This is a genomic window from Pseudomonas sp. 1912-s (genome assembly GCF_029269205.1).
In the GTDB taxonomy this organism is placed as follows: Bacteria; Pseudomonadota; Gammaproteobacteria; order Pseudomonadales; family Pseudomonadaceae; genus Aquipseudomonas.
On sequence record NZ_JARIXR010000018.1, the window covers coordinates 1 to 57671 of the forward strand.

Genomic DNA, 57671 nt, shown 5'->3' on the forward strand with positions numbered 1-57671 from the left:
GCTGGCTCGGTAAGTTTTGGGCTAGTGGCTGGCCTGCGGGATTTCTCCAGCAGACCTTGCTGGCCTTGTTCTTCGTAGCGCTCGAGCCACTTGTATGCGGTTTGGGGGCTGATACCGAACCGTCGACACAGTTCTCGTTTATTGCTGCCGGGCTGCCGGGCAAAGGCAACGAACTCTTTTTTCAGGCTCATGGCGTCTCTCGTATTCCAGGGCATGATGGTTTTCCGGCGAAGTTAGCTCGCCGAAAAGTGTCCACCATGTCCCCGCACACCCGTCAACCATGTGTCCGGTCCGTACACGCTTTTGCAAAGTGACCCGCTGTAAGAGCGGAACCCTAAGTAGCCGTTACCGCAGCAACGGATATGTACACCATCAATCCCCCCTCTCCCCCAACTCCTCAATCATAATCTCCCGCATCCGAAACTTCTGAATCTTCCCCGTCACCGTCATCGGAAACTCATCCACAAATTTGAAATGCTTCGGCATCTTGAAGTGCGCAATCCGCCCCTTGCACCATGTCTGCAGCTCAAGCTCGTTGGCGACATGCCCGGGGTGGAACTTGATCCACGCGACGATCGCCTCGCCGTAGCGCTCATCGGGAATGCCGATCACCTGCACATCCGCCACCGCCGGGTGGGTAAAGAAAAACTCCTCCAGCTCCCGCGGGTACACATTCTCGCCGCCGCGAATGATCATGTCCTTGTTGCGCCCGGCGATGCACACGTAACCGTGCTCATCCATGGTGGCCAGGTCGCCGGTGTGCATCCAGCCCGCCTCATCAATGGCCCCGCGGGTGGCCTCAGGATTGTTCCAGTAACCAAGCATCACGCTGTAGCCCCGGGTGCACAGCTCGCCTATCCGGCCCCGGGCCACAGTGTTGCCTGCCTCATCGATAATCTTGCTTTCCAGTTGCGGCTGGGTACGCCCAACGGTGGTCACGCGCCGCTCCAGGTCGTCATCCGGCCCGGTCTGCAATGACACCGGGCTGGTTTCGGTCATGCCGTAGGCAATCTGTACCTCGCTCATGTGCATCTCGCTGATGACCCGGCGCATCACCTCGATCGGGCAGGTGGCGCCCGCCATGATCCCGGTGCGCAGGCGCGACAGGTCGAATTCGCCGCGGCGCGGGTGATCGAGCATGGCAATAAACATGGTGGGCACGCCGTAGAGTCCGGTGGCCTGTTCTTCGGCGACGGCGGTCAGGGTCAGCAGCGGGTCGAAGCCGTCATTCGGGTAGATCATGGTCGTGCCGTGGGTGATGCAGCCCAGGTTGCCCATCACCATGCCGAAGCAGTGATACAGCGGCACCGGAATCACCAGGCGGTCTTGCGCCGTCAGGCCCAGGCTTTCGCCGACCATATAGCCGTTATTGAGGATGTTGTGGTGACTGAGGGTGGCCCCTTTGGGGAAGCCGGTGGTGCCGGAGGTGTACTGGATGTTGACGGGTTGATCGAAGTGCAGGCTGGCCTGGCGGGTGTGCAGTTGCTCGGGCGGGACGCCTGCGCCGAGGGCCGCCAATTGTGACCAGGGCGTGAACCCCGGGGGCGGGTTGGCGTCGAGGCTGATGATGCCGCGCAGGTCGGGTTTCAGTTCCTGCAACATGCCGTGGTAATCGGAGGTCTTGAACGACCCGGCGCACACCAGCCACTGGCAACCGGATTGCTTGAGGACGTACTCCAGCTCACTGCTGCGATACGCCGGGTTGATATTGACCAGAATCACGCCGAGCTTGGCGCTGGCAATTTGGCTGATGCACCACTCCGCGCAGTTGGGAGCCCAGATGCCCAGGCGGTCGCCGGTTTGCATGCCCATGGCCAGGAACGCACGCGCATGCAAATCAACCGTCTCGGCCAGTTGCCGCCAGGTGTAGCGACGCGGTTGATGGCGTACCACCAGCGCTTCGCCGTCAGGGTACTGCGCAACCGTGTTATCGAAGGCTTGGCCAATAGTCATGGCCAGCAAGGTCTTGTCCTGCCTGCCACGGCTGTAACTCTGATTCGTCTGATCCATAACGACCCCTGTTGTCTTTTTTGTAGGTTGACGTAAACGTAAACTACGATTGACAGTCCTGCAACGCAAGCTTACGTTAACGTAAAGGTGATCGCCCTCCCCGGCGCATCAACCACACAAAAACAACGCTAAAAGGTGCCCGTCCATGAGTTACCCCTCCCTGAACTTCGCCCTCGGTGAAACCATCGACATGCTGCGTGACCAGGTGCAGTCCTTCGTGGCCAAGGAACTGGCGCCGCGCGCTGCGCAGATCGACATCGACAACCTGTTCCCCGCCGACATGTGGCGCAAGTTCGGCGACATGGGCCTGCTGGGCATCACCGTGCCGGAAGAATACGGCGGCGCCGGCCTGGGCTACCTGGCCCACGTGGTGGCCATGGAAGAGATCAGCCGGGGTTCGGCGTCGGTGGCGTTGTCCTACGGCGCGCACTCCAACCTCTGCGTCAACCAGATCAACCGCAACGGCACCCACGAACAAAAACTCAAGTACCTGCCCAAGCTGATCAGCGGCGAACACATCGGCGCCCTGGCCATGAGCGAGCCGAATGCCGGCTCAGACGTAGTCTCGATGAAGCTGCGCGCCGATAAACGCGGCAGTGTGTACGTGCTCAACGGCAGCAAGACCTGGATCACCAACGGCCCCGACGCCAACACCTACGTGATCTACGCCAAGACCGACCTGGAAAAGGGAGCCCACGGCATCACCGCGTTTATCGTCGAGCGCGATTCGAAGGGCTTCAGCCGCAGCAACAAGTTCGACAAACTCGGCATGCGCGGCTCCAACACCTGCGAGCTGTTCTTCGATGATGTCGAAGTGCCGGAAGAAAATATCCTCGGCGTGCTGAATGGCGGCGTGAAGGTGCTGATGAGCGGCCTCGATTACGAACGCGTGGTGCTGTCCGGCGGCCCCACCGGGATCATGCAGGCCTGCATGGACCTGATCGTGCCCTACATCCACGACCGCAAACAGTTTGGCCAGAGCATCGGCGAGTTCCAGTTGATCCAGGGCAAGGTCGCCGACATGTACACCCAACTCAACGCCAGCCGTGCCTATCTGTATGCGGTGGCCCAGGCCTGCGAGCGCGGCGAAACCACGCGCAAGGACGCCGCCGGGGTGATCCTCTACAGCGCCGAACGCGCCACCCAGATGGCCCTCGACGCGATCCAGATTCTCGGCGGCAATGGCTACATCAATGAATTCCCGGCGGGTCGTCTGCTGCGTGACGCCAAGCTGTATGAAATTGGTGCGGGTACCAGTGAGATCCGGCGCATGTTGATCGGTCGCGAACTGTTTAACGAAACCCGCTGAACGGAGCGCGCCCCATGGCAACCCTGCACACCCAGCTCAACCCGCGCTCGACGGAATTCGCCGCCAACAGTGCGGCGATGCTCCAACAGGTCGACGCCCTGCACAGCCTGCTCGCCCAGGTGCAGCAAGGCGGCGGCGCCAAGGCCCAGGAACGCCACACGTCCCGTGGCAAACTGTTGCCGCGCGAACGGATCAATCGCTTGCTCGACCCGGGCTCGCCGTTTCTGGAGCTCAGCCAACTGGCGGCGTATCAGGTGTATGGCGAAGACGTGCCCGCGGCCGGCGTGATTGCCGGGATCGGCCGTGTGGAGGGCGTCGAATGCATGATCGTCGCCAACGACGCCACGGTAAAAGGCGGCTCGTACTACCCGCTGACCGTCAAGAAACACCTGCGCGCCCAGACCATCGCCGAGCAGAACCGCCTGCCGTGCATCTACCTGGTGGACTCCGGCGGCGCCAACCTGCCGCGCCAGGATGAAGTGTTCCCGGACCGCGAGCACTTCGGGCGGATCTTCTTCAACCAGGCCAACATGAGTGCCCAGGGCATTCCGCAAATCGCGGTGGTGATGGGTTCCTGCACCGCCGGTGGCGCCTACGTGCCGGCGATGGCGGACGAAGCGATCATGGTCCGCCAGCAAGCCACCATCTTCCTCGCCGGCCCGCCGCTGGTGAAGGCGGCGACCGGCGAAGTGGTGAGTGCCGAAGACCTGGGCGGTGCCGATGTGCACTGCAAGATCTCCGGGGTGGCCGACCACTACGCCGACAGCGATGAGCACGCCCTGGCCCTGGCCCGGCGCAGTGTGGCCAACCTCAATTGGCGCAAACTGGGCCAACTTCAACAGCGCACGCCGGTGGCGCCGTTATACGGCAGTGAAGAGCTGTACGGCGTGATCCCGGCCGACGCCAAGCAACCGTTCGATGTGCGCGAAGTCATTGCGCGGCTGGTGGACGGTTCGGTGTTCGATGAGTTCAAGGCGCTGTTCGGCACTACGCTGGTGTGCGGCTTTGCGCACCTGCACGGCTACCCGATTGCGATCCTGGCCAACAACGGCATCCTCTTCGCCGAAGCCGCGCAGAAAGGCGCGCACTTTATCGAGCTGGCCTGCCAGCGCGGGATTCCGCTGCTGTTCCTGCAAAACATCACCGGTTTCATGGTCGGCCAGAAATACGAGGCCGGCGGTATCGCCAAGCACGGCGCCAAGCTGGTGACGGCCGTGGCCTGTGCCAAGGTGCCGAAATTCACCGTGATCATCGGTGGCAGCTTCGGCGCCGGTAACTACGGCATGTGCGGCCGCGCCTACGACCCGCGCTTCTTGTGGATGTGGCCCAACGCACGCATCGGCGTGATGGGTGCCGAACAGGCGGCCGGCGTGCTGGTGCAGGTCAAGCGCGAACAGGCCGAGCGCGCAGGCCAGGGTTTCAGCAGCGAAGAGGAAGCCGCGATCAAGCAGCCGATCCTCGACCAGTACGAAACCCAGGGCCACCCCTACTACTCCAGCGCACGGTTGTGGGACGACGGCGTCATCGACCCGTTGCAGACCCGCGACGTGCTGGCCCTGGCCTTGTCCGCCGCACTGAACGCCCCCATCGAGCCGAGCCGCTTCGGCGTGTTCCGCATGTAAATGGAGCTGCACCCCATGAGCGATTTCAACACCCTCGAACTGGTCACCGATCCGCGTGGCTTTGCCACCCTGTGGCTCAGTCGTGAAGCCAAGAACAACGCGTTCAACGCCGAAATGATCCGCGAACTGATCATCGCCCTCGACCAGGTCCAGGGCGATCCGGCCCTGCGTTTTTTGGTACTGCGCGGGCGCGGCAAGCACTTCAGCGCCGGCGCCGACCTGGCCTGGATGCAGCAGTCGGCCGAGCTGGATTACCACACCAACCTGGACGACGCCCGGGAACTGGCGGAGTTGATGTACAACCTGGCCAAGCTGAAGATCCCGACGCTGGCCGTGGTTCAGGGCGCGGCCTATGGCGGTGCCCTGGGATTGATCAGTTGCTGCGACATGGCCATCGGCACTGATGAGGCGCAGTTCTGCCTGTCGGAAGTGCGTATTGGCCTGGCGCCTGCAGTGATCAGCCCGTTCGTGGTGCAGGCGATCGGCGAGCGCGCAGCCCGTCGATATGCCCTCACGGCTGATCGCTTTGGGGGCCAGCGCGCACGGGAAATCGGGCTGCTGGCGGAGAGTTATCCGACGGCCGATCTGGATGTGCAGGTTGAACGGTGGGTCACCAATCTGCTGCTCAACAGCCCGGCGGCCATGCGCGCCAGCAAGGATTTGCTGCGTGAGGTCGGCCATGGGGCGCTCACCCCGGCACTGCGTCGCTACTGCGAAAACTCCATCGCGCGGATCCGCGTCAGCGCCGAAGGCCAGGAAGGCTTGCGCGCCTTTTTGCAAAAACGTGCGCCCAACTGGCAGTCCCAGGAGCCACGGTCATGAAGCCCCTTACCACCGTTTTGGTGGCCAACCGTGGCGAAATCGCCTGCCGGGTGATGCGCACTGCCAAGGCCATGGGCCTGACCACCGTGGCCGTGCACAGCGCCACGGACCGTGACGCACGGCATGCCCGCGAGGCGGATATCCGTGTGGACCTGGGCGGCAGCAAGGCCGCCGACAGTTACCTGCAAATCGACAAGCTGATCGCCGCGGCCCAGGCCAGCGGCGCCCAGGCCATTCACCCGGGTTACGGGTTTCTGTCAGAGAACGCCGGGTTCGCCCGCGCCATTGAAGCCGCCGGCTTGATCTTCCTCGGCCCGCCCGCCTCGGCCATTGATGCCATGGGCAGCAAGTCGGCGGCCAAGGCATTGATGGAAACCGCCGGCGTGCCGCTGGTGCCGGGTTACCACGGCGACGCCCAGGACCTGGAGACCTTTCGCCAGGCGGCCGAGCGCATCGGTTACCCGGTGCTGCTCAAGGCCACGGCGGGCGGTGGCGGCAAGGGCATGAAAGTGGTCGAGGACGTCAGCCAACTGGCCGAAGCCCTGGCCTCGGCCCAGCGTGAAGCGCTGTCCTCGTTTGGCAATGCGCAGATGCTGGTGGAGAAGTATTTGCTCAAGCCGCGTCACGTGGAAATCCAGGTGTTCGCCGACCAGCATGGGCATTGCCTGTACCTCAACGAGCGCGATTGCTCGATCCAGCGGCGCCACCAGAAAGTCGTCGAGGAAGCACCGGCGCCGGGCCTGAGTGCCGAGCAACGCAAGGCCATGGGCGAGGCGGCAGTTCGTGCGGCCCAGGCCATCGGTTATGTGGGTGCGGGCACGGTGGAGTTTCTGCTGGACGCACGGGGCGAGTTTTTCTTCATGGAGATGAACACCCGGTTGCAGGTGGAACACCCGGTGACCGAAGCCATCACCGGCCTGGACCTGGTGGCCTGGCAGATTCGTGTGGCCCAGGGCGAGCCACTGCCGATGACTCAGGAGCAGGTGCCACTGCGGGGGCATGCGATTGAAGTGCGGCTGTACGCCGAGGACCCGGCCAATGATTTCCTGCCGGCCACCGGGCATCTGGCGTTGTACCGCGAATCCACGCCGGGGCCGGGGCGCCGGGTGGACAGTGGCGTCGAACAAGGCGACAACGTGTCACCGTTCTACGACCCGATGCTGGGCAAGCTGATTGCCTGGGGCGAAGACCGCGAGCAGGCGCGTCTGCGGCTGCTGGGTATGCTGGATGAATTTGCCGTGGGTGGCTTGAAGACCAACCTGGGCTTTTTGCGGCGCATCATCGGCCATCCGGCGTTTGCGGCTGCCGAGCTGGATACCGGGTTTATCCCGCGTTATCAGGATGAGCTGCTACCGGCCCCCGGCGAGTTGAGTGATGAGTTCTGGCAGGCCGCGGGCCAGGCGTTCATGCAAACCCGGCCGAGCGCTGATTCCAGTTCACCCTGGGCCGACACCCGTGGCTTTCGCGCCGGGTTGCCCGCCGAGGTTTCCCTGCATTTGAGCTGCAACGGCCAGGATCGCCTGGTCACCCTGCAAGCCGGCGTCAACCCGCCCCGGTTGCACGGCGAGCAGTTGCTGATCGACCGGCAAGGTGTGCGCCGCTCTCATCTGGCGGTGCGCGAGGGCGGCAGCCTGTTTCTGCGTTGGGACGGCGAAGTGCACAGCGTCAGCCTGTTCGACCCGATCGCCGCCGTCGACGCCAGCCAGTCCCATCAGGGCGGCCTGACCGCACCGATGAACGGCAGCATCGTGCGGGTGTTGGTGGACGTCGGCCAAACGGTGGAAGCCGGTACGCAACTGGTGGTGCTGGAAGCCATGAAGATGGAACACAGCATTCGCGCGCCCCATGCCGGGGTGGTCAAGGCGCTGTATTGCCAGGAAGGTGAAATGGTCAGTGAAGGCAGCGCACTGGTGGAACTGGAAGCCGCGAGCTAAAATCTTGTGACCGCCTGCACCACCACACCGATGATGCGGCATTCCTCGCTGAACAGCATTTTCGGGTAAGTCGGGTTGAGCGGTACCAGGTAAAGCTGATCGCTGTCCTTCACCAGTTTGCGCAAGGTGGCCTGGGGATTAAATGCCCATTGGGCCACCACCAGTTTGCCCGGCTCGGGCTGGATGGCTGGGTCCACCAGCACCATCATGCCCTCGGTGATACTCAAGCCGGCGGGGGCGGTCATGGCATCGCCGATCACCCGCAGCCAGAACGCCTTGCCACGGGCCTGATAGTCGCTCATCCGGAAACGTGCAGCACCGTAGGGCCGGGGTTCTTCCTGCAATGGGTACCCTCCTTTCCCTTCGCTCACCGGGTAACGGTAATGGGGGTTGTAGTGCGGCGTTGGCTCCAACTCTTCTTCCACCGGTGCGACCGCTTTTTCGCGAACCACCAGCGCGACCTCAAGGTCGCCAAGGCCCAGTTCGTCCATCACCCGGTTCATGTCGGCAAGGCTCGGCACCCGGCGCTTGTTCAGCCAATGGCCGACTCCGCCCTGGGACATGCCCAGGCGTGAGGCCAACTGATCCTGCGTGACCTTGCGGTCTTTCATGCTGGCCTTGACCAGCGCTATCCATTTATCCATGGGGCCTGACAATACGTTGTGTACTCGCAGCGACAATAAACAGTTTGTAGTAATCAATAAAACGCCATAAATACGATTAGTACTAATATCGGTTGCAGGCTTTCGACATCCACCCAGAGCACCGACTTCATGACGACAACCCCCTATCCCCTGCCCGAAACCTGCGACGAAGACGAGCTGCTGTTCATGCGCAGCAGCGGCGCTGCCCAACGCGCGCTGGACTATTACTTGAAAGAGGATCTCGCCACGCCGTCCGTTGACGACACCTTGTTTGCAGTCAAACCGGGCATCAGTGATGAGGAAGCGCTGGTGCACGCCTCCGACCTGCTGCGCAGTGCCGCAGCCACTGCCTACGAATCGGCAAACAGCAGCCACGGCAACAGCCGGGACCTGGCGTTTTCAGTGGTCTATTTGATTGATATGGCGAAGGTGATGGTGGAGCGGTCGCTACGGCTTTCGACCCGGGAGGCCGAACACTCGGCGAGGATGTAACAGACGCGAAGGAAAAATATTTCTATCTGGCGGATAAAAACATTTGACTTGCAAATGATAATGATTATTATTGGACCTAGCTGATCGCGAGATCAGTCGATAGACCAAGAGACCTTAGGTCGGACTCTTGGAATATCTCCTCATCAGGCTAATCACGGTTTTTGACCCGGCTCTTTGGCCGGGTCTTTTTTTTGCCAGTTTTTCCTGGCGTGGCTTCAGGCTAATGAAGACTGTGTGTTGCTTGATGGCGCGCATGGTAGCAAAAGACTATCGCCAAAAGAAAGTCGATCCGGCGCTCTGGCCCGGTTCTTTCAAAAATAGCACTTGAGAATCAATCTCATAGATTCTAAGCTGCTGCGGCGTCATGGACGACGCCCCCTCTTCCCCCGCAAAAAATTGCATCCAGGCTTTACCCCGCTCCGGTGTAAAATGCCCGCCACAACACTCATATTCAGGCAACCAGACTATGACCGTGGCCTTGACCTCCATCAAGATCAGCACCGACTTCGACAGTGGCAATATCCAGGTGCTCGACGCCAGTGATGCCCACCAGTTGCTGCTGGCCATCAAGCCCGATACACGCAGCCAACACTTCCAGTGGTTCCACTTCAAGGCCGAAGGCATGCACGTGGGCCACAGCCACACCTTTCGCCTGAGCAACGCCGGCCATTCTTCCTACAAGCACGCCTGGAGTGGTTATAACGCCGTGGCGTCCTACGACCATATCAACTGGTTTCGGGTGCCCACCCGCTTTGATGGCGAGACGCTGCACATCACCCTCGAAACCCGGGAAAAACAGGCCTGGTTCGCCTACTTCGAACCCTACAGCCGCGAACGCCATGACTGGCTGATCGACCAGGCGCTGAACCGCGCCGGCACGCAATTGCTGGCCACCGGCAAGAGTGTCGAAGGGCGTGATATCCCGCTGCTGCGCCGGGGCAAAGGCGAGGCCAACAAGCGCAAGGTCTGGATCATCGCCCAGCAGCATCCCGGCGAGCACATGGCCGAATGGTTTATGGAAGGCATCATCGAACGCCTGCAACAGGACGGTGACGCCGAGCTGAAAAAACTGCTGGCCGCCGCCGACCTGTACCTGGTGCCCAACATGAACCCCGATGGCGCGTTCCATGGCCATTTGCGCACCAACGCCATGGGCCAGGACCTTAACCGGGCCTGGCAAAGCGCGAGCCAGGAGATCAGCCCGGAAGTGCTGTTCGTCCAGCAGCAAATGGAAAAGTACGGCGTTGACCTGTTCCTGGATATCCACGGCGACGAAGAAATCCCCTACGTGTTCACCGCCGGCTGCGAAGGCAACCCCGGCTACACGCCCCGCATCGAGCAGTTGGAGAAACACTTCCGCAGCCACCTGAGCGGCCTCACCCGCGACTTCCAGACCGTGCACGGCTACACCCGCGACCTGCCGGGGGAAGCCAACATGACGCTGGCGTGCAACAGCGTCGGCGAGAAGTTCGACTGCCTGTCCCTGACCCTGGAAATGCCCTTCAAGGACAACGACGACGCGCCCAACCCGCACACCGGCTGGTCGGGCAAACGCTCGATGCAGTTGGGCAAGGATGTGCTGAGCACTGTGGCGGACATCGTCGGCGTACTGCGCTGATCCCTGCACCCGGCGACCGCTGCGCAATCGCAGCGGTCGCCGGGCAAGGTGTCAGTCCTTGGTTCCAGTCATGCTTTGCAGCACGCCGTCACGCCGGATCAAACCGTGGAACAGCGCCGCCGCCAGGTGCAACAGCACCGTCAGAAACAGCAAATACGCCAGATACCCGTGAGCCTTGCGCAACACCGCAAACAACGGCGCATTCGCGCCGACCAGCGCCGGCAGTTGCACCGAACTGCTGAGCATCACCGGATCGCCGGCCGCCGAAATCATCGCCCAACCCAGCAGCGGCAACACCAGCATCAGGGCATACAGCACCACATGGGACGCCTTGGCCGCCAGCGCTTGCCACAGCGGCAGGTCCGCGGGAAGCGGCGGCTGACGCGTGGAAAAACGCACGACCAAGCGCACGATCACCAGCGCCAGGATCGCAATGCCCAACGGTTTGTGCAGATGGATCAGCCACTCATGGCGCTCCGACACCGACGCCACCATGCCCGCGCCAATAAACAGCATGGCGATGATCATCAACGCCATCAGCCAATGCAGCAGCCGCGCCAGCGGGGCGAAAAACCGGGGTTGAGCATTCATGGCTTCGACTCCTGTGGGGCGCTGTGCAACTGGCTGACTTCGCTGGTGCGACGCAGGTAAGAACTGGCGTACGCCGCCGAACGGGCGGCCAGCAGTGGGTCATTCGAGGCTTCGATACCGCTCGGCAGAATCAGTGGATCAAAGTTGATGTCGCGGCAGTCGCCGTCCATTTGCGGCTGGCTGCTTTCCAGCACCAGGGTGCCCGCGTTCAGCACTTTGTGCTCGCCGGTCCAGGTCTTGCTGGCGTCGTCCACCGGGTCGCCCGGGTTGGCCAGGGTGACGTTCAACTGCCAGCGCAAAGGGCCGGCTCCCAGGCGCTGCGCCAGGTCTTTTTCAAGGAAATCGCTGCCGGCTGGCGCCGTGGCACCCGGTGCATCCTGGCTTTGTGGCACGACGCCCCAACGCACGGCCTGGCGCTGGCCACTGGCGTTCACCAGGTAAAACGCGTTGATACCGTTATAGGTTTCGGTGGCATAGCTGGCGGACGGCTTGGCGGTCTTGACCCAGGCCAGGAACGGCGAGGTCTCGGGATGCGCCGCGAAAAACGCTGGCATGGCAGTCGGGTTCGGCTTGCCGGTGGCCGGGTCTGGTGCACCGGCCTTGAGCATCGCAAAGAACGCCTCGGGCGTGCCCACCGGGAACACCGGCATGCTGTTCATCCCGGTGCGCCATTGCTGGCCGTTAGCCAAGCTGAACTGCAGGGCGAAACTGCGGATCGGTACGCTGCTGTCCGGCGCATAAGGGTTGCCGCTGGGCAGCGCAAACCGCCCGATAACCGGCGTGCGTGCTTCACTGAAGACCTGGGCACTGGAGTACTGCCGCGCCTCGGGGCTGCTCTCGAAATAACCGGCCACGCACACGCCCTTGGCATGGTTGCGACGGTAACCAGGGTGCAAACCGTTGTTGGTTTCCAGGGCATTGACCAGGGTTTTGGGACGCAACCGTTGTGGGTCGAGGCTGCCATTGACGTAGGCGAACGCCCCGGCCACGACGGCAACCACCACGCCGATGCTGGCCAACCGAATTATCAGGCTTGCGGTGCTCAGCGGCGGACGGGGCGGTGATGAGTGATCTACCATGAAATAACTCCAGGGCCCAAGGCCTTGAGTGGGTGAAACATAAGGTCGGAACACTTGGGACGTACGCCAGCGCACTCTATTCCCTGGCCGGCTGTTTATTTTTATTGGCCTGGAATAACCTTCAACGCCGGACGTCTTCCTAGTCCCAGCGTAGTGACTAGCCAGAATCCCATGCACGAACTCGACGAACAGTTACGTGAACTCATCCCCAGGTTGCGGCGTTTTGCCGTGTCCCTGACGCGTAACAGCAGCAGTGCCGACGACCTGGTACAGGCCAGCCTTGAACGCGCGATCATCAGTTGGGCCGACAAGCGCCTCGAAGGCGACTTGCGCGCCTGGCTGTTCTCGATCCTGTACCGGCAGTTTCTCGACGCCCACCGGCGTTCCCGGCGGTACACGCGCATGTTGGAGTTTTTCACCGGCCGCGATGATTCGCAGCCGTCGGTCGAGCGTACGGTCATCGCGCAATCGACCCTGCAAGCCTTCGATAAATTGAACACCGAACAACGTGCCCTGCTGCTGTGGGTGTCGGTGGAAGGCTTGAGCTACAAAGAAGTCGCCGACATCCTCGAGGTGCCTGTGGGCACCGTGATGTCGCGCCTGTCCCGTGCGCGCCAGGCCCTGCGCCAGCTCAGCGACGGCGAAATCACCAGCCCTGCCCTGCGGATACTCAAATGATCAGCCTGCCTCCCAGCGAACGCGATTWGCATGCCTACGTCGATCACCAGCTCCTGGACGCCGACCGCCGCCAGCTCGAAACCTGGCTGGCGGCCCACCCGGAGGTCGCCGCCCAGGTGCATGCCTGGCAGCAGGATGCACAGCACCTGCGGGCGTCCCTGAGCGGCGCACTGCAACAGCCGGCCAACCCCGAGCTGGACCCGGCCCTGATTCGCCAGCGGGTCAAACGCCAGTCACGCCGTCACCTCGCGACCGCTGCGGTGCTGTTGATCGCCGTGGGCGTGGGCGGCCTCGGCGGCTGGCAGGCCCGCCAGGCAACCCTGGCCGACAACATTTTGCCCATGACCGACGCGATGCAGGCCTACCGCCTGTTCGCCCAGGACGGCATCCTGCCCGCCGACTACCACGTGCAAAGCGATGGCGACATGCAAGGCTGGCTCGACCGTTACTTCAACCAGGCCTACCGCCTGCCAGACCTGAGCCAGGCCGGGTTCAAGGCGGTCAGCGGGCGCCTGCTCAGCACCGAACAAGGCGCGGCGGCCATGGTGCTGTATGAAGACCCGCAAGGGCGGCGCATCAGTTTCTACATTCGCCCGCCGGGCCCGGAAAACAAATTCCTGCCCCGGGGCAGCCGCAGTGCCGACGGGCTGCAGGCCGAGTACTGGTCGGGCGCGGGCTACAACTATGCGATGGTCAGCCCGCAAGACGCTTCAACCACGCAGATGCTCAAGCAGACGATGCGCTTCTAGAAGCCCACATCCAGCACCACGTTGTCGGTGTAGGTGCCGGCCGGTGGTGTGGCCTGGTTGGGATAGATCGCCGCGTTGTAGTTGAACACCTGGCTGCCGGTGCCCAGGCCGTTCCCGGGATTCACCTCCGCCGTGGAGCTGGCGCGCCGGGCGGTGGTCACGCTGCCCCAGCGGGTGGTGGTGGCGCTTTTGAAGATGTCGTAATTCAGGAAGTTGCTCCCCGAGACCATCCGCCGTTGCCCACCCACACTCACCGGGTTCAGGCCGTCGCTGATACCCACGGTGTACGCGCTGCCCTTGGTGCAGGTAATAGTGGCCTGCCCGTTCACGCTGGAAAAACCACTGATCACTGGCGCGCTGCCAAAACTGATATTGGGCGCGGTGATCTGGCAGTCGTTGCTCACCGTCATGCTGACCGTCAGATTAGCCGTACCCGTGCCTGAATCCCGGAAGACACACAGCGTCCCAACCCCCAGGACCGAGCAATAGTTCCAGACCCAGGCGATGCTGAGTGTCTCGGTGTAGAGCCCGGCAGCCACATTGCTTCCCGTGATCGAGCTCAGGTAAAGCGGCAAGGTTTTGGTGCCCGGCCCGGAAACCAGGCCAACGCTTTGAGCAATGCCGGTAGCACCGAAATCGAATTGGACGCCACGGGCAATCGGGTAACTGGTGCTGTTATTGCCGTAAATCGTATAACCGATGACATCCCCGGTAGGCCCCACCATGCCGCTGGTCGCCGAGGTGATGGTTGCATAGAAGTGATCACTGGCCGCCAGCAGCGAGATCAGCGTGGCCCCGCAGTTCAAGCCGGCATTAGTGGTAGAACTGGTCTGGGCGGCGGTGCGTACCGTCATCGAACTGATCGAGCCAAAGCTGGCCGGCGAGGTGGTTCCCGGCACCGTACACGCGGCCATGGCCGGGGTCGAAACCCCCAGGCCCACCAGCACCAGCCATCCAACTATCCATTCCTTGCCCCGCACACTCACACTCCTTATGTCATTGGCAAACCAGCGGCCCGATCAGCGGCACCTGCTCCTCGTTGATATCCAGGTCGAACGTCGCCTGGCAGGTACGCCCCTCCCCCACAGTGACCTGCAAGGTGTTGTGGGCCGCCAGGTTCTCCAGGTACACCAGGCCATCCCAACCCACCACCGCCCGCGCCCCGGTTTGTTCATGGCGCACCTGACTGCCCAGCGGCAGGTCCTGATGCTGGGCATCCACCAGGGTGATACTGGCCGCGACCACCCGACGCAGCGGGAACTCCAACAAGTAGCCACTGCCGCGCCGCACCGCCACGCGCTGCTCGACGTTGGGGGTCTGCACGTTGACCGGCAGGTTCAGCGGGTCGATTTCATATTTGCCGCGGTAGTAAGCGCTGCTCCACGGCACCAGCAGATGCCCGTTGCGATCGGTTTCACCCACCAACTGGTTTTCGTACAGCACCGGCACCCCGGCATAACCGTCGGTGCTCACCACCACAAACGCGTCATTGACCCGGTTGGCCGTGAACACTTGCTTGTCCATCCACACCAGCGAGCCGCTGGCGTCCGCCCAACGAGTCTCGGCGTCGCTGCTGCCGTACACGCCCGCCTGCAATTGCACCGACTGCATGCGCCAGGTCAGGTCGGCCTGGCGATACGCCGGCCCGTCGCCGCTGGCGTAACCCAGGTTGTAGCCCACACCACCCTCGGAGGGCACCGCACGGCTGTAGTTGACGCGCTGGCGACTCTCGCCGGCCTGGCTGCGCTCGTTGCTCAGGGCCAGGCTGCCGTAGATGTCGAACGGGATCACCAACTGCGCCTGCATGGCCCAGTTGCTGTCGCCCACCTCGCGGTTGGCCGACAGATAGAAACTGGTGTTGCGCCACAGCTGCTTGCTCCAGGTCAGGTTCAACAACCGGGTGCGTGAGTCATCGGCGGCCTGCACATCGAAATAGCCGGCGCCGATGCTGCCGTAATCGTTGAGGTTCAGGCTCAGGGTCACCTGTTCGCTGCGCTTGCTGAGGCTGGCGTAAGGGGTGTCGACCAGGGTCAGGTCGGCATACTGGTCGCGGCGCTCCACCCGCTGGTACGACAGGCTGTAGCGCTGGTTGCTGTATTGATAACCGAAGCTCAATTGTTGGCCGGTCTCGCCGTCAAACTGGCTTTGGCTGAGGGCCGTGTTGAGTACGCCGAAGTTGCCCAGCCGGACGTTGCCGCCCAGCCCGCCCAGGGTCAGGTCGCCCGAGGCTTCGGCATGGCTTTCCAGGGTGACGTAGTTCGAGACCCCGTAACGGAACGTGCCGCTGGCCACGCCGGGCCCGTAGCCAAAATCCCGAAGGGTGTAGTCCCGACGTAAATTACCGGCCGCCACCGAAAAATCCGACAAGCCTTTTTGCAGCAGGGTGCTGGTGACGTAGAACGGCACCGTGGTCGACACTTGCCGGCCCAGGGCATCGGTGGTGACCACCACGGCTTCCCCCGCACCGTTGATAAACGGAACGTTGGTCAGGGTGTAAGGGCCCGGCTGCAAGTCGGCGCTGCTGGATTTGTAGCCGTTGATAAACAGGTCCACCGACGACGGCACCGCCGCCTCCCCGGCAAACTGTGGCAAGGGATAGGTCACCAGGTCGGGGCGTACGCCGAAGTCCCGCGACACTTGCACCCCGCCCAGGCGCACCGAACTGCTCCACGGCAATGCACCGCTGATCACGTCGCCCGCCTCGTAGGTCAGCAGGCGCTCATCGTCGGAAAAGCGCCAGGTGGTGTCATAGCGCCGATAGCCATTGTTCAGGGCGCTGCCACTCGTCTGGCCGCCAAACGTGGTGCGGTATTGGCCGGTATTGGAGAGGGTGCCCCACGTATCGAACAGCCGCAGTTCGTTGAAGACGCCCAGGTAAGTGCCGGCATCATCGGTGTCATTGAGGTAGGCATCGTAGTTGAGCAACGCACCAAAACTGGTGAGCGCCTCGCTGCGCGGATAGTTATTGCGGTGGCCGATAAACTGCTCCGGCAGCCACGCCGGAGGCACCGTTAGCATCAGGCGCTGGCCCTGGCTGTCATAGTCAGTGTGCAGGCCGGGCACGTGGTCCAGCGCGACCTCGCTGGTGATCTCAGCCGGCAGTTTCATGCCGACGTCCCGCAACGTCGCCGCCGGCAGAAACAACCCGCCGGCACGCTGATCCACAGCGACCACCCGGCCGGTGTCCATCTGGTTGACCACCAGTTCGAGGAACAACTGTGCATCGGCAACAGCCTCCATACTGCTGGGGGGCGGTGGCAACGGAGCGGCCACGCCAAGCGGCGCAAGCGCCAGGCCAGACAGGCCTCCCACCACCCACACCGATCGCCATAGACTGCGAGCCCGATCATGGCTCACCAAGGCTTTGTGTCCATCAATGGACATCTCCATCCGTTAAGACCAAGGGCCGCTCCATGCCCTATTCCATTGCGTTACCGTCCCGGTGCAAGGCTCTCCAGTTGCGTTGCGCCATTGACCCGCACCTGCAACGGCTGATCGCCAGCGACCCCTTCCGGCACCGGCCAGCGCATGGTCGCCCCCGGCAGCACATAGCCCAGCAGGCCGTCCACCAGCGGCCGGGTTTGCCCGCCCTGCTTGAACGCCACATCGGTCAGTCGCGCGTGCACCGCGCCCTGGTTGCGCATCTCCACGTAATTGCGCCCGCCGACGCTGACTTTTTTCCAGCTCAGGTCAGGTTTGCCCGCGCCCTTGGGGTCGCGTTGGCGGGTGGCGTCTTCCTTGCTCCACAGGCCTGCGCCGTAGGCGAACAAGGGCACCGAATAGCGCATCTGAAAGCGGATCGCGGCGGCTGTCTTGCCGTCAGCGGCGGGCGTTTCAGGGGCGGCCGCGGGAATTTCGTCGATGATGATCCGATACGCCAGCTCCTGGCCCGGCGGCACTTCCCGGGTCCGGGTCAGGCGCACCAGTTGTTTTTGCCCCGGCTCGATCTTCGCCACCGGCGGGCTGCCGATCACGTCGCGCTGGTTCTGGTACTGCTCGTCAAACCCGCCCTGGCTCCAGGCAAACACTCGAATCTGCAGGTTGGCGGTCTCTGTACCGCGGTTCTCCAACCACAAGGCGCTGGCCTGTTGATCGGCCTCCAGCACCGGGTCGATGGGCCAGATCAGCACTGAGCTGGCGGCCTGGGCCTGCCCCGCACCCAACGCCACCAAACCGATAAAACCCGCAACCCAATACCGCCGGGAAGCTGCAAACATAGATTTCACTCCTTATGCCAATCGCCTTACCAGGACAGCTGCACCTGCAGCACGTCGCTGTACGTCCCCCCAGGCTGATTACCCGGTAACACCACCCGGCCGTAAATCGGCAGGGTTATAGCGTTTGCGTTGCTGTAGCTCACGCTGACGCTTTGGCTGATCCCCAGGCTTTGGCTAAATGCCGCGTCCCGAAACAGCTGATACGCCACTTGGGCACTGCCGCTATTGAGCTGCATGCGCCGGCCACCGACGTTGTGCAAACCGCCATCCACGGTCATGTTCAAGGTGACGCCCGGCGTGCATTGCAGCGTTACCCCGCCGCTCAGCGCCACCGAGACCGTACTGGTCGACAACGACGAATAGCTGCCGAACGCCAGGCTGCCGTAATTCGTGCCGCCGCCCACCACCAGGCAGCCCGCGGCAATCGTCGCGCTGACCTGGATCGTCTGGCTGGTCACCGCCAGCAACGACAACGGCATCCCCCAACCCGTGATGACCGCCAGCGTCGCCCAGCAGGCCCGTTTCATGGCACTAGAACGTCAGTTGCACGGACACCGTGTCGGTGTAGGTACCGGCCGGCAGCCCCGTCTTGCCCACGGCCTGGCCGTAGATATTCACGGTTTGCGCAACGCCGGTGCTCGGGGCCAGGTTGATGGTGCCGTTGATCGCCAGGATCGATGAATGCCCGGTGTCGGTGTAGAAGTCGTACGGCACGTAATTGGCGACGCCGTCGTACAGCGCCCGGGTGCCGCCGGTGGATTGGCCGTCATGGGACCCGGCCCCCACAGTGATCACCGGCGAGGTGCCCGATGAACACTGAATCGACAAGGCTCCCCCGCCGCCGCCCAGCACCTGGCCGGACTGCGTGGTGAACTGGCTGTTGGTGGTACCGAAATTGATCGTACCGAAGTTCAACCCGGTGGTGCCGCCGACGCCGTTGACCAGGCAACTGTTGGTCAGGATCAGGGTCGAGCTGATCTGCCCGGTGACCGTAGTGGCCGCCTGGGCACTCGACACCCAGACCAGTGCCATCAGTGGAAAAACTGCTTTCGAGACAAGTGCATGCATGATGTCCATCCTCAAGGTTTACCAATCCAGAGTCACCGTCAGGGTGTCTGTGTAGATGCCGGCCGGTAGGGCCCTGGTATTCGCCACCACCGAGCCGAATACCGGGATCGGTACTTGTGCGCCCTTGGTCACGACGAAATTGCGTTGCTGGCCGATGCTGTAGGTGTTCCGGCCTGCGGGGTCGGCCGACAGCCGATACGGTATGGTTTGCCGGCCATTGCTCAGGCGCCGGGTGGTGCCGTCGCCATGAGCGCCGCCGTCGATGGTCACGGTGAAGCTGCTCACCACCGACGGGTTGCAGGAGACCGCCAGCGCCGCCTTGTGGCCGTCACTGACACTGGCACCCAGGCGGTTGTCCCAGGTGGGCCCGTGGCTGCCAAAGTCCAGCAAGGCCGAGCCTCCGTCGGGGCTGACCGGCGCGCTGTCGGTGCCTTTGCTCACCTGGCAACTGGCAGTAATCACCAGCCGCGCGTGAATCTGCCCGGTGACCGCAGCCGCCTGGGCGTCCTCCGCCAGGAGCAGCAGGCCGCCCAGCGCGATACAGGCAAAGGCCCGGCTTACCATGTCACCGTCACTTTGAGCAGGTCGGAATAACGCCCCACCGCCGGCACTTCCTTGAGCGGCTCAATGCGCCCATAGAGCGGCAGGTCCACCGTGCCGGAATCAGGCACGCGGCCACTCACCGGTACGTCCACGGCCAAGGGGATGCGACGCGCCGCGTCGGCATAAATGCGGTAAGGAATGGGTTTGATCGAAGGAGTAGCGGCGCCCAGGTAACGCACCTCACCCACGCCGCCATGCAGGCCGCCGTCGACACGCATCTGATACGGCGTATCCGGGTTGCACTCCAGGCGTGGCTGGCGCTGGCTGATCAAGGCAGCACTCAACGGGCCCGCCGGGTCATCCAGACGGGAACTGCTGCCAAAATCCAGCACGCCGAGCTGCTCGATGCCGGCCTCGCGGGCGGTGCCCACCAGTTGGCAACCGCGCTGCACGTCGATGCGCACTTCAACCTGGAGCTGAGCGCCATAAACCGTGTTGCAGAGCATCGCGCTCATGATTGCCAAGACTGCGTGTCCCTTCACTGCCCCAAATCCTTATACAGGGGTGACTGCTTTGTATGAGGGTAGTCACTCAAGGGGATTCCGCCAGTCAGGTCACTGGTTTGGATCCCATTGAGCCATGCCTTTTCCAGATAGCTCGTGCCGCGCTTCCCTATTGGTCAAACCGCAACCGGCGCTCTAAAGTGGGCGACCACCGAAACACAGAGTGACTGACATTGGCTGCGTTACCGCCCCTGCTCAAACGGTTGCTGGGTAAACCTGCGGCGCCTGATTCCGCCCCCGGCATTACGACATTTTTCCAGGACAAGGCCCGGCAACAGGGCTACACCCTCAGCGCCAGCCAGCTGCAGGTCATCGCGTGCATGGCCCGGCAAACCGCCCACCTGCTGGCCCGGCGTCCAACCCGCAGCCTGTACCTGCACGGTGCCGTGGGCCGGGGCAAAAGCTGGTTGCTGGACGGTTTTTTCCAGGCGCTGCCGATTGCTGAGAAGCAGCGCGTGCACTTTCACGATTTTTTCGCCCGCCTGCACCGCGGCATGTTTACCCATCGCCAGCAGCGCGACGCCCTGGCCGTGACCCTGGACGAACTGCTCGAAGGCTGCCGCGTGTTGTGCTTCGACGAGTTTCACGTGCATGACATCGGCGACGCGATGCTGATCAGCCGTCTGTTCAAGGCCCTGTTCCGGCGCGGGGTGTGGGTGCTGGTAACCTCCAATTACCCGCCCGCCGGGTTGTTGCCGAACCCGCTGTACCACCAGCGCTTCAAGCCGGTGATCGAGCTGATCAGTGCGCGCATGGACGTGATGGAAGTCAGCGCGCCCCAGGATTATCGCGGCCTGGCCCAGGCCCATGGCGAGCAGCGTTTCACCACCGGTCAGTTCGTCTGGCCGGGTACACCTGCGCAACGCGAGGCCCTGGGGCTGCCGTCAGCGGATCACGCCCCGATCAGCCTGGCTGTCGGTGCCCGGCAACTGATTGCCCGCAGGCACCAGGGCCGCAGCATCGCCTTCACCTTCAGCGACCTGTGCGAGCAACCGACCGCCGTCATGGACTATCTGCAACTGTGCCGCGACTACGACCGCTGGATCATCGATGGCCTGCCACACCTGGCGGATTGCCCGATTGCCGCCCAGCAACGCTTTATCAACCTGGTGGACGTGCTTTACGACCAGGACAAGCAACTGACGCTGATCGGCGAGCAGCCGCTGGAGCAATCCCTGAGCGGCCAGGCCATCGACCTGGCGCGCACCGCCAGCCGCCTGGGGCAGTTGCAGAAGATCGGGCCACAACCCGCTATCATGAGCGCCATTCACGCCCCTATTGCCGAGTGACACGCTGTTCATGGATACCCTTGCCCAACTCAAGGCCGGCCAATTGGCCGGTATCAAACGCCTGGACCTGCGCTGCGGGCTGACCGAGTTCCCCCGGGAAATCTTCGACCTGGCCGACTCCCTGGAAATCCTCAACCTCACCGGCAACGCCCTCAGCAGCCTGCCGGATGACCTGCACCGCCTGCCCCATTTACGCGTGCTGTTCTGTTCGGAAAACGCCTTTACCGAGCTGCCGGAATGCCTGGGCCAATGCGCACAGCTGAGCATGATCGGCTTCAAGTCGAACCAGATCAGCAGCGTCCCGGCGGCCGCCTTGCCACCCTTGCTGCGCTGGCTGATCCTCACCGACAACCGCATCAGCCAGTTGCCAAGCGAACTGGGTGAACGGCCATTGCTGCAAAAACTGATGCTGGCCGGCAACCATTTGGAGCATCTGCCGCCAAGCCTGGCCCAGTGCAAAAACCTCGAACTGATCCGCATCGCCTCCAACCGCCTGACCCGCCTGCCGGACTGGTTGCTGACCCTGCCGAGCCTGACCTGGCTGGCCTACGCCGGCAACCCGGTGGAAATGGCCGTGGAAGTGGCTCGCGATGACGCCACGCCGAACATTCCCTGGTCAGAGTTGGCGCTGGGCGAGGTGCTCGGCGAAGGCGCTTCGGGGATCATCCGCAAGGCGTCCTGGACCCCGCCCACCGGGCCGGCCAAGGCGGTCGCGGTCAAACTGTATAAAGGCAGCATCACCAGCGACGGCTCGCCGTTACACGAAATGCACGCCTGCATCGCCGCCGGGTTGCATGCCAATTTGATCAAGGTAGAAGGCCGGGTCGTCGGCCATCCCGAAGGCCAGGCAGCGCTGGTGATGCAACTGATCGACCCGAGCTACCGCAACCTCGCGGCCCTGCCGAGCCTGGCGTCGTGCACCCGTGACATCTACGAACCCACCACCCGCTTCAGCGCGGACGTGGCGTTGCGCATGGCGCGAGGCATCGCGTCAGTGGCGGCGCACCTGCACGAGCAAGGCATCACCCACGGCGATCTGTACGGCCATAACATTCTGTGGAATGAAGCCGGTGAGTGCCTGCTTGGGGACTTTGGTGCCGCGTCGTTTCACGCCACGGTCGACAGCCTGGAAACCCGGGCGTTGCAGCGTATCGAAGTGCGGGCGTTCGGGGTGTTGCTGGGGGAGTTGCTGGAACGGATTGATGCGGGGTTGAGCGAGGAGAAACGCGTGGCACTGGAAAGCTTGCGGGATAACTGCTGCCAGCCGGATGTGCTTGCCCGGCCTGGGTTCGAGGAAATCACAACTCTGTTGCGGTCTTCCTAACTCCGCTAAACCAAATGTGGGAGCGGGCTTGCTCGCTCCCACATTTAGATGGGGTTCTCACATCAAATGAGCGTTAACCCGCCAACCCGACAAACATATCCTGCACATCGTCATGGTTGTCCAAACCTTCCAGGAAGGCTTCGACTTCGGCCATCTGCTCATCGCTCAAACCGCTCACCGGGTTTTTCGAGATGTAGCCCAGCTTGGCCGACAACACGGTGAAGCCCTGCTCCGGCAACGCTTTCTGTACGGCGTCCAGGTCGGTGGTTTCGGTGATGAACAGGGTGGTGCCTTCTTCCTCGCCTTCCTCGAAATCCTGCGCACCGGCTTCAATCGCGGCCATTTCCGGATCGGCGTCCGGGCTGTCCGGCGAGGCTTCGATCAGGCCCACATGGTTGAAGTCCCAGGCCACGGAGCCGGAAGCGCCGAGCTGGCCCTTGCGGAATGCCACGCGGATTTCCGCCACGGTGCGGTTGATGTTGTCGGTCACGCATTCAACGATCAACGGCACCTGGTGCGGGGCAAACCCTTCGTAGGTCACGCGGTGGTATTGCACGGTCTCACCGAGCAGACCGGCGCCTTTCTTGATCGCGCGTTCCAGGGTTTCCTTGGGCATCGAGGCCTTTTTGGCCTGCTCCACCACCAGGCGCAAATGTGCGTTGGTGGCGGTGTCGGCACCGTTGCGGGCGGCAATGGTGATCTCTTTCACCAGCTTGCCGAAGATCTTGCCCTTGGCATTGGATGCCGCTTCTTTATGTTTGACTTTCCACTGTGCGCCCATGACTCACTCTCTTGATGTCCATCGCGCCGAGACGTCTACTGGCCGGCGCTTTGGGGGCAGAGTTTATAGCGCTGAAACACTCTAATCCACCAAAAAACCGGCCATGTCCCTCAGGTGCGCAAGGGATTGATTGCGCGCTCACGGTCCGGCACAAAGTCGCCCACCTGCGCCAGCACTGCGGGCCTGGCATTCCAGTAGGGCATCAACACCAGCGAGGAAAACAGCGCAGCGCCGGCAAACACGATAAACACCGTGACCGTGTCAAAGTAGCCCGGCAGCAAGCCGCCGAGGATCGCCCCCACCGAACCGCAACCGTTGACGAACCCCGCCGCCGTCGCGCCGGCCTTGGCGGTGCCGAAGTCAATGGCGGCGGTGCTGCTGATCATCGAGTCCGGCCCGTACAGGGTCAGGCCCATCACAAACAGCAGCGCCATCACCAGCGCCACGCTGCCAGTGTGCAAGGCGCCCATGAACAGTGCCAGGGCCACGGTCAGCGCCAGCAGGCTGAGGACACAGGCCGGCATGCGCCGCGCACCGAACAACTTGTCGGAAGCCATGCCGATCATGATCGGCCCCAGCAATCCCGCCAGCTCGAACGCCGTCGGCACAATCGCCGCGCCGACCTTGCCCACCGACGGCATCTGCTCATACACAATCACCGGCCCCCACAGCAGGATGGCGTAACGCGCCGGTTTCAACAGAAAGTACGCCAGCCCCAGGGTCAACACGGTGCGGTTGCGCAAGATGGCCCGCAGCGGTTCCAGCACGCTGGCGTTCTTCTCGGCGGCCGTCTGTTCCGGCTCGGGCTCCACTGCCGGCAACCCCACATCCTGTGGCGTGTTGCGCTGGAAGATGAAGAACAGCACCGCCACCACGAAGACCACCGCGGCACTGGAGATAAACGCCGCATGCCAGGTGCCGATCAGCGTATAGGCCCACCACCCGGCAAACGGCGACGCCACCAGGCCACCAAAGGCATAGCAAGAACTCCAAAGGCCCAGCACCMGCMCCCGCTGCTGCGCCGGGAAGAAGCTGCCAAGGTTCTTGCACAGCCCCGACCAGCCGGTGGACTGCGCCAGGCCCTGAATCAGCATGCAACTGATAAAGATCGGCAACGTGGCGAACGTGCCCATCACCAAGGCGGCAGCGGCGGAAATCAGCAACCCGCCGAGCACCACCACACGCGGCCCGAAACGGTCGGCGAGCATGCCCCAGGTGAACTGGCCAACGGCATAGGCCGCGAGGTAGATGCCATCCAGGTTGGCCATCATCATCTTGTCCAGCGGGAAACTCGGGTCGTCGACGATCCCCAGTTTGGCCACCGAAAAGGCTTTGCGGGTGAAATAGAAGGCCGCGTACGCCAGCCAGGTGATAGCGAAAATCTGCACGCGCCAACGCTTGATGTTACTCAAGGGAGTATTCATGGTGGTTCTGACCTCGGGTGTGAGTGTGCCGGCAGAATGAAAAGCAAACGCCTGTATTTTTATTGTTGAGCACTGCAATACCGACGCCTCGGAGGTCGCGGTACTGGTCAGATGAGCCCTGCTGGTAAGCACGCAAAGACCCATGGCCGCCTTAGGTGCAGGACTCGACCCGCGGCGACTGAGGGCTATCAAAGCAATGGCTGACTAATAGGTAAAATCGATTTATCGTATTTCAAATATAAGCTGAGCTTGTAAGAGGATTCGCGATGTCGGTGTCCCACGCCCAACTCAAAGCCTTCCATGCGGTGGCCGTGCACGGCAGTTTTACCCTGGCCGCCGAGCGCTTGTTCCTCAGCCAGCCGGCCATTTCCGACCAGGTGCGCAAGCTCGAAGAACGCTTCGGCGTACTGCTGTTTCATCGCAACAAACGTTCAGTGCGGTTGACCGACCTGGGGGAGCGGCTGTTAAGCGTCACCCAGCGCCTGTTTGCGGTCGCCGCCGAAGCCGAAGAGCTGCTGCAGGATTCCCGCGCCTTGCAAACCGGCACCCTGACCCTGGCGGTGGATGCCCCCGTGCATGTGTTGCCGCAGATCGCGCGCTTCTGCCAGTTGTACCCGGGCATCAGCGTGAAGATCGAAACCGGCAACACCGATGAATCGCTGTTTCGCCTGTACCACTACCAGGCTGACCTGGCGCTGCTGGGCCGCGATGTGGACGACGAGCGGCTGCTGTCACTGCCGCTGCCCGATGACCAACTGCTCGCGTTTGTTTCCCGTCACCATCCGTGGGCGGGCCGCGAGTCCATCTGCCTGGCGGACCTGGACGACACGCCGCTGGTGTTGCGGGAAATCGGCTCGGTCACCCGCCAGACCCTGGAGCAGGAAATGCACCAGGCCGGGCTGCGGATTCGCCCGGCCATTCAGGTAGAAGGCCGGGAGGCGGCGCGGGAGGCGGTGGTGGTGGGGATTGGCGTGGGGGTGGTGTCTGCTGCGGAATTTGGCGCGGACTCGCGGGTGTATGCGATGCCGATCCGCGACTGCACCCAGCGGATGAAGGAAACGCTGGTGTGCTTGAAAGAGCAGAGCTCGCGGCGGGTGGTGGCGACGTTTCTGGAGATTGTGCGGGAGAGTTTGCGGTGAACTCACGGGCCTCATCGCGGGCAAGCCCGGCTCCCACATGTTGATTTGTGAACATCGGTCAACTGTGGGAGCGGGCTTGCTCGCGAAAGGGCCAACTCGATCTTCAGCCAACCCCCACTCAGGGCGCCAATTCGAAAAACGCCTGAATCAACCGCAACTCCCGGCGCCGCTCCATGCACCCGATCACATGCCGGTTCACCAGTCCCTCCCCGTGGATCGGAATCGCATGCACCCGTGGGTCCCGGCTGACCTCCATCGACGACACCACGCCCACCCCCAATTCAGCCGCTACCGCTTCCGTCACCGCCTCACGGCTGTCCAGTTCCAGCAACACCTTGGGCTGCACGCCGGCCAGGGCGCAGGCATCGTCAAAGGTACGGCGGGTAATCGAGCTGGGCTCACGCAGCACCATGATCACCTGATCCAACTGCTCCAGCCGAATCCCCGCAGGCTCCGCCAGCCACGGATGCCCGGCCGGCACCAGCGCGCAAATCCGTGACTCGATCAACGGCTGCAGGTGCAGGCCCTTGCGCGGTTCCACCTCCGTCAACACCGCCACATCGGCCCGCTCCGACAGCAGGGCGGCGAGGGTTTCCTGAGCGTTGCCCAGGCGCAGATTCACGGTAATCCCCGGGTACCGCTCCCGCAGGCGAGCCAGCATCGGCATGACCATGTGCGGCCCGTCCGCCGCCACTTCCAGGCGCCCGGTGAGCAGTTGCCGGTTGGCCTCCAGCAAGGTCTGCGCCTCTTCCACCAGGCCGAAGATCGCCCGGGTGATGGCCGCCAGCTTGGTGCCCTCCTCGGTCAACGCAACCTGCCGGGCGGTACGTCGGAACAGCGCGATCTGGTAGTGCTCCTCCAGCGCCTTGATATGCCCGGTCACCGCCGGCTGGCTGATGAACAGCCGCTCGGCCGCCCGGGTAAAACTGCCCTCACGGGCCACGGCATCAAACGCACGCAGTTGAAACAGGTTCATAGCTATCGGCCTCACTGATAGCTCGCATAACAACAAACAATTTGATTGATGACAAGCCAAACTGCAATTTATGCCCCGTAGCTTCATCCCAACGTTTTGCGAGGACATGAGAATGAGTACTGCCGCGCCGATCCTGCTGACCCCCGGGCCCTTGACCACCTCGGCCCGCACCCGCCAGGCCATGATGGTCGACTGGGGTTCATGGGATGACCGCTTCAATCAACTGACCGCCAGCCTGTGCGAGCAACTGCTGGCGATCGTCAACGGCACCGACAGCCACCATTGCGTGCCGTTGCAAGGCAGCGGCACCTTCGCGGTAGAAGCGGCCATCGGCACCCTCGTCCCGCGTGACGGCAAGGTATTGGTGCTGATCAATGGCGCCTACGGCAAGCGCCTGGCGAAGATTTGCGAAGTGCTCGGCCGCGCGTTCAGCACCTTTGAAACCGCCGAAGACGAACCCACCACCGCCGCCGACGTCGACCGCCTGTTGCACGCCGACAAGAGCATCACCCACGTCGCGCTGATCCACTGCGAAACCAGCACCGGGATTCTCAACCCGCTGCCCGAGATTGCCCAGGTCATCGCTCGTCACGGCAAGCGCCTGATCATCGACGCCATGAGTTCCTTCGGCGCGCTGCCGATCGACGCCCGTGAAGTGCCGTTCGACGCACTGATCGCCGCTTCCGGCAAGTGCCTGGAAGGCGTACCGGGGATGGGTTTTGTGTTTGCTGAAAAACAGGCACTGGCCGCAGCCCAAGGCAACAGCCATTCACTGGCAATGGACCTCTTCGACCAGCACAGCTACATGGCCAAGACCGGCCAATGGCGCTTCACCCCACCGACCCACGTGGTGGCGGCGCTGCACGAAGCCCTGCTGCAATACAACGAAGAAGGCGGCCTGCCCGCCCGCCACCAGCGCTACGCCGACAACTGCCAGGCGCTGCTGGACGGCATGGCCGAACTGGGCCTGCGCAGCTTCCTGCCCGCCGCGATCCAGGCGCCGATCATCGTCACCTTCCACGCGCCGAAAGACCCGCGCTACCGGTTCAAGGAATTCTACGAACGGGTCAAGGCCAAGGGTTTCATCCTCTATCCCGGCAAATTGACCCAGGTGGAAACCTTCCGCGTGGGCTGCATCGGCCATGTGAACCAGGCCGAAATGCAAGCAGCTGTCGCGGCAGTCGCCGAGGTGCTGCAAGAAATGAACGTGCTCGACATCTGACTGCCAACTTCCAACAGGATCTGAACCATGAACTACGCAAACCCAACCAAGCTTCAAGCCGCGATCCTCGACTGGGCCGGCACCGTGGTCGATTTCGGCTCGTTCGCACCGACGCAGATTTTTGTCGAAGCCTTCGCCGAGTTCGACGTACAGGTCTCCATCGAAGAAGCCCGTGGCCCGATGGGCATGGGCAAGTGGGACCACATCCGCACCCTGTGCGACCAGCCGCAGGTGGCCGAGCGTTACCGCAAAGCCTTTGGCCGCACGCCCACCGATGATGACGTCACCGCCATCTACCAGCGCTTCATGCCGTTGCAGATCGAGAAAATCGCCGAGCACTCGGCCTTGATCCCCGGCGCCCTGGACACCATCGCCAATCTGCGCCAGCAAGGGATCAAGATCGGCTCGTGCTCCGGCTACCCCAAGCAGGTGATGGACAAGGTCGTCGAACTGGCCGCCACCAACGGCTACGTGGCCGACCACGTGGTAGCAACCGACGAAGTGCCCAACGGCCGCCCATGGCCGGCCCAGGCGCTGGCCAACGTGATCGCCCTGGGTATCGATGATGTGGCGGCCTGTGTGAAGATCGACGACACCGTGCCGGGCATCCTCGAAGGCCGTCGCGCCGGGATGTGGACCGTGGCGCTGACCTGTTCGGGCAACGCCCTGGGCCTGACCTACGAACAGTTCCGCGCGCTGGACGCCGGCACACTCGCCAGCGAACGCAAGCGCATCCAGGCCCTGTTCGAAGGCTCGCGCCCGCACTACATGATCGACACCATCACCGACCTGCCGGCAGTGATCGACGACATCAACCAGCGCCTGGCACGGGGCGAAATGCCGCAGGGCAACTGATCGAGATCAAAAGATCGCCTCTGCACCCTCCTCTCATGGGCAAACCTCGTAAAACAGGCTTACATTGAAAGGACTCCGTCGCGAAAGAACGGAGGTTTGCCCTGATGAGTGAGGAAGAAAGCGATGCCCTGGAAAAATTCCGATACGCGTTACAGCACCATGTCGATTGCGTTGCACTGGCTGATGGTGGTGCTGCTGGCGGTGGTTTACGCCTGCATTGAGTTACGCGGGCAGTTTCCCAAAGGCAGCGGCGGCCGTACGTTGATCGTGGAAATGCACTTCATGTTCGGCCTGACCGTGTTTGTGCTGGTGTGGCTACGGTTGTTCGCCCGCAGCCTGGGCGTGGCGCCGAAGATCGTGCCGGCGCCGCCCCAATGGCAAACCCTCCTCGCCACCCTCATGCACATGGCGCTGTATGCCTTGATGATAGGCATGCCCATCGCCGGCTGGCTGATTGTCAGCGCCGAGGGGCATTCGGTGATGTTCTACGGTATCGAGTTGCCACCGCTGATCGCCGAAAACAAGGCCCTGGCCAAGGAGATTGAGCACTGGCACGTGCTGTTCGGCAAGATCGGTTACTGGCTGATCGGGCTGCACGCGTTGGCGGCGATCGTTCACCATTACATCCTGCGCGACAACACAGCGCTACGAATGATGCCTGGCAAGAGAGGGAGCATTCAGTAAACCCCCCAGGAGCGACACAGCTCCAATGTGGGAGGCTTGCTGTGGTGAACGGGCTTGCTGTGGTGAGCGGGCTTGCCCCGCGCTGGGCTGCGAAGCAGCCCCATCAATCTGTGGTGAACCCGACGGGGGGCAAGCCCCCTCACCACAGGACAAGCCCCTCACCCCAGCAAGCCAGCTCCTGCATTAACCGGGCGCAACAGGGAAACCCCGGCGGCCTTGCAAGCCGCCGGTATGAACGAAGATCAGGCGGGTGCCAGGGGCAAAGTACCCCGCCTCAACCCGCTGCTTCAACGCCAACAACGCCTTGCCGGTGTACAGCGGCTCCAGCGGCAGGCCACAGGCTTGCTCGGTGGCGTCGATAAATTCCAGCAACCCTGGATCCACCTTGGCGAAGCCGCCCCGGCTGGCGTCCAGCAATTCATAACCCTCGTGCACCAGCGCCTGTACCTGCTGCGCCACCCCGTGGTCATCGGGCACCGCCAGCGCGCCGTACACCGGATGCGCGCCCGCCTCGGCCAGCACCAGTCCCGCCAGCGTGGTGCCCGTGCCGGCTGCCAGCCACCAACCGTGATAGTCCGTCCAGCCCAGGCCGTTCAATTGCGCCTGCGCCTGACTCACCAACACCCCGCAGCCCGACGCCCCCGCCAGGCCACCGCCACCTTCGGGCACCGGATGCAGGTGTGGATACTGCTCGCGCCACGGCAGCCAGAAACCCGGTTCATGGCGCGCGCGATAGCCGCCATAACCCAACCAGTGCAATTGCATGCCAAAGGCTTTGAGGTCGAGCACTGTGGGGGTGTCTTGCGGATGGCCACGCAGCAGGCCAACGGTAGGAAAGCCGAAGCGTTTCCCGGCTGCCGCCAGTGCATGCAGGTGATTGGAGTAAGCGCCGCCCAGGCTGATGATCCCGCGGGCACCCGCAGCCCGGCCTCGGGCCAGGTGCTCGGTGAGCTTGAACCATTTGTTGCCGCTGATCAGCGGGTCGATGCGGTCCAGGCGCAGCACGGCGACCTCCACCGGCCCCATCCACTCCAGCTTCAGGGGTTCAAGGGGCGCGTGGGGAAGCCAGTCGAAAGGACCCATGAGGGCAGTTCTGCACAAGAAAAGGGGCGGTAGTCTACCACCGCCCCTTGGGGGTTTTTACAGCTCGGCCGCCAGGCGCGAACCCTGGTTGATGGCGCGCTTGGCATCCAGCTCGGCCGCCACATCCGCACCGCCGATCAGGTGCACGTTCTGCCCGGCAGCCACCAGGCCGTCCTGCAGTTCCCGCAGCGGGTCCTGGCCGGCGCAGATCACGATGTTGTCCACCGCCAGCACCTTCGGTTCACCCTCGGCGCCGATGCGGATGTGCAAGCCTTCATCGTCGATCTTCAGGTACTCGACGCTGTTGAGCATTTGCACCTGCTTGTTCTTCAAGCCCGTGCGGTGGATCCAGCCGGTGGTCTTGCCCAGGCCGTCGCCGACCTTGGAAGCCTTGCGCTGCAACAGGAACACTTCGCGTGCCGGCGCATGGCGCTCGGGCTTGATCCCGGCCACACCGCCGCGGGCTTCCAGGTGGGTGTCGATGCCCCACTCTTTCCAGAACGCCTCGCGGTCCAGGCTGGTAGACACGCCCTGGTGCACGAGGAATTCCGACACGTCAAACCCGATACCGCCGGCACCGATCACGGCCACGCGATGGCCCACCGGCTTGCGCTCCAGAATCACGTCCAGGTAACTCAGCACCTTGGCGTTTTCCACGCCGGGAATTGCCGGTGTACGCGGCGCAATGCCGGTGGCCAGGATGATTTCGTCGTAACCGCCCGCCACCAGTTGCTCAACGTCGACCCGGGTGTTCAGGCACAGCTCGACATGGGTGGTCTGCAACTTGCGCTTGAAGTAGCGCAGGGTTTCGAAGAACTCTTCCTTGCCCGGCACGCGCTTGGCGATGTTGAACTGGCCGCCAATCTCGCTGGCCGAATCGAACAGGGTCACCTGGTGCCCGCGCTCGGCGGCAACGGTGGCCGCCGCCAGGCCCGCAGGGCCGGCACCGACCACGGCGATTTTCTTGATCTGCTTGACCGGCAAGTAGTTGAGCTCGGTCTCGTAGCACGCGCGCGGGTTGACCAGGCAGGTGGTCAGCTTGCCGCCGAACGTGTGGTCCAGGCAGGCCTGGTTGCAGCCGATGCAGGTGTTGATTTCATCAGCGCGACCTTCAGCGGCCTTGTTGACGAAGTCCGGGTCGGCCAGGAATGGGCGAGCCATCGAGACCATGTCGGCATCGCCTTCGGCCAGGATCTGCTCGGCGATTTCCGGGGTGTTGATGCGGTTGGTGGTGATCAACGGAATCTGCACCGCACCGCGCAACTTCGCGGTGACCTTGCTGAACGCACCACGCGGCACCTTGGTGGCGATGGTCGGGATGCGCGCTTCGTGCCAGCCGATACCGGTATTAATGAGTGTCGCACCGGCCTGTTCAATGGCCTTGGCCAACTGCACGATCTCTTCCCAGGTGCTGCCGCCTTCCACCAGGTCGAGCATCGACAGGCGGAAGATGATAATGAAATCCGGGCCTACCGCGTCGCGCACCCGACGCACGATTTCCACCGGCAGGCGCATGCGGTTTTCGTAGCTGCCGCCCCAACGGTCGGTGCGGTGGTTGGTGTGGGCGGCGAGGAACTGGTTAATGAAGTAGCCTTCCGACCCCATGATTTCCACGCCGTCGTACTCGGCGACCTGGGCCAGCAGCGAGCAGGTGACGAAATCATTGATCTGCTTTTCGATGCCTTCTTCGTCCAGCTCTTTGGGCTTGAACGGGTTGATCGGCGCCTGGATCGCGCTCGGCGCCACCTGCTTCGGGCTGTAGGCATAACGGCCGGCGTGGAGAATCTGCATGCAGATCTTGCCGCCCGCCTCGTGCACCGCCTGGGTGACGATCTTGTGCTTTTGCGCTTCTTCGTCGGTGGTCAGCTTGGCTGCACCGCCATACACCCCGCCTTCATCGTTCGGGCCAATGCCGCCGGTGACCATCAGGCCCACGCCGCCACGGGCACGCTCGGCAAAATAGGCTGCCATACGCTCGAAGCCGCCGGGTTTCTCTTCAAGGCCGGTGTGCATCGAGCCCATCAGGGTGCGGTTACGCAGGGTGGTAAAACCCAGGTCCAACGGGGCCAGCAGGTGCGGGTAGGCAGCAGCGGTCATGGTACAGCTCCACAACGGATCATCACGGGACGTGAAGCGCTCGAATGGCGCTCCATCGGTTTATGCCCCACAGACTAAGAGGCTGCCGGTTGCCGCTCAATGACTGTAACTGACAAGTTATTGATCCAAATGCGCAGCGCCCCTTGGCAACTGCGTACATGGGCCCTACCCTAGGTACCGAACCCTGTACCCGGTCCGTTGTCTTTTTCTCATGCGTAAACTTCTTGCCTTCACCCTCACCATGGCCTTGGTCGCCGCCGTTTCCGCCTATCTGGTCTGGACCCAGGAGCGCCCCGTGGGCCATTACCTGTCCGACCTGCGGATCAACCTGGCCGTCGACGAAGGCGTGCCCGCCGACCGCGGCAACCTGCTGGGCATCCAGCCGGAACTGTTCCCCGCCGACTACCAGAGCCTGGAACGCCTGCACCTGAAACTCGCGGCCTATCTGCAAAAGGCCCGGGACCAGGGCCTGGTCAACGACAAGACCATCGTGGTACTGCCGGAACATATCGGCACCTGGCTGATGGTCAGCGGCGAAAAGAACGAGCTGTACCAGGCCACCAATCTCAAGGAGGCGATGAACTGGTTGTCGGCGAGCAACCCGCTGCTGTTCCTGCGGGCGCTGATCAGCGCCAAGGGTGATGACCGCATCGACGACGCCTACCTGCGCATGAAGGCCCCGGCCATGGCCCGTGACTATCAGGTGCTGTTCGGCGGCCTGGCCAAGGAGTTCGGCGTGACCCTGGTGGCCGGCTCCATTGCCCTGCCCAACCCGAGCATCAGCCAGGGCCAGCTGCAGATCGGCCATGGCGCGCTGTACAACACCAGTGTGGTCTTTGATCGCGATGGCTTGCCGGTGGGCCAGCCGCAACGCCAGCTGTATCCGATTTTCGACGAGCGCGGCTTTATCGAACCCGGCGACGAAAACACCGTCAGCGTGGTCGACACGCCGGCCGGGCGCCTGGGCATCCTGATCGGCAGCGACAGCTGGTACCCCGACAACTACCGCAAGCTCAACGAGCAAGGGGCGCAATTGGTCGCGGTGCCGGCGTTCGTGATTGGCCGCGAGACCTGGGACAAGCCATGGCGCGGTTTCAAAAGCGTGTCGACGCCACCGGAGATCAGCCTCAAGCCCGAAGAACTCAGCGAAGGCGAAGCCTGGCACCGCCTGACCCTGATCAGCCAGCAACCCATCAGCCAGGCCACCGCCGGCATGAGCGTGTTCCTGCGCGGGCAGTTCTTTGACATGGGCAGCGCCGGGCAAAGTTTCCTCAGCAGCAACGGCCAGGTGTTTGCCGACGGCAATGCCCGTGGCGCCCGCTTGCTGAACGTGTGGCTGTAAGACGATGAAGCCGGTGCGGCTGGGGGATTTGTCGGTGGGCTTTGTCCACACCTTGGCCGATGCCATCCACAGCCATGGCCTGGACCCGCAACCGCTGCTGCTGCAATACGGTCTGGACCCGGCGCGCCTGGCCGAGGCAGGTGCACGCTTGTCGATCCCGCGCTACATGCGCCTGGGCCACGCCGCCATCCAGCTCACCGGCGACCCCGGCCTGGGCCTGCGCATGGGCCAGCTCAGCCGCTTGAGCCAGGCGGGTCTCGCCGGTGTTACCGCGGCCCAGGCGCCCACCGTGCGCGAAGCCGCCCGCACCCTGACGCGCTTCGAAGCCTTGTACGGCTCCAACTATCGCGGCCAATCAAGCTTTCACGAGGATGCCGACGGCGCCTGGTTGCGCTTCTATTCCATCAGCCCGTACAACGCCTACAACCGGTTTGTGGTGGACTCGATCATCGCCGGCTGGCTGCATCAATTGTCGAGCCTGAGTGCGCAACCGGTGCAGGCGCAGCGTATCGAAATCGAGTTCCAGGCCCCCGACTACAGCGAGCACTACAGCGTGCTGGGGGACTGCCCGATCCAGTTTGGCGCCGAGCACAATCAACTGCGCCTGAGCCAGCAGACCCTGGCGCTGCGCAATCCGGAACATTGCCCGAGTACCTGGCAATTACTGGTGCAGTTGTGTGAACGGGAATTGGAGCAGTTGACGCGCACCCGCAGCCTGCGCGAGCGCATTACCCGGTTGCTCGGGCCGATGCTCAATGGTGGCCGGGAACCCGACCTGGAAGAAGTGGCGGCGCGTTTGAAACTGCCGACCTGGACCTTGCGGCGCAAGCTGGCGGAAGAAGGGACTCAGTTCCGGGCGATTCTCAACGACACTCGCCGCGACCTGGCCATGACCTACATTCGCGATACCGAACTGGCGTTCGGTGAAATTGCCTATTTGCTCGGTTTTGCTTCAGCGGAAGCCTTTCAACGGGCCTTCAAGCGCTGGAACAGCCAGACCCCAGGGGAATTTCGCCGCAGTCAGCGGCATTCCGCCTGACGTCTGTCTTACAGCTCGGTGGCATCATCGGCCGGATCCAGCGGATCCAGTTCAAAGGCGTGGTACTCGAGCAGTTCTTCCTGGTAATCGTCCATTGTTGACTCCTTGTTTTATGAAAAGGGGTTGCTTAGTGACCTGCACAACCAGCCTAAAGTGCCGTCATGACGAAAAAATGTCCGGGGCATGACGTTCCTGCACTTCAAGATTAAACGTAGCAGTGTCGACTGGATTTAGCCGGAGGAATTTTAGATGCAACTGCAATCATTGCAATTGCAATCATAAGCAAGAATCCATTAGGGTAGGGGCACCCGTTGCCAAGCGACCCAGCCCATGACTGCCGCCACCGAACGCTCCGCCCTGATCTGTATCGACGCCTTGAACGCCGCGCAGCAGCCCCGCTGCTCGCCGCTGTACAGCGTGATGAGCATGGCCAACACCCTGGAAACCAGCCGACAGGCGTGGGTGATTCGCGGCCAGTCGCGCTCCCGCCGTGTGGTGAGTTGGCCCACCTGGTTCGCGCGCAATACCGGGGAAAAGCCAATGTTGTACCTGCACACGGCCGCTTCATCGGCGCAGTTGCGGGCGTTGTCCGGCGAGACTCGCCAGCGGGGTATCTTGTGCAACGACAGCGCAACCCTCCCCTCGCCTTCACTGCCGCTGTGGCTGGCTGGCAACCCTCAGTGCACGCCTTATGATCCGGCCTCCGGCGCAGAAACCCGGGCGATTGTGCTGGCGGGTTTGCAGACGTTGTATGTCGAGGGCAAGCCAGGGTTTTTCTACCTGGCTCTGCACGATCAGCACGATGGGCCGGTGCTGAGCCCGCAGGATCGGGACGATGCGCTCAGGGGCATGTACCGGGTCCGGCGCTCATACACGAGTGAATTGAGGGTGCGGTTGCTGGGTGCGGGTCGAGCGTTTGAAGAAGTCGTGCACGCCGCGCAGTTGCTCGAAACGGATTGGAACGTCGAGGCGCAACTGTGGAGTTGCCCCAGCTACACACGGCTGGCCCGTGAGGCACAGGCGGCGCAGCGCTGGAATCGCCTGCACCCTTTGGCACCGAAGCGCAGCTGCCATCTGCGGGATTGCCTGGGAGGCAATGCCGCGCCGGTAATCGCGGTCACGGGCTACCCGCAGCCGATCGTCGATCAGCTCGCGGCGCATGTGGATGCACGGTTTGTACCGTTGGGTGCGGGCTCGGTAGAGGCGTCAGCCCCGAGTCGTTACTGGATTGCCACGCTGGCGTTGAAGGCACTGGCGGATGACGGATGTATCGAAGCAGAACACGTCGAAACCGCCCTGCATCGGTATCACCTGAAATGACGATCTGTAATCCATCACAGATCAAATGTGGGAGCGGGCTTGCTGTGGTGAGCGGGCTTGCCCCGCGTTGGGCTGCGAAGCAGCCCCATCAATCTGTGGTGAACCCGACGGGGGACAAGCCCCCTCACCACAGCAAGCCCGCTCCCACACTGGATCTTCGTCGCCTGGAGTCTTTGCGTCAGGTCTTACGCCGCCCCCGGGTCTGCACACCCGCCTCCATCGCCAACCCTGCGGTGCGTTCCAACGCCTCGGCAAAGCCCCGGCGCTGCTCGCTGTCGAGCTGGGACAAAAACAACTCATCCACGCTGCTTTCGTAGATTTTCCACATTTTTTTACGCAACACCCGGCCCTCTTCGGTGATCGAGACGAAAGCTGCCCGCCCGTCACCGTCGGAGCGCGAACGCACCACCAGGCCGTCCTTTTCCAGGCGGTCGACCAGGCGCGTCAGGTTGTAGCGTTCGATGGCCAGCACATCGGCCAATTCGTGCATGCGCCGGGTGCCGTCGGGGCCGCTTTCCAGGCCCCACAAGGCGTCGTACCAGGCGTAAGGCGGCAGACCGGCATCGGCCAGGCGCCGTTCGATTTCACGGATGACCGTCCTGTGGGCCCGAACAAAACGGAACCAGACATCAGGCTCTTTCGACGACATGCAACACCATCCGAGGAATTTCAAGAAGGTTGCAATAGTAGCTCATCCCGCGCTAGATTCAGCCATGTAGTTGCAATTGCAACTACATTCGCAAAGCTCCCACAAAGAGCCCACACGCTGAAACCCGTCCACCCTGGAGCCTGACATGACCCCGAACACTGCAGTACGCCTCGACGACGACCCACAGGAAACCCGCGAATGGCTGGAGTCCATCGAATCGGTGTTGTCCACCGAAGGCCGCCCGCGCGCGCATTACCTGATCGATCAGTTGCTGGATTTCGACGTGGCGCGGCATGGCGACTTCTACGGGCGGGTGACCACGCCTTACGTCAACACCATTCCGGTTGATCGCCAGTTGCCCTACCCCGGCAACCTGGCCACCGAGCGCCGGCTGAATGCGTTTATCCGCTGGAACGCCATGGCCATGGTATTGCGGGCCGGCAAGCACTCAGGCGTGGGTGGGCATATCGCGACGTACGCGTCGGCCGCCGTGCTGTATGACGTAGGCTTCGACCACTTCTTCCGTGGCCGCACCGACAGCTTCGATGGCGACCTGGTGTACATCCAGGGCCACTCTGCACCGGGCATTTACGGGCGCGCCTACCTCGAAGGCCGGATCAGCGAGGCGCAGCTGGACAACTTCCGTCGGGAAGCCGGTGGCGACGGTTTGTCGTCCTATCCGCATCCACGGCTGATGCCGGACTTCTGGCAATTTCCTACCGTGTCGATGGGCCTTGGGCCGATTACCGCCGCGTATCAGGCGCGCTTTATGCGCTACCTGGAATTCCGCGACCTCAAACAGCATCAGGGCCGCAAGGTGTGGGCGTTCCTCGGTGATGGAGAGATGGACCAGCCGGAATCCCTGGCGGCCATTTCCCTGGCCGGGCGCGAGAAACTCGACAACCTGATCTTCGTGGTCAACTGCAACCTGCAACGCCTGGACGGCCCGGTGCGCGGCAATGCCAAGGTGATCCAGGAATTCGAAAGCCTGTACCGCGCCGCTGGCTGGAACGTGATCAAAGTGATTTGGGGCGGCGGCTGGGATGCGCTGCTGGAAAAGGACAACAGCGGTTTGCTGCGCCAACGCATGATGGAGTGCGTGGACGGCGACTATCAGAATTACAAATCGCAAAACGGCGCCTACGTGCGGGAACACTTCTTCGGCAAATACCCGGAGTTGCTGGCGCTGGTGGCGGACATGTCCGACGACGATATCTGGAAACTCTCACGGGGCGGCCATGACCCGGACAAGGTCTACAACGCCTATGCCGCCGCCGTGCGCCACAGCGGGCAGCCGACGGTGATCCTGGCGAAAACCGTCAAGGGCTTCGGCATGGGCGAAGCCGGCGAAGGGCAGAACATCAACCACCAGCTGAAAAAGATGGGCGCGGAGGCCGTCAAAGCCTTTCGCGATCGCTTCGGGCTGGAAGTGGCCGACGATCAACTCGCCGAAATCCCCTACCTCAAGCCCGCCGCCGACAGCGAAGAAGCCCGCTATTTCGCCGCCCGCCGTCAATCACTGGGCGGTTACGTACCGGCCCGCCACAGCGCGGTCGAGTCGTTGAAGATCCCGGAACTGGACGCCTTCGCCACCCAGCTCAAGGACACCGGCGAACGCGCGATCTCCACCACCATGGCCTTTGTGCGCATCCTCGGCACGCTGCTCAAGGACCCGAACCTGGGCAAACTGATCGTGCCCATCGTGCCGGACGAATCCCGCACCTTCGGCATGGAAAGCCTGTTCCGCCAGATCGGCATTCACTCCGCCGTCGGCCAGCTCTACACCCCACAGGATGCCGGCCAGCTTTCCTACTACAAGGAGAGCAAGGACGGACAGATCATGCAGGAAGGCCTGAATGAATCCGGCGCCATTTCCTCGTGGATCGCGGCGAGCACCTCCTACGCCAACCACGGTTTGATGACCGTGCCGTTCTACATCTTCTATTCGATGTTCGGCTTCCAGCGGGTCGGCGACCTGGCCTGGGCCGCAGGCGATGCACGGGCGCGGGGCTTCCTGCTGGGGGCGACCGCCGGGCGCACGACGCTGATGGGTGAAGGCCTGCAGCATGACGATGGCCACAGCCATGTGCTGTCGTCGGTGATTCCGTGCTGCATTTCCTATGACCCGACCTTTGCCTTCGAGCTGGCGGTAATTATTCGCGAGGGCATGCGCCGGATGTACGTCGAGCAAGAGGACATTTACTACTACATCACCCTGCTCAACGAAAACTACCCGCACCCGGCAATGCCCGAAGGCGTCGAGGACGGAATTCTCAAGGGCATGTATCGGTTACAGGCGGCTGAGGACGCCGCACAACCAAGGGTGCAATTGATGGGCAGCGGTTCGATCCTGCGGGAAGTGATGGCCGCCGCTGACTTGCTGCGCGATGACTTTGCCGTGGCCAGCGATGTGTGGAGTGTCACCAGCCTGACCGAGTTGCGCCGTGAAGGCCATGCCGTGGAACGCTGGAACCTGCTGCACCCGGAAAGCGAACCGCGTACCAGCTATGTCGAGCAGTGCCTTGAGGGGCAAGCGGGTCCCGTGGTGGTCGCCACCGATTACATGAAGATCTTCGCTGACCAGATCCGCCCGTTCGTGCCGGGCCGGCGCTTTGTGGCGCTGGGCACTGATGGCTTCGGGCAGTCGGATACCCGCGAAACCTTGCGTGAGTTTTTTGAGGTGGACCGCTACTTCATCGCGCTGGCGGCCCTGAAGGCACTGGCGGACGACGGCCTGATCAGTCGCGCCAGGGTGGCGGAGGCGATCAGCCGCTACGGGATCAACGTCGACAAGGCCAACCCCGTAGCGGTGTAGTTACTGCGCAGGCGTCGGCAGGGGCGGAATCGCTTCGGTCGGCGCCGGCAGCGTCGGCTGGGTAGCCTGCGGCGCAGGGGCCGGGGTTTCCTTGGGAGCAATCGGCGCGGGTTCTGCCGGCGGTGCAACCGGCTCCGATGCCGCAGGCTCTACCGCTGGCGTCACCGGGGCTGCCGGTGTGGCGGGCACTTCTTTCGGCGCTTCTTTAGGCGCCTCGACCTTGTCAGCCGCCGGGGCTGCCTTGGGTTCCGGGATGCCCAGGTCAGCCTTGGGCTTCTCTGGAATATGCGCAGCCTTTTTCACTTCCTGGGGCAGGAAAACGTCCACCAGCGCGAAATAACGCTCATAAAATTTCGGCGCAGACACGGTCTCGCTGGCCACCTTGACCATGGAGTCGTCGGTGGAGCCAATCGGCATCGACACCGAGCCCAACACACCCACGCCGAGGCTGGCGGAGTTGTTGACCTTCTTCAGCGCATAGCGGTCCTGCAAGGCGTTGGCGAACATCGTCGAGTGATGATCACCGCTGCCATCGTCGGCACACACCACGTTGAAACTGATTTGCAGGTGAGTCTCGCCGGTCTGCTGGAAACTCTTGTTACCCACCACCAGCTTCGGATCGCTGCTGGTGATGATGTAACCCTGGCTCAACAGCGCACGCCGCGCCGCTTCGCAGGCCGCGGTGTCACTGACCGGGTAATCACGGGAAAACGTACCGGAGTCGTCGAAATTCTCATGTTCATAAATAGCGGTCTTGGGTGACGAGCAGCCCGCAGCGCCCGCCAGCACCAGCGCCAACCCGAGGCTACGCAAGTGAAATGATGTCGACATCGAAAATCCTGAGGAAAACAGTCAGGGCGGTATTGTGCAACAGAACGTGGCCTTGGCGCGCGAATTCCTGTCGGTAAAACGTCACAGCCTTACGGGACGGTGTCTGCAGGAAAAAGCCGCTCGCCCATATGGTCGATAAACACGCGCAGTTTCGCCGAGGCATGGCGACTTGATGGCCAGAGCATCCAGAAGCTGCCGCTGTGTTCCAGGTAATAGTCCAGCACCCGTTGCAGCCGGCCCTGCTCCACCGACTCCCGGACCATAAAGTCCGGCAGGCAGGCAATCCCCAGGCCTTCATGGGCCACGTGCATCAGCGATTCGATGGTGGTGGAGACCAGCGGTGCACGCAGGACCGGCTCCGGCATGCCCGGCTCCGGGCGCAGCGGCCAGGCTTCCAGCTTGCCGGTGGCGCAGAACTTGTGGCGCAGGCAGGCGTGGTTGTTCAAGTCCCGGGGCTGACGCGGCGTGCCGTGCAGGCGCAGGTACTCGGGGGAAGCCACCAGCACCAGGCGGTAATTCCCGAGGTGGCGTGCCATCAAGCGTGAATCCTCGGGCTTGCCGGTGCGAATCACCGCGTCGAAACCTTCTTCGATCACGTCCACCATGCGGTCGGAGAAGTCCACGTCCAGCTCGATCTCGGGGTAGGCCCGCATGAAATCGGTGAGCACCGGCATCAACAGCCCGCGCACTTGCGGCAGACTGACGCGCAGCTTGCCCCGGGGCGTGGCGGAAGCCTGGCTCAGCTCCTGTTCTGCAGCCTCGACCTCGGCCAGGATGCGCCGGGAGCGTTCCAGAAACAGTGCGCCCTCGCTGGTCAACGTGATGCTGCGGGTGCTGCGATGGAACAGCCGCACACCCAGGCGCTCTTCAATGCGCGCAATGCTTTTGCCAATGGCCGAGGACGATACCCCCAGCAGGCGCCCGGCCTCGGTAAAGCTGCGGGTTTCCGCCACCTGCACAAACACTGAAATACTGCCGAGGCTGTCCATCGTCTCGCTCCCGAGGATTGCGGACGTTGGCGTCCGATAAGTTCGGAACCTTAGCCTGTTTTTCTCCACCGCGCAGCACCCTACTCTGGCTCCCTGCCCTTTCGTCTGAAACCCGGAGCCACGAAACATGAGCGACAGCGCCTTATCTTCCCCGAGCCTTGCGGCGAGCCGTGAACGGCTGCCCCTGGGCGGTTTGCTGGCACTGGCAACCGCCGGCTTTATCACGATCCTCACCGAGGCCATGCCGGCGGGCCTGCTGCCGCAAATGGGCGCCGGTCTCGGAGTGTCCGACGCCCTGGTGGGCCAGTTGGTAACCCTCTACGCCCTCGGCTCGTTGCTGGCGGCCATTCCCCTGACCATCGCCACCCGTGGCTGGCGCCGGCGGCCGTTACTGATGATTGCCATCGGCGGGTTTGCCTTGGTCAACAGCGTGACGGCGTTCTCCAGCGACTACCTGTTGACCCTGGTGGCCAGGTTCTTCGCCGGGGTGTTCGCGGGGTTGCTCTGGGCGCTGCTGGCCGGTTACGCCAGCCGCATGGTTGCACCGCACCTGCAAGGGAGGGCGATTGCCGTGGCGATGCTTGGCGCGCCACTGGCGTTGTCACTGGGCGTGCCTGCCGGGACATTCCTGGGCACCACGGTGGGCTGGCGCCTGAGCTTCGCGATCATGAGCGGCCTTACGGTACTGCTGCTGGCGTGGGTGCGCTGGCAGGTTCCGGACTTTGCCGGGCAGCGAGCGGAAAAACGCCTGGGGCTGCGCCAGGTATTGGCATTGCGGGGGATTCGTCCAGTGCTGTTTGTGACCTTCACCTACGTGCTGGCCCACAACATTCTCTACACCTATATCGCGCCGTTCCTGGTGCCCGCCGGAATGGCCGCAGACATCGACCAAGTGTTGCTGGTATTTGGCCTGGCCGCGCTGCTGGGCATCTGGATTGTGGGTGCGCTGATTGATCAGCGGCTGCGCGCCTTATTGGTGATCAGCTGCGGGATGTTCGCATTGTCGGCCCTGGCACTGGCGTTCTGGATCACCTCGGCGGCCGTCATCTACACCACGGTGGCGTTGTGGGGGCTGGCGTTTGGCGGGCTTCCGGCATTGCTGCAGACGGCGCTGGCCAAGTCGGCCGGGGATTCAGCCGACGCCGCGCAGTCGATGCTGGTCACCGTGTGGAACCTGGGCATCGCCGGTGGCGGGCTGCTGGGCGGCATGTTGCTGCAGGGTTGGGGCGTGACGTCGTTTCCATGGGCCGTCGTCGCATTGGTCGTGCTGGCCCTGCTGGCGACACTTCGTTTAAGCGATGTTTAAACAGAACGTGACGTGATGTTTCTTAACTCTTATGATCGCACCGGGTGCGCTGCTGCATACGCTACAGCGCAGGTTAAAGGATAAGCATTGGTCGGGCCGCCAATGGAGACTTGTCGTGCCTGATAAACACCCTGCTATTCCTCGCCCCCAGGTTTTGGTTGAAGGCGCCCTGTCTGCGCTGGAACGGTTTTCACGCATCGAAGCGGTCAGCGGCATCGTGTTGCTGCTGGCGGCGATCATCGCGCTGATCTGGGCCAACAGCCCCGTTGCCGATTCCTACGAACACTTCTGGAACACCCCACTCACCATCGGGCTGGGGGACTTCACCGTCTCGCGCTCATTGCACTTCCTGGTGAACGACGGGCTGATGACCATCTTCTTCCTGGTGGTGGGCGCCGAGATTCGCCAGGAGATCAGGGACGGCGCACTCGCCAACCTGAAGCTGGCCACCTTGCCCCTGGGTGCTGCGCTGGGTGGCGTGCTGATGCCGGCGCTGATTTACACCCTGCTCAACCATGGCACCGTAGCGGCCAGCGGTTGGGCGGTACCCACTGCCACCGACATTGCATTTGCCGTGGGTGTGCTGGCGCTGTTGGGTAAATCCATCCCCGCCGGCGTGCGCATCCTGCTGCTGGCGCTGGCGATCATTGATGACATCGTCGCCATCCTGATCATCGCGATTTTCTATACCGCCAGCCTGGACTACATGGGCCTGGTGATTGCGGCCTGCGGGCTGGCGCTGGTGCTGATTTTTCAGCGGATGGGCATTGGCAAGGCGGTTGTGTACCTGTTGCCGGGGGCGATTGTCTGGTTTGGCCTGCTCAAGACCGGTGTGCATCCTACGCTTGCCGGCGTGATGCTGGGCCTGATGACACCCGTCACGTCCAGGCCCACCCGGGAACGCCCTCTGGACACCATCGGGCGCACGTTCAACGAGCTGATGGAGCGGCTTTCGCAATCGGCTGAAAGTGCCCATCAAGTCGCCAAACCATTAAAGCAACTGAGACAGGCCCAGCGGGAAATGCTGCCGCCGGTGCAACGTATTCAAGCGGGCTTGCACCCGTGGGTGGCCTTTGGCGTCATGCCACTGTTTGCCCTGGCGAACGCAGGGGTGAGCCTGCAGGGGTTCAACCTGGACGACCCGCTGCCCCACGGCGTATTCATGGGCGTGATACTGGCGCTGGTGCTCGGCAAGCCGCTGGGTGTGATGCTGGCGAGCGTGGCGTTGGTGAAACTGAACATCTGCCAATTGCCGGAGGGCGTGACCTGGAACGGCGTCGCCCTGGTGGGCCTGCTGGCGGGAATTGGATTCACCATGTCGATCTTCATCTCGTCGCTGGCCTTCTCCGACCCGACGCTGCTGTCGGCTGCCAAGCTGAGTGTGCTGACGGCGTCGTCCCTCGCCGCCGTGATTGGCCTGAGTTGGGGCAAGCTCAAGTTTGCGCGCTGACTCAATCGTGGGTTGACGGCTGTTGAGTCAAACCGGAAATCGCGGCGACGACCTTCGTCACACTCTCGGCGACCGCGATTTCCCCGTTTAATCGAATGGCCGGTGTCGTCAGTTGCTTGAGCCACCGCTCATGCCTGGGCCGGCTGCGCCCGGCCCGGTTGCCCGCCTCATAGCTCTCGGCCCATATGAGAAACTTCTGATGGTTCTCGTGCATATCCCCGCCCGGCAAGATCCGCGTGCCGAACCGTTGCAACTCCCGCGACTTCAAGCGCTCTATTCGCAGTGCCGTTGGCGTATCGACGAACACCACCAGGTCCGCCTCTTGAATCACCTCGGCGCCCCAGCCGTCCATTGATCCGGACAGCACCCAAGGGCCGCCTGCCAGCGCTTGAGTCAACAGCGCGACCCGTTCTTCAGGGGGGCGTGATTTCTCAAAGGGAGGATCCGTTGGGTACCAGTAGTAATCATCGACATCCACATGCGGCAGGTTAAGCCTGTCAGCCAAGGCGCCGCCCAACGTGCTCACGCCTGCGCCCGAAGCCCCGCTGATATAAATCCGTTTGCTCACTGTTTGGCCTCCTGGGTTACGTATCTGAATACTACGTAAAAAAAAGACCCCGGCCTCTTCAGGCCGGGGTCTTTTCATTCAGGCGGTAACGAGATCAGAACTTCTTGATCTCAGCCTTGGTTTCCAACTGCTTGCGATAGGCGGCGAAGTCTTGCTGGCCGACACGGGACGCGAGGAAGCGGCGGTACTGAGCCTTCTCGTCATCGGTCGGTGCAGCCGCTTCGTTGACCGCGTTCAAGCGCACGATCATCAGGCTACCGTCTGGCAGGGTCACGCTGGTGAAGGTCGGCTTGTCCTTGGCCGCAGGCTTTGGCATGCGGAACAGGGCTTGCAGCACCGCTGGCTCGACACCTTCCTGGCCACGGGTGGCCGCTTCGGTGACTTTCCAGGCCTGGCCATCAACCGGCTGGTTCAGCGGTGTCTTGCCATCACGCAGGCTGGCAATCAGCTCGTCCGCGTGAGTCTTCGCCGCAGCGCTTGCGCGCTCCTTGGTCAACTGGGCGCGGATGGCAGTGGCAACGCTTTCCAGCGGCAGCTGGGTTGGCTTCAAGTGCTCTTTGGCACGCAGCACCACGATGGTTTCCGGATCCAGCTCGATGGCGGTGCTGTTGGCACCTTCATCCAGTACCTCAGGGCTGAATGCAGCGGTGACCACGGCACGGTTTGCGGCGATACCTTCGCCACCTTCACGGCCAAACGGCGCAGAGGTGTGCACGGTCAGCTTCAGGTCCGACGCCGGCTGGGCCAGGTCGGAAGCTTCGAATGCAGCGTCTTCCAGCTGTTTGGTCGCATCGACGAAACGCTGTTCAACCTGTTGGGTCTTGAGCTCGCGGGTCAGCTTGTCTTTCAGGCTGGCGAACGATGGCACTTCCGGTGCTTCAACGCCCAACAGCTTGATCAGGTGCCAGCCGAAGCTAGAACGCACCGGTGCCGAGACCTGGTCCTTGTTCAACGCATACAGCGCTGTTTCGAAGGCTGGGTCGTAGACGCCAGGACCCGCGAAACCGAGGTCACCGCCGTTGTTCGCCGAACCCGGATCCTGGGAGAACTCTTTCGCCAGAGCTTCAAACTTCTCGCCCTTGGCCAGGCGTGCCTGGATCTCTTCGATCTTGGCCTTGGCCTGCTCGTCCGTTGTCTTGTCGTTGACTTCAATCAGGATGTGCGCCGCACGACGCTGTTCAGCGAGGTTGGCGGTTTCTTTCTGATAGAGGGCTTGCAGCTCATCGTCCTTGACCGCGACCTGGTCGAAGAAGGAAGCCTTCTTCAGCTCCAGATAGTCGATGACCACCTGGTCCGGAGTCATGAACTCTTTGGCGTGCTGGTCGTAGTAAGCCTTGACCTCGTCGTCGGTGAGTTTCACCGCCGCAGGGTTGGCCTTGACGCTGACGGTGGCGAAATCGCGGGTCTGTTTTTCCAGACGGGCGAACGCCAGTACTTCGGCATCGGTGACAAAACCGCTGCCGGCAATGCCTGCACGAACCTGGCCGATCAGCATTTCCTGGCTCAGCATCTGACGGAATTGCATACGGCTGTAGCCCAGCTGACGGATCACCTGGTCGAAACGCTCGGCGTTGAACTGGCCATCCACCTGGAATTCCGGTGTCTGCAGGATCACTTGATCCAGCGCAGCTTCGGAGAAAGCGAATTTCGAATCGGCCGCGCCTTGTAGCAGCAGCTTGCGATCGATCAGGCCTTTGAGGGCGGCGTCGCGCAGCAGCTTTTCGTCCAGCAAGGAAGCATCGAAGTCCTTGCCCAGCTGTTGCATCAGCTGACGACGTTGCATGTCGACGGCCTGGCCCAGTTCGCTTTGGGTGATTTCTTCACCGTTGACCTTGGCCACGTCCTGCTTGTTGTTGGTCGAAGCCTGAAAAATAGCCTCGATACCGGTGAACGCCATCAATGCGACGATGATCCCGATAATGGTCTTGGCAATCCAGCCTTGTGAATTGTCCCTGATATTCTGCAGCATGCGTCCCCCAGAAACGGTTGAACTTCAAAATTAGGCAACCGTGGAGCGTGGGTAGAGTCCGGATAGAAGAAAGGCGCATCCGAGGATGCGCCTTCTCGTAACTGGCGGAGCGGACGGGGGTTTGAACCCACACCCCCGGCGTGGCGACCCGATGGATACTTGGGTCAGCTGCCGCTCCGCTGCCAGGCCAGACCTGCGTCCGACCCGGATGGGTAAGGCTTGAACGAAGCTTAGTTAACCGCTTCTTTCAGGGCTTTACCGGCTTTGAAACCTGGTTTTTTGGCAGCGGCGATTTGCAGAGCCTTGCCAGTCTGTGGGTTACGGCCAGTGCGAGCTGGACGATCGGTCACAGAGAAAGTACCGAAACCAACCAGTACCACAGAGTCGCCGGCCTTGAGAGCGCCAGTGACGGATTCGATTACTGCGTCCAGCGCACGGCCAGCAGCGGCTTTCGGGATATCAGCAGATGCAGCGATAGCATCAATCAGTTCCGACTTGTTCACTCTAAGTCCCCTTATATCTATTGAGTATGATTCTAAGTTTTTTGGTGAAAGCAAAAACCAGTGCTGAATGGCCTACAGACACTTAAGAGCCGCTTTATAACAAGGGCTCTAAAAAGCTGTCAAGGAAGCCCCCAGGCTTAAACGTATTAATGCGTGCTAATTCTTTCCTTAGAGTCAGTCTCGCGTTTTTCGTCCTTCGCGACTATCTCCGGAGCCACATCTGGTAAGGGCTCCGGCGCGTATTGCAGCGCAATTTGCAGGACCTCGTCAATCCATTTAACCGGTTTAATCTGCAGATCCTGCTTGATATTGTCAGGAATCTCCTTCAAGTCGCGAACATTCTCTTCAGGAATGATCACGGTCTTGATACCACCCCGGTGTGCAGCCAGCAATTTCTCTTTGAGGCCACCAATGGCCAGTACCTGGCCACGCAGGGTAATTTCCCCGGTCATGGCCACATCGGCGCGCACCGGAATGCCGGTCAGGGCTGATACCAGTGCCGTGCACATGCCTACGCCAGCGCTAGGGCCGTCTTTCGGGGTCGCCCCTTCCGGCATGTGGATGTGAGTGTCGTGCTTCTCGTGGAAGTCCAGGGGGATCCCCAGGCTCTTGGCGCGGCTGCGCACCACGGTCTGCGCGGCAGTGATGGATTCGACCATCACGTCACCCAGGGAACCGGTCTTGATCAATTGCCCCTTGCCCGGAATAACCGCGGCCTCGATGGTCAGCAATTCGCCGCCCACCTGGGTCCACGCCAGGCCTGTGACCTGACCCACCTGGTCCTGCTGCTCAGCCAGGCCGTAACGGAATTTACGCACGCCCAGGAAGTGTTCCAGCAGGTCGGCAGTGACCTTCACCGAGAAGCGTTTTTCCAGCGCATGTTCCTTCACCGCCTTGCGGCAGATCTTCGCCAGTTGACGCTCAAGGCCCCGTACACCGGCCTCGCGGGTGTAGAAACGAATGATGTCGCGGATCGCGTCGGCATCAAATTCGATCTCGCCTTTTTTCAGGCCATTGGCCGCAATCTGCTTGGGCGAGAGGTATTTGACGGCGATGTTGATCTTCTCGTCCTCGGTGTAACCCGGCAGACGAATCACCTCCATCCGGTCCAGCAGGGCTGGCGGAATATTCATCGAGTTGGAGGTGCACAGGAACATTACATCGGACAGGTCGTAGTCGACTTCCAGGTAATGGTCGTTGAAATTGTGGTTCTGCTCGGGGTCGAGCACTTCCAGCAACGCAGAGGCCGGATCGCCACGCATGTCGCTGCCCATTTTGTCGATTTCATCGAGCAGGAACAGCGGGTTGCGCACACCCACCTTTGTCATCTTTTGAATCAATCTTCCTGGCATCGAACCGATGTAAGTCCGGCGATGACCACGAATTTCCGCTTCATCACGCACACCACCCAAGGCCATGCGCACGAATTTACGGTTGGTTGCGTGGGCAATCGACTCCGCCAGGGAGGTTTTACCTACACCAGGAGGACCGACCAGGCACAAAACCGGACCGCGAATCTTCTTCACGCGCTTTTGCACGGCGAGGTATTCGAGGATACGTTCTTTAACTTCTTCGAGCCCGTAGTGATCGGCATCCAGAATGTCTTCGGCACGGGCCAGGTCCAGACGCACTTTGGTCTGGGCCTTCCACGGCACCTGCACCAGCCAGTCGATATAGGAACGAACCACAGTGGCTTCGGCCGACATCGGTGACATTTGCTTGAGCTTGTTCAGCTCGGCAGTGGCTTTGGTCAAGGCGTCTTTCGGCAGGCCGGCGGCATCGATGCGCTTTTTCAGCTCTTCGATTTCGTTATGGCCTTCCTCGCTGTCACCCAGCTCTTTCTGAATGGCCTTCATCTGCTCATTCAGGTAGTACTCGCGCTGGCTGCGCTCCATTTGCTTTTTGACACGGCCACGGATGCGCTTCTCAACCTGCAGCAGGTCGATTTCGGCATCCAGCAGCGCCAGGACGTGTTCGACCCGGGCAGACAAATCGATGATTTCGAGAATGTCCTGCTTCTGCTCGATCTTCAGCGCCATGTGCGCGGCCATGGTATCGACCAGGCGGCTTGGCTCATCAATGCTGTTGAGGGAAGAGAGGACTTCTGCAGGGACTTTCTTGCCCAGTTGCACGTATTGCTCGAACTGGGACAGCAGGCTGCGAACAAACACTTCAGATTCGCGCTCAGGGGCGTCGACTTCGTCGATCAGCGCCACTTCGGCACGCAGATGGCCGTCCACTTCCATGAAGCGTTCGACCGCACCGCGCTGCTCACCTTCCACCAGCACCTTGACGGTGCCATCAGGCAGCTTGAGCAGTTGCAGGACAGTTGCAACGGTACCAACGCGATACAGGGCATCTTCGCCTGGATCATCGTCAGCAGGATTTCTCTGGGCCAGCAGCAGGATCTGCTTGTCGCCCGTCATCGCGGCCTCGAGGGCTTCGATAGACTTCTCGCGCCCCACGAACAGCGGGATAACCATGTGCGGATAGACGACGACATCACGCAACGGCAGGAGAGGCAATTCGATGGTTGTCTTCATGATTTCGCCTCTATGACAGATGAAAGTAAGCTTGAAACCAAGATGGGGGCTGCCTGCAAAAAAAACAAGCGTAATGGCATCAGTTAAACGCAGTAAAAACAAAGGGGCCCCTGAAGGCCCCTTTATTTTGTACAGCTCGGCGGTGCAACGCTTACGCGTCTGGCGCAGCCTTGGCAGCCGGCTCACTGTTTTCGTAGATATACAGTGGCTTGGACTTGCCTTCTATGACGCTTTCGTCGATCACCACTTTACTCACCTCGGACTGCGAGGGGATTTCGTACATGGTGTCGAGCAGTACGCCTTCGAGGATCGAGCGCAAACCACGAGCGCCGGTCTTGCGCTCCAGTGCCCGCTTGGCCACCGATTTGAGCGCGTCAGCACGGAACTCGAGGTCCACACCTTCCATCTCGAACAACTTGGCGTATTGCTTGGTCAGGGCGTTTTTCGGCTCGGTGAGGATCTGCATCAACGCAGCCTCATCCAGCTCGTCCAACGTCGCCAGGACCGGCAGACGGCCAACGAATTCCGGGATCAGACCGAACTTGACCAAATCGTCAGGCTCGACTTCACGCAGGGATTCACCGACTTTCTTGCCTTCTTCCTTGCTGCGTACTTCTGCACTGAAGCCAATGCCGCCACGGGTGGAACGGTTTTGAATAACCTTTTCCAGACCGGAGAACGCACCGCCACAGATGAACAGGATGTTGCGCGTATCAACCTGAAGGAATTCCTGCTGTGGATGCTTGCGGCCGCCTTGTGGCGGTACGGAAGCAACAGTACCTTCGATCAGTTTCAACAGCGCTTGCTGCACGCCTTCACCGGAAACGTCCCGGGTGATCGACGGGTTGTCGGATTTGCGCGAAATCTTGTCGATTTCATCGATGTAGACAATGCCCATCTGGGCCTTTTCCACGTCGTAATCGCATTTCTGCAGCAGCTTCTGAATGATGTTCTCGACGTCTTCACCTACGTAACCGGCCTCGGTAAGCGTGGTTGCGTCGGCGATGGTGAAGGGAACGTTCAGCAGGCGAGCCAGGGTTTCTGCAAGCAGGGTTTTACCCGAACCTGTAGGACCGATCAGCAAGATGTTACTTTTGCCGAGCTCGACATCGTCACTTTTCTTGTCACGCTGGTTCAGACGCTTGTAGTGGTTGTACACCGCTACGGCCAGAACCTTCTTTGCACGCTCTTGACCAATCACATACTGATCAAGGATGCCGCTGATTTCTTTAGGCGAAGGCAATTTATGCGCGCTGCTTTCGGCCTGGGCTTCCTGCACCTCCTCACGGATGATGTCATTGCACAGGTCGACGCACTCGTCGCAGATAAACACCGAGGGGCCGGCAATCAACTTGCGTACTTCATGCTGGCTTTTGCCACAGAAGGAGCAATAGAGCAGCTTGCCGTTGTCCTCGCCGTTGCGGGTGTCAGTCATTCGTTCGATCCAAATCCGATAGGCTTGCAACACAAGATGAAGGCTATTGAGGGCTTTTTCAAGCCCACTGGTGGTCGGACCTGCCGACCAGCCCTATTTTGAGCTGCTTATATTAAGCGGGGCGCTTTTCGATCACTGCGTCGATCAACCCGTATTCACGTGCGGCTTCGGCGCTCATGAAATTGTCACGGTTGGTGTCGCGCTCGATCTCTTCCAGGGTGTGCCCGCTATGTTTGGCCATCAGCGTGTTGAGACGCTCACGAATGAAGAGGATTTCCTTGGCATGGATTTCGATGTCCGATGCCTGGCCCTGGAAACCGCCCAGTGGCTGGTGAATCATCACGCGTGAGTTCGGCAGGCAGTAACGCTTGCCCTCAGCACCAGCGGTCAGCAGGAAAGCACCCATGCTGCACGCCTGACCGATACAGGTGGTCGATACGTTCGGCTTGATGAACTGCATGGTGTCGTAGATCGACATGCCAGCCGTTACCGAGCCGCCCGGGGAGTTGATGTAGAGATGGATGTCCTTGTCCGGGTTTTCCGCTTCAAGGAACAGCAGCTGCGCACAGATCAGGTTGGCCATGTAGTCCTCTACCGGACCAACCAGAAAGATCACTCGCTCCTTGAGCAGGCGCGAGTAGATGTCATAGGCGCGTTCGCCACGAGCAGATTGCTCGACAACCATCGGGACCAGGCCGCCAGCGGCCTGGATATCAGAGTTCTGCTGAATATACGAATTACGGAACATGCTCTGCAGTTACTCCCAAATAGTCATGTCTTGAATACGCATAAGCCAGCGCGAGGCTGGCTTATGGGTGTATTTTCAAACGAGTTGAGCGATCAGTCGGCTTGTGCTGCTTCAGCCGGCTTGACTGCTTCTTCGTAAGAGACCGCTTTATCGGTCACCTTAGCCTTCTGCAGAACAGTATCCACAACTTGCTCTTCCAGCACAACCGAACGCACTTCGTTCAGCTGCTGGTCGTTCTTGTAGTACCAGGACACAACAGCCTCAGGCTCCTGATAGGCCGAAGCCATTTCCTGGATCATTTCGCGAACGCGGGTTTCGTCAGGCTTGAGGTCGAATTGCTTGACCACTTCAGCCACGATCAGACCCAGCACAACGCGGCGCTTGGCTTGTTCTTCGAACAGCTCGGCCGGCAGTTGGTCAGGCTTGATGTTGCCACCGAACTGCTGAACAGCCTGCACGCGCAGACGATCAACTTCGTTGGACAGCAGGGCCTTAGGCACTTCGATCGGGTTGGCAGCCAGCAGACCGTCCATCACCTGGTTCTTGACCTTGGATTTGATGGCCTGACGCAGTTCACGCTCCATGTTCTTGCGAACTTCGGTGCGGAAACCTTCGATACCGGTTTCCTTGATGCCGAACTGGTTGAAGAATTCTTCGTTCAGTTCTGGCAGCTTAGGCTCGGAAACGGTGTTGACGGTCACGGTGAACTCGGCGGTTTTGCCAGCCAGGTCCAGGTTCTGATAGTCAGCCGGGAAAGTCAGGTTCAGAACGCGCTCTTCGCCGGCTTTGGCGCCAACCAGGCCGTCTTCGAAACCAGGGATCATGCGGTTGGAACCCAGCACCAGCTGAGTGCCCTTGGCGGAGCCGCCAGCGAATGCTTCGCCGTCTACCTTGCCAACGAAATCGATGTTCAGCTGGTCTTCGTTCTGGGCAGCACGATCGGCCACTTCAAAACGGGTGTTCTGCTTGCGCAGGATTTCCAGCATGTTGTCCAGGTCCGAATCAGCCACTTCAGCGCTCAGGCGCTCGATGGCGATGGAGTCGAAACCGGCAACGGTGAACTCCGGGAACACTTCGAAGGTTGCGATGTATTCCAGGTCCTTGCCTTTTTCCAGCACTTTCGGCTCAACCGAAGGAGCGCCGGCCGGGTTCAGCTTCTGCTCAACCACAGCTTCGTAGAAGGAAGACTGGATGACGTCGCCTACTGCTTCCTGGCGCGCATCAGCTTCATAACGCTGACGAATCACGCTCATTGGCACTTTGCCCGGACGGAAGCCGGCAATCTTGGCCTTTTGGGCAGTCTGCTGCAGACGCTTGTTGACCTGAGTCTCGATGCGCTCAGCCGGCACGGTGATGCTCATGCGGCGCTCAAGAGCAGAAGTATTTTCAACAGAAACTTGCATGGATATTCCTCGTTGCACAGACGTTAGCCGGCCGTTTCCGACCCCAGAATCAAGGGCATGCATTCTAGTGGGTCAAACTCAAGAAGTCACCCTACTGAAAACGGGTAAAAAAGCAGCAGGCAATTTATAGGTGCGAATGCACGAATGCACCTCGCCCCGGTAGCAAATACATCCCATCACGCCAGGGCTCTGCGCCAACCCTTCTATATATAGAAGCGGCTGCCGATCATCTCCCTGACAACCGACCCTGCGAGCAAGGCCGGCGGGCAGCGCGGCATCATCGAGCAACATAAATACGACGAAACGCCCTGCCCTTGCAGCCCAGCACCTGCGACCGCGTTGAAACTTCAAACCGCTGAAACAAAAAAGGCGCCAGACTATTAATCTGGCGCCTTTCGAAATATGGGGTGGACGAAGGGGATCGAACCCTCGACAACGGGAGTCACAATCCCGTGCTCTACCAACTGAGCTACGCCCACCATATTGCGTGACCAAAAAGCCTGTCAAAACGGCTATTTGTTGAGCCTCGCGATGACCAGCAGGCCTTCACGAAACTTATTTGGTGCGGATGAAGAGACTCGAACTCTTACGCCTCGCGGCGCTGGAACCTAAATCCAGTGTGTCTACCAATTCCACCACATCCGCATGAAGCTCTTAAAGCAAAGGCGCCAGACTGTTAATCTGGCGCCCTTTGAATATGGGGTGGACGAAGGGGATCGAACCCTCGACAACGGGAGTCACAATCCCGTGCTCTACCAACTGAGCTACGCCCACCATATTGCGCTACTTGTGCCAAAGCTGCCTAATGGCGCACCCGGCAGGACTCGAACCTGCGACCATCCGCTTAGAAGGCGGATGCTCTATCCAGCTGAGCTACGGGCGCCTTATTAATCTGTACTCTTGGAGGATTACAAACTAACCAGTGCTAGGCTGTGCCCGACAAGTGCGACGAATAGTATAGATGGACCCGAAACCCGTCAAATCCTTTTTATAAAAAATTCATTTTATTTAAGGGGTTAGGGGAATTTGCAGACCAAGCGCCTTTGCCCTCACGCCATGGCATGCGAGAATGCGCGCACTTTTCTTCCCCCTCTCGATGGTTAATCACGCGTAATGACTGCACAACTTATCGACGGCAAATCAATCGCCGCCAGCCTGCGCCAGCAGATCGCCAAACGAGTCGCCGAGCGCAGCCAACAAGGCCTGCGCACGCCGGGCCTCGCGGTGATCCTGGTCGGCAGCGATCCTGCCTCTCAGGTTTATGTCTCGCACAAGCGTAAAGACTGTGAAGAGGTCGGCTTTATTTCCAAAGCCTACGACTTGGCTGAAGACACCACCCAGCAAGCCCTCACCGACCTGATCGACAGCCTCAACGACGATCCGGCCATCGACGGCATCCTGCTGCAGCTGCCGTTGCCCGAGCACCTGGACGCGTCCAAATTACTCGAACGCATCCGCCCGGACAAAGACGTCGACGGTTTCCACCCTTATAACGTCGGCCGCCTGGCACAGCGCATCCCGCTGCTGCGCCCGTGCACCCCGAAGGGCATCATGACCCTGCTGGAAAGCACCGGCGTCGATCTGTACGGCCTGGATGCCGTAGTCGTGGGCGCATCCAACATCGTCGGGCGCCCGATGGCCATGGAACTGTTGCTGGCCGGCTGCACCGTGACGGTCACCCACCGCTTCACCAAGGACCTGGCCGGCCACGTCGGCCGCGCCGACCTGGTGGTGGTTGCCGCCGGCAAGCCGGGCCTGGTCAAGGGTGAGTGGATCAAGGAAGGCGCCATCGTGATCGACGTGGGCATCAACCGCCAGGACGACGGCAAGCTGGTGGGCGACGTGGTGTACGAAACCGCCCTGCCCCGTGCCGGCTGGATCACCCCGGTACCGGGTGGCGTTGGCCCGATGACCCGCGCCTGCCTGCTGGAAAATACCCTGTACGCAGCCGAAACCCTGCACAGCTAATAACCAGCCGCTCTGAAAAAGCCCTGCCTTATCGCAGGGCTTTTTATTGGCCGGATAAAAAGTACTTTTTTCTTTGTTTTTAAGGGGTTTCATCTGTTTTCAGAAGAACATTCGACAGTTTCTGATCCATACTCCTAAAATGTAACGGCATTTATCAGAAAGTCCGTGCAGAACGGTATATCCCTACTTTTTTAGCGAGTTCATCCGCGTGAAAATTCATCTTTCCATTGTCAGCCTATTTTTTGCATTTACAGGCACCTTCGCGAGCGCAAGCGAAACCACGATCGCCCCCCGCGACATGTCCACCCTGCACATCGCCTCCGGCAGTGCAATGGTGGTGGACCTGCAGACCAACAAGGTCATCTATGCCAGCAACCCGGATGTCATCGTGCCGATCGCCTCAGTGAGCAAACTGATGACCGGCCTGATCGTGCTGGAAGCCAAGCAGAACATGGATGAATACATCGACATCAACATCAAGGACACGCCGGAGATGAAAGGCGTGTTCTCCCGGGTCAAGATCGGCAGCGAGATGCCGCGCAAAGAGATGCTGCTGATTGCCCTCATGTCCTCGGAAAACCGTGCCGCCGCCAGCCTGGCCCACCACTACCCGGGCGGTTACCCGGCGTTTATCGCGGCGATGAACGCCAAGGCCAAGGCGCTGGGCATGACCAGCACCCATTATGTTGAACCTACCGGCCTGTCGATCCACAACGTGTCTACCGCCCGCGACCTGAGCAAGCTGCTGGCCGCCGCACGCAAATACCCGATGCTCAGCCAGTTGAGTACCACCAAGGAAAAGACCGTCTCGTTCCGCAAACCCAACTACACCCTGGGTTTCTCCAACACCGACCACTTGATCAACCGCGCCAACTGGGACATCAAGCTGACCAAGACCGGCTTCACCAACCAGGCCGGCCACTGCCTGGTGCTGGTCACCAGCATGGGCAATCGCCCGGTGTCGCTGGTGATCCTCGACGCCTTCGGCAAATTCACCCATTTTGCCGATGCCAGCCGTATCCGCAGCTGGGTCGAGACTGGCAAGAGCGGCTCCGTGCCAGACGTGGCTTTGCGCTACAAGGCTGACAAGAACCTGAAGAACCGCCCACGGGCAAATGTCCAGGTGACCGAGTCCCGCTGACAGGTAAATAGCGGCATAAAAAACGGCGCCCTTGAGCGCCGTTTTTTATTTGGCCTGACTGGCCAGAGTCTTGACCGCCTGGGCCGCTGCCTGTTCCTGGCCCGCCTGGGCCGTGGCGCTGGCCGCCTGCTGCCAGCGCTGGGCGTCGACCTTGACCGGCAACTGGGTAGGCCGCTGAATCAGCACGGCCCACTTGCCGCCGTCTTTCCACGCCGACTCAAAGGCGCTGAAGTCCATGGGCATGCGACGCGCCAACCCCGACCGCAGCAGCACCATGCTCTTCTGCTTGTTGTAGCCCACCACCACGACATACCGCGGCCCCGCCCAGAAGGTCGAACCCTGGGTGATACGCGCCATCACCGGGTACCCGGCCGCGACCTGCGCCAGCATCGCCGGCAACTGGTCGTCCAGCGGGTACACCAGCATCCCGTATTCACGGGCCAGCACCTGCATGTTGCGCTCAAGGTCTGCCTCGGCGCCCGGCAAATGCAGCGGCTTATCCAGCAAGCCCGGTGTAATCACAATGCCTTGTTGAGACAGCATGCTGGCCAGAGCAGCCGGGCCACCGAGGTAAGTCTCACCGCGAAACGCCGGCACGCCCTTGAGCTCGACGCTCTCCGGCAGGCCCGGGATGCTCGTGGGCTTTGGGTGCGAGGAGCAGGCTGCCAGCCCCATGAAACAGGCTGCGACCCACCAGGAGGTTTTAATGTTCGAGGGAAACCGCAACTTCGTCACTCACTTGATCAACGGCCGACGTGGGCCCTGATCATAGGACGCTCTTGAGCGCGGGTATAGCCTTGTACCGCAGTAAAAGGCCCGCCATAGAGCAAACAAGTTGG

50 protein-coding genes and 4 tRNA genes are annotated in these 57671 nt (G+C 61.6%); 22 read left to right on the forward strand and 32 right to left on the reverse strand.

Annotated features, from left to right (window positions below; all coding sequences use genetic code 11):
* Positions 1-215, reverse strand: a 215-nt coding sequence (locus P3C29_RS21050) for a helix-turn-helix domain-containing protein (protein ID WP_275965344.1), incomplete at its 3' end; no start/stop codon positions are given.
* Positions 216-372: 157 nt separating this feature from the next.
* Positions 373-2010, reverse strand: a complete 1638-nt coding sequence (locus P3C29_RS21055) for an AMP-binding protein (RefSeq protein ID WP_275965345.1) — start codon at positions 2008-2010, stop codon at positions 373-375.
* Positions 2011-2155: 145 nt separating this feature from the next.
* Between P3C29_RS21055 and P3C29_RS21060 the strand changes: the two genes are divergently transcribed.
* From P3C29_RS21060 to P3C29_RS21075, 4 genes are read left to right on the forward strand one after another with little or no spacing between them, the layout of a single operon-like run.
* Positions 2156-3319 carry an isovaleryl-CoA dehydrogenase gene (locus tag P3C29_RS21060; protein WP_010166938.1) on the forward strand — a complete coding sequence of 388 codons (1164 nt, stop codon included), beginning with the start codon at positions 2156-2158 and terminating at the stop codon, positions 3317-3319.
* 14 nt (positions 3320-3333) lie between these two features.
* On the forward strand, positions 3334-4941 hold the full coding sequence (locus P3C29_RS21065) for a carboxyl transferase domain-containing protein (RefSeq protein ID WP_169389134.1): 1608 nt from the start codon (positions 3334-3336) through the stop codon (positions 4939-4941).
* A 15-nt stretch (positions 4942-4956) separates the two neighbouring features.
* The gene (locus P3C29_RS21070; RefSeq protein ID WP_201124815.1) at positions 4957-5763 is read left to right on the forward strand and encodes a gamma-carboxygeranoyl-CoA hydratase; all 807 of its coding nucleotides are present in this window, start codon (positions 4957-4959) and stop codon (positions 5761-5763) included.
* Positions 5760-7697 carry an acetyl/propionyl/methylcrotonyl-CoA carboxylase subunit alpha gene (locus tag P3C29_RS21075; protein ID WP_275965346.1) on the forward strand — a complete coding sequence of 646 codons (1938 nt, stop codon included), beginning with the start codon at positions 5760-5762 and terminating at the stop codon, positions 7695-7697. Before P3C29_RS21070 ends, P3C29_RS21075 begins: the two co-directional genes overlap by 4 nt.
* Here P3C29_RS21075 and P3C29_RS21080 read toward each other — a convergent pair.
* A complete protein-coding gene (locus tag P3C29_RS21080; protein ID WP_275965347.1) occupies positions 7694-8341 on the reverse strand; it encodes an XRE family transcriptional regulator in 648 nt (215 codons plus the stop codon). The genes P3C29_RS21075 and P3C29_RS21080 overlap by 4 nt on opposite strands.
* Before the next feature lie 129 nt (positions 8342-8470).
* Between P3C29_RS21080 and P3C29_RS21085 the strand changes: the two genes are divergently transcribed.
* The gene (locus P3C29_RS21085) at positions 8471-8833 is read left to right on the forward strand and encodes a DUF3077 domain-containing protein (RefSeq protein WP_169389137.1); all 363 of its coding nucleotides are present in this window, start codon (positions 8471-8473) and stop codon (positions 8831-8833) included.
* A gap of 466 nt (positions 8834-9299) precedes the next feature.
* Positions 9300-10451 carry a M14-type cytosolic carboxypeptidase gene (locus P3C29_RS21090; RefSeq protein ID WP_275965348.1) on the forward strand — a complete coding sequence of 384 codons (1152 nt, stop codon included), beginning with the start codon at positions 9300-9302 and terminating at the stop codon, positions 10449-10451.
* Positions 10452-10502: 51 nt separating this feature from the next.
* Here the strand turns inward: P3C29_RS21090 and P3C29_RS21095 are convergent, their stop codons facing one another.
* Entirely contained in the window at positions 10503-11042 is a 540-nt protein-coding gene (locus P3C29_RS21095) for a cytochrome b (RefSeq protein WP_010166924.1), read from the reverse strand.
* Complete coding sequence (locus P3C29_RS21100) at positions 11039-12121, reverse strand: catalase family peroxidase (protein WP_275965349.1); 1083 nt, start codon at positions 12119-12121, stop codon at positions 11039-11041. The genes P3C29_RS21095 and P3C29_RS21100 overlap by 4 nt, the downstream gene beginning before the upstream one ends.
* Positions 12122-12292: 171 nt before the next feature.
* On the opposite strand from P3C29_RS21100, the gene P3C29_RS21105 reads away from it, so the two are divergent.
* Positions 12293-12799 carry a sigma-70 family RNA polymerase sigma factor gene (locus tag P3C29_RS21105; RefSeq protein ID WP_010166918.1) on the forward strand — a complete coding sequence of 169 codons (507 nt, stop codon included), beginning with the start codon at positions 12293-12295 and terminating at the stop codon, positions 12797-12799.
* Entirely contained in the window at positions 12796-13548 is a 753-nt protein-coding gene (locus P3C29_RS21110) for an anti-sigma factor (RefSeq protein ID WP_275965350.1), read from the forward strand. Before P3C29_RS21105 ends, P3C29_RS21110 begins: the two co-directional genes overlap by 4 nt.
* Here the strand turns inward: P3C29_RS21110 and P3C29_RS21115 are convergent.
* From P3C29_RS21115 to P3C29_RS21145, 7 genes are read right to left on the reverse strand one after another with little or no spacing between them, the layout of a single operon-like run.
* Positions 13545-14534: a spore coat U domain-containing protein gene (locus tag P3C29_RS21115; RefSeq protein WP_275965351.1), complete on the reverse strand. Its 990-nt coding sequence runs from the start codon at positions 14532-14534 to the stop codon at positions 13545-13547. The two genes, P3C29_RS21110 and P3C29_RS21115, sit on opposite strands and share 4 nt — an antisense overlap.
* A 10-nt stretch (positions 14535-14544) precedes the next feature.
* Positions 14545-16938, reverse strand: a complete 2394-nt coding sequence (locus tag P3C29_RS21120; RefSeq protein WP_275965352.1) for a fimbria/pilus outer membrane usher protein — start codon at positions 16936-16938, stop codon at positions 14545-14547.
* Positions 16939-16979: 41 nt separating this feature from the next.
* Positions 16980-17765: a molecular chaperone gene (locus P3C29_RS21125; RefSeq protein WP_010166910.1), complete on the reverse strand. Its 786-nt coding sequence runs from the start codon at positions 17763-17765 to the stop codon at positions 16980-16982.
* A 26-nt stretch (positions 17766-17791) separates the two neighbouring features.
* Positions 17792-18244 carry a spore coat U domain-containing protein gene (locus P3C29_RS21130; protein WP_085989902.1) on the reverse strand — a complete coding sequence of 151 codons (453 nt, stop codon included), beginning with the start codon at positions 18242-18244 and terminating at the stop codon, positions 17792-17794.
* A 52-nt stretch (positions 18245-18296) separates the two neighbouring features.
* Positions 18297-18833 carry a spore coat protein U domain-containing protein gene (locus tag P3C29_RS21135; protein WP_029615761.1) on the reverse strand — a complete coding sequence of 179 codons (537 nt, stop codon included), beginning with the start codon at positions 18831-18833 and terminating at the stop codon, positions 18297-18299.
* Between the two features lie 18 nt (positions 18834-18851).
* Positions 18852-19397 (reverse strand): spore coat U domain-containing protein, encoded by a 546-nt coding sequence (locus P3C29_RS21140; protein ID WP_275965353.1) that lies wholly within the window; start codon positions 19395-19397, stop codon positions 18852-18854.
* A complete protein-coding gene (locus tag P3C29_RS21145) occupies positions 19391-19918 on the reverse strand; it encodes a spore coat U domain-containing protein (RefSeq protein WP_275965354.1) in 528 nt (175 codons plus the stop codon). Before P3C29_RS21145 ends, P3C29_RS21140 begins: the two co-directional genes overlap by 7 nt.
* 194 nt (positions 19919-20112) lie before the next feature.
* Here P3C29_RS21145 and zapE point away from each other — a divergent pair, with 194 nt between their 5' ends.
* Together zapE and P3C29_RS21155 are read left to right on the forward strand one after the other, a co-directional pair.
* Positions 20113-21228, forward strand: a complete 1116-nt coding sequence (gene zapE / locus P3C29_RS21150) for a cell division protein ZapE (RefSeq protein WP_275965355.1) — start codon at positions 20113-20115, stop codon at positions 21226-21228.
* Positions 21229-21238: 10 nt separating this feature from the next.
* Positions 21239-22552 carry a leucine-rich repeat-containing protein kinase family protein gene (locus P3C29_RS21155; protein ID WP_275965356.1) on the forward strand — a complete coding sequence of 438 codons (1314 nt, stop codon included), beginning with the start codon at positions 21239-21241 and terminating at the stop codon, positions 22550-22552.
* A 73-nt stretch (positions 22553-22625) separates the two neighbouring features.
* Here P3C29_RS21155 and P3C29_RS21160 read toward each other — a convergent pair whose 3' ends face one another.
* Complete coding sequence (locus P3C29_RS21160) at positions 22626-23333, reverse strand: YebC/PmpR family DNA-binding transcriptional regulator (protein ID WP_010166897.1); 708 nt, start codon at positions 23331-23333, stop codon at positions 22626-22628.
* Positions 23334-23443: 110 nt separating this feature from the next.
* Positions 23444-24757: an MFS transporter gene (locus P3C29_RS21165; RefSeq protein ID WP_275965357.1), complete on the reverse strand. Its 1314-nt coding sequence runs from the start codon at positions 24755-24757 to the stop codon at positions 23444-23446.
* 266 nt (positions 24758-25023) lie between these two features.
* On the opposite strand from P3C29_RS21165, the gene P3C29_RS21170 reads away from it, so the two are divergent.
* Complete coding sequence (locus P3C29_RS21170) at positions 25024-25896, forward strand: LysR substrate-binding domain-containing protein (RefSeq protein ID WP_275965358.1); 873 nt, start codon at positions 25024-25026, stop codon at positions 25894-25896.
* Between the two features lie 118 nt (positions 25897-26014).
* Here P3C29_RS21170 and P3C29_RS21175 read toward each other — a convergent pair whose 3' ends face one another.
* Positions 26015-26872, reverse strand: coding sequence for a LysR substrate-binding domain-containing protein (locus tag P3C29_RS21175; protein WP_010166892.1), 858 nt, complete (start codon positions 26870-26872; stop codon positions 26015-26017).
* Positions 26873-26984: 112 nt separating this feature from the next.
* On the opposite strand from P3C29_RS21175, the gene P3C29_RS21180 reads away from it, so the two are divergent.
* The 3 genes from P3C29_RS21180 to P3C29_RS21190 all read left to right on the forward strand — a co-directional run bounded on the left by P3C29_RS21180 (position 26985) and on the right by P3C29_RS21190 (position 29633).
* Positions 26985-28094 (forward strand): 2-aminoethylphosphonate--pyruvate transaminase, encoded by a 1110-nt coding sequence (locus P3C29_RS21180; RefSeq protein WP_275965359.1) that lies wholly within the window; start codon positions 26985-26987, stop codon positions 28092-28094.
* A 27-nt stretch (positions 28095-28121) separates the two neighbouring features.
* Positions 28122-28949 (forward strand): phosphonoacetaldehyde hydrolase, encoded by an 828-nt coding sequence (phnX, locus tag P3C29_RS21185; RefSeq protein ID WP_010166887.1) that lies wholly within the window; start codon positions 28122-28124, stop codon positions 28947-28949.
* Between the two features lie 123 nt (positions 28950-29072).
* Positions 29073-29633 carry a cytochrome b gene (locus tag P3C29_RS21190; RefSeq protein ID WP_010166885.1) on the forward strand — a complete coding sequence of 187 codons (561 nt, stop codon included), beginning with the start codon at positions 29073-29075 and terminating at the stop codon, positions 29631-29633.
* A 183-nt stretch (positions 29634-29816) separates the two neighbouring features.
* On the opposite strand, the gene P3C29_RS21195 is transcribed toward P3C29_RS21190, so the two are convergent.
* Both P3C29_RS21195 and P3C29_RS21200 read right to left on the reverse strand, forming a co-directional pair.
* Positions 29817-30716: a 1-aminocyclopropane-1-carboxylate deaminase gene (locus P3C29_RS21195; RefSeq protein WP_275965360.1), complete on the reverse strand. Its 900-nt coding sequence runs from the start codon at positions 30714-30716 to the stop codon at positions 29817-29819.
* Positions 30717-30773: 57 nt separating this feature from the next.
* The gene (locus P3C29_RS21200) at positions 30774-32813 is read right to left on the reverse strand and encodes an NADPH-dependent 2,4-dienoyl-CoA reductase (RefSeq protein WP_275965361.1); all 2040 of its coding nucleotides are present in this window, start codon (positions 32811-32813) and stop codon (positions 30774-30776) included.
* 211 nt (positions 32814-33024) lie between these two features.
* Between P3C29_RS21200 and P3C29_RS21205 the strand changes: the two genes are divergently transcribed.
* The 3 genes from P3C29_RS21205 (at position 33025) to P3C29_RS21215 (ending at position 36514) form a co-directional block, all read left to right on the forward strand.
* Positions 33025-34155, forward strand: coding sequence for a carbon-nitrogen hydrolase family protein (locus P3C29_RS21205; RefSeq protein ID WP_201124830.1), 1131 nt, complete (start codon positions 33025-33027; stop codon positions 34153-34155).
* Between the two features lie 4 nt (positions 34156-34159).
* The gene (locus P3C29_RS21210; RefSeq protein WP_201124831.1) at positions 34160-35194 is read left to right on the forward strand and encodes an AraC family transcriptional regulator; all 1035 of its coding nucleotides are present in this window, start codon (positions 34160-34162) and stop codon (positions 35192-35194) included.
* 330 nt (positions 35195-35524) lie between these two features.
* On the forward strand, positions 35525-36514 hold the full coding sequence (locus tag P3C29_RS21215) for a pyruvate dehydrogenase (RefSeq protein ID WP_275965362.1): 990 nt from the start codon (positions 35525-35527) through the stop codon (positions 36512-36514).
* Between the two features lie 178 nt (positions 36515-36692).
* Here P3C29_RS21215 and P3C29_RS21220 read toward each other — a convergent pair whose 3' ends face one another.
* On the reverse strand, positions 36693-37163 hold the full coding sequence (locus P3C29_RS21220) for a MarR family transcriptional regulator (RefSeq protein WP_010166862.1): 471 nt from the start codon (positions 37161-37163) through the stop codon (positions 36693-36695).
* 145 nt (positions 37164-37308) lie between these two features.
* Here P3C29_RS21220 and aceE point away from each other — a divergent pair, with 145 nt between their 5' ends.
* Entirely contained in the window at positions 37309-39978 is a 2670-nt protein-coding gene (aceE, locus tag P3C29_RS21225; RefSeq protein WP_275965363.1) for a pyruvate dehydrogenase (acetyl-transferring), homodimeric type, read from the forward strand.
* On the opposite strand, the gene P3C29_RS21230 is transcribed toward aceE, so the two are convergent.
* Positions 39979-40809 carry a DUF2242 domain-containing protein gene (locus tag P3C29_RS21230; protein WP_010166859.1) on the reverse strand — a complete coding sequence of 277 codons (831 nt, stop codon included), beginning with the start codon at positions 40807-40809 and terminating at the stop codon, positions 39979-39981.
* Positions 40810-40898: 89 nt separating this feature from the next.
* A complete protein-coding gene (locus P3C29_RS21235) occupies positions 40899-41798 on the reverse strand; it encodes a LysR family transcriptional regulator (RefSeq protein ID WP_010166856.1) in 900 nt (299 codons plus the stop codon).
* A 127-nt stretch (positions 41799-41925) separates the two neighbouring features.
* Between P3C29_RS21235 and P3C29_RS21240 the strand changes: the two genes are divergently transcribed.
* Both P3C29_RS21240 and nhaA read left to right on the forward strand, forming a co-directional pair.
* Complete coding sequence (locus P3C29_RS21240) at positions 41926-43104, forward strand: MFS transporter (RefSeq protein ID WP_201124834.1); 1179 nt, start codon at positions 41926-41928, stop codon at positions 43102-43104.
* 115 nt (positions 43105-43219) lie between these two features.
* Positions 43220-44554, forward strand: coding sequence for a Na+/H+ antiporter NhaA (gene nhaA / locus P3C29_RS21245; RefSeq protein WP_169389162.1), 1335 nt, complete (start codon positions 43220-43222; stop codon positions 44552-44554).
* Between the two features lies 1 nt (position 44555).
* On the opposite strand, the gene P3C29_RS21250 is transcribed toward nhaA, so the two are convergent.
* The 11 genes from P3C29_RS21250 to P3C29_RS21300 form a co-directional block, all read right to left on the reverse strand.
* A complete protein-coding gene (locus P3C29_RS21250) occupies positions 44556-45122 on the reverse strand; it encodes an AAA family ATPase (RefSeq protein WP_275965364.1) in 567 nt (188 codons plus the stop codon).
* A gap of 94 nt (positions 45123-45216) precedes the next feature.
* Entirely contained in the window at positions 45217-47091 is a 1875-nt protein-coding gene (locus tag P3C29_RS21255) for a SurA N-terminal domain-containing protein (RefSeq protein ID WP_275965365.1), read from the reverse strand.
* A gap of 230 nt (positions 47092-47321) precedes the next feature.
* Entirely contained in the window at positions 47322-47594 is a 273-nt protein-coding gene (locus P3C29_RS21260) for an HU family DNA-binding protein (protein ID WP_003174819.1), read from the reverse strand.
* A 146-nt stretch (positions 47595-47740) separates the two neighbouring features.
* Entirely contained in the window at positions 47741-50137 is a 2397-nt protein-coding gene (gene lon / locus P3C29_RS21265) for an endopeptidase La (protein ID WP_003207858.1), read from the reverse strand.
* A gap of 151 nt (positions 50138-50288) precedes the next feature.
* On the reverse strand, positions 50289-51572 hold the full coding sequence (clpX, locus tag P3C29_RS21270; protein ID WP_003207856.1) for an ATP-dependent Clp protease ATP-binding subunit ClpX: 1284 nt from the start codon (positions 51570-51572) through the stop codon (positions 50289-50291).
* A 112-nt stretch (positions 51573-51684) separates the two neighbouring features.
* Entirely contained in the window at positions 51685-52320 is a 636-nt protein-coding gene (gene clpP, locus P3C29_RS21275; protein ID WP_003174822.1) for an ATP-dependent Clp endopeptidase proteolytic subunit ClpP, read from the reverse strand.
* A 92-nt stretch (positions 52321-52412) separates the two neighbouring features.
* Positions 52413-53723 carry a trigger factor gene (gene tig, locus P3C29_RS21280; RefSeq protein ID WP_275965366.1) on the reverse strand — a complete coding sequence of 437 codons (1311 nt, stop codon included), beginning with the start codon at positions 53721-53723 and terminating at the stop codon, positions 52413-52415.
* Between the two features lie 403 nt (positions 53724-54126).
* Positions 54127-54202: transfer RNA gene (locus P3C29_RS21285), tRNA-His, on the reverse strand.
* 81 nt (positions 54203-54283) lie between these two features.
* A tRNA-Leu gene (locus tag P3C29_RS21290) sits at positions 54284-54368 on the reverse strand.
* A 53-nt stretch (positions 54369-54421) separates the two neighbouring features.
* Positions 54422-54497 (reverse strand) — tRNA-His (locus tag P3C29_RS21295).
* 32 nt (positions 54498-54529) lie between these two features.
* A tRNA-Arg gene (locus P3C29_RS21300) sits at positions 54530-54606 on the reverse strand.
* Positions 54607-54836: 230 nt separating this feature from the next.
* On the opposite strand from P3C29_RS21300, the gene folD reads away from it, so the two are divergent.
* Together folD and pbpG are read left to right on the forward strand one after the other, a co-directional pair.
* Complete coding sequence (gene folD, locus P3C29_RS21305) at positions 54837-55691, forward strand: bifunctional methylenetetrahydrofolate dehydrogenase/methenyltetrahydrofolate cyclohydrolase FolD (RefSeq protein WP_010166832.1); 855 nt, start codon at positions 54837-54839, stop codon at positions 55689-55691.
* Between the two features lie 208 nt (positions 55692-55899).
* Positions 55900-56832 carry a D-alanyl-D-alanine endopeptidase gene (gene pbpG / locus P3C29_RS21310; RefSeq protein WP_029615757.1) on the forward strand — a complete coding sequence of 311 codons (933 nt, stop codon included), beginning with the start codon at positions 55900-55902 and terminating at the stop codon, positions 56830-56832.
* Positions 56833-56877: 45 nt separating this feature from the next.
* On the opposite strand, the gene P3C29_RS21315 is transcribed toward pbpG, so the two are convergent.
* Positions 56878-57507, reverse strand: a complete 630-nt coding sequence (locus P3C29_RS21315; protein ID WP_201124837.1) for a peptidase C39 family protein — start codon at positions 57505-57507, stop codon at positions 56878-56880.
* Between the last annotated feature and the right edge of the window lie 164 nt (positions 57508-57671).

Bases quoted from the DNA above. Each gene is read 5' to 3' on its own strand.
- P3C29_RS21075 (WP_275965346.1), top strand. From the start codon at position 5,760: ATGAAGCCCCTTACCACCGTTTTGGTGGCCAACCGTGGCGAAATCGCC.
- P3C29_RS21230 (WP_010166859.1), bottom strand. From the start codon at position 40,809: ATGTCGACATCATTTCACTTGCGTAGCCTCGGGTTGGCGCTGGTGCTG.
- tig (WP_275965366.1), bottom strand. From the start codon at position 53,723: ATGCAAGTTTCTGTTGAAAATACTTCTGCTCTTGAGCGCCGCATGAGC.
- P3C29_RS21220 (WP_010166862.1), bottom strand. From the start codon at position 37,163: ATGTCGTCGAAAGAGCCTGATGTCTGGTTCCGTTTTGTTCGGGCCCAC.
- P3C29_RS21215 (WP_275965362.1), top strand. From the start codon at position 35,525: ATGACTGCCGCCACCGAACGCTCCGCCCTGATCTGTATCGACGCCTTG.
- P3C29_RS21170 (WP_275965358.1), top strand. From the start codon at position 25,024: ATGTCGGTGTCCCACGCCCAACTCAAAGCCTTCCATGCGGTGGCCGTG.
- folD (WP_010166832.1), top strand. From the start codon at position 54,837: ATGACTGCACAACTTATCGACGGCAAATCAATCGCCGCCAGCCTGCGC.
- P3C29_RS21180 (WP_275965359.1), top strand. From the start codon at position 26,985: ATGAGTACTGCCGCGCCGATCCTGCTGACCCCCGGGCCCTTGACCACC.
- P3C29_RS21125 (WP_010166910.1), bottom strand. From the start codon at position 17,765: ATGTTTGCAGCTTCCCGGCGGTATTGGGTTGCGGGTTTTATCGGTTTG.
- P3C29_RS21205 (WP_201124830.1), top strand. From the start codon at position 33,025: ATGCGTAAACTTCTTGCCTTCACCCTCACCATGGCCTTGGTCGCCGCC.
- P3C29_RS21200 (WP_275965361.1), bottom strand. From the start codon at position 32,813: ATGACCGCTGCTGCCTACCCGCACCTGCTGGCCCCGTTGGACCTGGGT.
- phnX (WP_010166887.1), top strand. From the start codon at position 28,122: ATGAACTACGCAAACCCAACCAAGCTTCAAGCCGCGATCCTCGACTGG.
- P3C29_RS21090 (WP_275965348.1), top strand. From the start codon at position 9,300: ATGACCGTGGCCTTGACCTCCATCAAGATCAGCACCGACTTCGACAGT.
- P3C29_RS21065 (WP_169389134.1), top strand. From the start codon at position 3,334: ATGGCAACCCTGCACACCCAGCTCAACCCGCGCTCGACGGAATTCGCC.
- P3C29_RS21080 (WP_275965347.1), bottom strand. From the start codon at position 8,341: ATGGATAAATGGATAGCGCTGGTCAAGGCCAGCATGAAAGACCGCAAG.
- P3C29_RS21210 (WP_201124831.1), top strand. From the start codon at position 34,160: ATGAAGCCGGTGCGGCTGGGGGATTTGTCGGTGGGCTTTGTCCACACC.
- P3C29_RS21235 (WP_010166856.1), bottom strand. From the start codon at position 41,798: ATGGACAGCCTCGGCAGTATTTCAGTGTTTGTGCAGGTGGCGGAAACC.
- P3C29_RS21175 (WP_010166892.1), bottom strand. From the start codon at position 26,872: ATGAACCTGTTTCAACTGCGTGCGTTTGATGCCGTGGCCCGTGAGGGC.
- clpP (WP_003174822.1), bottom strand. From the start codon at position 52,320: ATGTTCCGTAATTCGTATATTCAGCAGAACTCTGATATCCAGGCCGCT.
- P3C29_RS21195 (WP_275965360.1), bottom strand. From the start codon at position 30,716: ATGGGTCCTTTCGACTGGCTTCCCCACGCGCCCCTTGAACCCCTGAAG.
- P3C29_RS21100 (WP_275965349.1), bottom strand. From the start codon at position 12,121: ATGGTAGATCACTCATCACCGCCCCGTCCGCCGCTGAGCACCGCAAGC.
- P3C29_RS21060 (WP_010166938.1), top strand. From the start codon at position 2,156: ATGAGTTACCCCTCCCTGAACTTCGCCCTCGGTGAAACCATCGACATG.
- P3C29_RS21120 (WP_275965352.1), bottom strand. From the start codon at position 16,938: ATGGAGATGTCCATTGATGGACACAAAGCCTTGGTGAGCCATGATCGG.
- clpX (WP_003207856.1), bottom strand. From the start codon at position 51,572: ATGACTGACACCCGCAACGGCGAGGACAACGGCAAGCTGCTCTATTGC.
- P3C29_RS21135 (WP_029615761.1), bottom strand. From the start codon at position 18,833: ATGCATGCACTTGTCTCGAAAGCAGTTTTTCCACTGATGGCACTGGTC.
- P3C29_RS21155 (WP_275965356.1), top strand. From the start codon at position 21,239: ATGGATACCCTTGCCCAACTCAAGGCCGGCCAATTGGCCGGTATCAAA.
- P3C29_RS21160 (WP_010166897.1), bottom strand. From the start codon at position 23,333: ATGGGCGCACAGTGGAAAGTCAAACATAAAGAAGCGGCATCCAATGCC.
- P3C29_RS21140 (WP_275965353.1), bottom strand. From the start codon at position 19,397: ATGGTAAGCCGGGCCTTTGCCTGTATCGCGCTGGGCGGCCTGCTGCTC.
- P3C29_RS21055 (WP_275965345.1), bottom strand. From the start codon at position 2,010: ATGGATCAGACGAATCAGAGTTACAGCCGTGGCAGGCAGGACAAGACC.
- aceE (WP_275965363.1), top strand. From the start codon at position 37,309: ATGACCCCGAACACTGCAGTACGCCTCGACGACGACCCACAGGAAACC.
- P3C29_RS21315 (WP_201124837.1), bottom strand. From the start codon at position 57,507: ATGGGGCTGGCAGCCTGCTCCTCGCACCCAAAGCCCACGAGCATCCCG.
- P3C29_RS21130 (WP_085989902.1), bottom strand. From the start codon at position 18,244: ATGCCGTTGTCGTTGCTGGCGGTGACCAGCCAGACGATCCAGGTCAGC.
- P3C29_RS21255 (WP_275965365.1), bottom strand. From the start codon at position 47,091: ATGCTGCAGAATATCAGGGACAATTCACAAGGCTGGATTGCCAAGACC.
- P3C29_RS21190 (WP_010166885.1), top strand. From the start codon at position 29,073: ATGCCCTGGAAAAATTCCGATACGCGTTACAGCACCATGTCGATTGCG.
- P3C29_RS21240 (WP_201124834.1), top strand. From the start codon at position 41,926: ATGAGCGACAGCGCCTTATCTTCCCCGAGCCTTGCGGCGAGCCGTGAA.
- P3C29_RS21070 (WP_201124815.1), top strand. From the start codon at position 4,957: ATGAGCGATTTCAACACCCTCGAACTGGTCACCGATCCGCGTGGCTTT.
- P3C29_RS21085 (WP_169389137.1), top strand. From the start codon at position 8,471: ATGACGACAACCCCCTATCCCCTGCCCGAAACCTGCGACGAAGACGAG.
- P3C29_RS21105 (WP_010166918.1), top strand. From the start codon at position 12,293: ATGCACGAACTCGACGAACAGTTACGTGAACTCATCCCCAGGTTGCGG.
- lon (WP_003207858.1), bottom strand. From the start codon at position 50,137: ATGAAGACAACCATCGAATTGCCTCTCCTGCCGTTGCGTGATGTCGTC.
- P3C29_RS21095 (WP_010166924.1), bottom strand. From the start codon at position 11,042: ATGAATGCTCAACCCCGGTTTTTCGCCCCGCTGGCGCGGCTGCTGCAT.